The organism is Streptococcus sp. 400_SSPC (assembly GCF_001072745.1).
GTDB classification, from domain to species: Bacteria; Bacillota; Bacilli; order Lactobacillales; family Streptococcaceae; genus Streptococcus; species Streptococcus xiaochunlingii.
In genome coordinates this window covers 57,672-115,342 of record NZ_JVIQ01000007.1, presented here as the reverse complement: position 1 = coordinate 115,342, position 57,671 = coordinate 57,672, and the positions used below count along the sequence as shown (strand labels likewise).

The 57,671-nt window shown below is 38.7% G+C and carries 55 protein-coding genes and 6 pseudogenes (2 of these 61 cut by a window edge); 22 read left to right on the top strand and 39 right to left on the bottom strand.

What is annotated here, in order from left to right:
- The 6 genes from ADH49_RS01880 to ADH49_RS01855 all read right to left on the bottom strand — a co-directional run.
- Nucleotides 1–1,013, bottom strand: the 5' portion of a protein-coding gene (locus ADH49_RS01880) for a MutS-related protein (RefSeq protein WP_048688649.1). It extends 670 nt beyond the left edge of the window; 1,013 of the gene's 1,683 nt are visible here — the first part of the coding sequence; its start codon is at nucleotides 1,011–1,013; the stop codon falls past the left edge of the window.
- 18 nt (nucleotides 1,014–1,031) lie between these two features.
- Nucleotides 1,032–2,309, bottom strand: coding sequence for a CapA family protein (locus ADH49_RS01875; RefSeq protein ID WP_238656566.1), 1,278 nt, complete (start codon nucleotides 2,307–2,309; stop codon nucleotides 1,032–1,034).
- Nucleotides 2,310–2,657: 348 nt separating this feature from the next.
- On the bottom strand, nucleotides 2,658–2,861 hold the full coding sequence (locus ADH49_RS10335; protein WP_082160978.1) for a hypothetical protein: 204 nt from the start codon (nucleotides 2,859–2,861) through the stop codon (nucleotides 2,658–2,660).
- A gap of 34 nt (nucleotides 2,862–2,895) precedes the next feature.
- Nucleotides 2,896–3,831 (bottom strand): peptide-methionine (R)-S-oxide reductase MsrB, encoded by a 936-nt coding sequence (gene msrB / locus ADH49_RS01865; RefSeq protein WP_048688646.1) that lies wholly within the window; start codon nucleotides 3,829–3,831, stop codon nucleotides 2,896–2,898.
- Between the two features lie 281 nt (nucleotides 3,832–4,112).
- Nucleotides 4,113–4,469, bottom strand: coding sequence for a hypothetical protein (locus ADH49_RS01860; protein WP_048688644.1), 357 nt, complete (start codon nucleotides 4,467–4,469; stop codon nucleotides 4,113–4,115).
- Nucleotides 4,470–4,592: 123 nt separating this feature from the next.
- Nucleotides 4,593–5,528, bottom strand: a complete 936-nt coding sequence (locus ADH49_RS01855; protein ID WP_048688642.1) for a dihydroorotate oxidase — start codon at nucleotides 5,526–5,528, stop codon at nucleotides 4,593–4,595.
- Nucleotides 5,529–5,902: 374 nt separating this feature from the next.
- Here ADH49_RS01855 and gdhA point away from each other — a divergent pair, with 374 nt between their 5' ends.
- Nucleotides 5,903–7,249: an NADP-specific glutamate dehydrogenase gene (gene gdhA / locus ADH49_RS01850; RefSeq protein ID WP_048688639.1), complete on the top strand. Its 1,347-nt coding sequence runs from the start codon at nucleotides 5,903–5,905 to the stop codon at nucleotides 7,247–7,249.
- Nucleotides 7,250–7,343: 94 nt separating this feature from the next.
- Here gdhA and dnaJ read toward each other — a convergent pair whose 3' ends face one another.
- From dnaJ to ADH49_RS01785, 13 genes are all read right to left on the bottom strand, one after another.
- Nucleotides 7,344–8,489 carry a molecular chaperone DnaJ gene (gene dnaJ / locus ADH49_RS01845; protein WP_048688636.1) on the bottom strand — a complete coding sequence of 382 codons (1,146 nt, stop codon included), beginning with the start codon at nucleotides 8,487–8,489 and terminating at the stop codon, nucleotides 7,344–7,346.
- 157 nt (nucleotides 8,490–8,646) lie between these two features.
- Complete coding sequence (locus ADH49_RS01840) at nucleotides 8,647–9,279, bottom strand: DJ-1/PfpI family protein (protein WP_048688632.1); 633 nt, start codon at nucleotides 9,277–9,279, stop codon at nucleotides 8,647–8,649.
- Between the two features lie 192 nt (nucleotides 9,280–9,471).
- Nucleotides 9,472–11,295 (bottom strand): molecular chaperone DnaK, encoded by a 1,824-nt coding sequence (gene dnaK / locus ADH49_RS01835; RefSeq protein WP_048688628.1) that lies wholly within the window; start codon nucleotides 11,293–11,295, stop codon nucleotides 9,472–9,474.
- A gap of 240 nt (nucleotides 11,296–11,535) precedes the next feature.
- Nucleotides 11,536–12,060: a nucleotide exchange factor GrpE gene (gene grpE, locus ADH49_RS01830; RefSeq protein ID WP_342585587.1), complete on the bottom strand. Its 525-nt coding sequence runs from the start codon at nucleotides 12,058–12,060 to the stop codon at nucleotides 11,536–11,538.
- 24 nt (nucleotides 12,061–12,084) lie between these two features.
- A complete protein-coding gene (gene hrcA, locus ADH49_RS01825) occupies nucleotides 12,085–13,119 on the bottom strand; it encodes a heat-inducible transcriptional repressor HrcA (RefSeq protein WP_045759110.1) in 1,035 nt (344 codons plus the stop codon).
- Between the two features lie 166 nt (nucleotides 13,120–13,285).
- Nucleotides 13,286–14,059 (bottom strand): M15 family metallopeptidase, encoded by a 774-nt coding sequence (locus ADH49_RS01820; RefSeq protein WP_048688622.1) that lies wholly within the window; start codon nucleotides 14,057–14,059, stop codon nucleotides 13,286–13,288.
- A complete protein-coding gene (locus tag ADH49_RS01815; protein ID WP_048688618.1) occupies nucleotides 14,052–14,750 on the bottom strand; it encodes a histidine phosphatase family protein in 699 nt (232 codons plus the stop codon). Before ADH49_RS01815 ends, ADH49_RS01820 begins: the two co-directional genes overlap by 8 nt.
- 41 nt (nucleotides 14,751–14,791) lie before the next feature.
- Complete coding sequence (locus ADH49_RS01810; RefSeq protein ID WP_048688614.1) at nucleotides 14,792–15,508, bottom strand: histidine phosphatase family protein; 717 nt, start codon at nucleotides 15,506–15,508, stop codon at nucleotides 14,792–14,794.
- Between the two features lie 133 nt (nucleotides 15,509–15,641).
- Nucleotides 15,642–16,979, bottom strand: coding sequence for a PFL family protein (locus tag ADH49_RS01805; protein ID WP_048688607.1), 1,338 nt, complete (start codon nucleotides 16,977–16,979; stop codon nucleotides 15,642–15,644).
- A gap of 18 nt (nucleotides 16,980–16,997) precedes the next feature.
- On the bottom strand, nucleotides 16,998–17,264 hold the full coding sequence (locus ADH49_RS01800; protein WP_003004214.1) for an ACT domain-containing protein: 267 nt from the start codon (nucleotides 17,262–17,264) through the stop codon (nucleotides 16,998–17,000).
- A 141-nt stretch (nucleotides 17,265–17,405) separates the two neighbouring features.
- Nucleotides 17,406–18,509 (bottom strand): VanZ family protein, encoded by a 1,104-nt coding sequence (locus tag ADH49_RS01795; RefSeq protein ID WP_048688602.1) that lies wholly within the window; start codon nucleotides 18,507–18,509, stop codon nucleotides 17,406–17,408.
- A gap of 137 nt (nucleotides 18,510–18,646) precedes the next feature.
- A complete protein-coding gene (locus tag ADH49_RS01790) occupies nucleotides 18,647–19,243 on the bottom strand; it encodes a rhomboid family intramembrane serine protease (RefSeq protein WP_048688599.1) in 597 nt (198 codons plus the stop codon).
- Between the two features lie 164 nt (nucleotides 19,244–19,407).
- A complete protein-coding gene (locus tag ADH49_RS01785; protein WP_048688597.1) occupies nucleotides 19,408–20,118 on the bottom strand; it encodes a CPBP family intramembrane glutamic endopeptidase in 711 nt (236 codons plus the stop codon).
- A gap of 458 nt (nucleotides 20,119–20,576) precedes the next feature.
- Here ADH49_RS01785 and ADH49_RS01780 point away from each other — a divergent pair, with 458 nt between their 5' ends.
- The gene (locus tag ADH49_RS01780; protein ID WP_048688589.1) at nucleotides 20,577–20,780 is read left to right on the top strand and encodes a CsbD family protein; all 204 of its coding nucleotides are present in this window, start codon (nucleotides 20,577–20,579) and stop codon (nucleotides 20,778–20,780) included.
- Nucleotides 20,781–21,078: 298 nt separating this feature from the next.
- Here the strand turns inward: ADH49_RS01780 and ADH49_RS01775 are convergent, their stop codons facing one another.
- From ADH49_RS01775 to ADH49_RS10250, 13 genes and pseudogenes are all read right to left on the bottom strand, one after another.
- Nucleotides 21,079–21,666, bottom strand: a complete 588-nt coding sequence (locus ADH49_RS01775) for an SMI1/KNR4 family protein (RefSeq protein ID WP_048688586.1) — start codon at nucleotides 21,664–21,666, stop codon at nucleotides 21,079–21,081.
- A gap of 485 nt (nucleotides 21,667–22,151) precedes the next feature.
- Complete coding sequence (locus ADH49_RS01765; RefSeq protein ID WP_048688579.1) at nucleotides 22,152–22,769, bottom strand: CPBP family intramembrane glutamic endopeptidase; 618 nt, start codon at nucleotides 22,767–22,769, stop codon at nucleotides 22,152–22,154.
- A gap of 549 nt (nucleotides 22,770–23,318) precedes the next feature.
- A pseudogene (locus ADH49_RS01760) lies at nucleotides 23,319–23,585 on the bottom strand (AEC family transporter); the annotation flags it as partial.
- A gap of 180 nt (nucleotides 23,586–23,765) precedes the next feature.
- On the bottom strand, nucleotides 23,766–25,391 hold the full coding sequence (locus tag ADH49_RS01755) for a malolactic enzyme (protein ID WP_048688573.1): 1,626 nt from the start codon (nucleotides 25,389–25,391) through the stop codon (nucleotides 23,766–23,768).
- Nucleotides 25,392–25,909: 518 nt separating this feature from the next.
- On the bottom strand, nucleotides 25,910–26,194 hold the full coding sequence (locus ADH49_RS01750) for a hypothetical protein (protein ID WP_225915803.1): 285 nt from the start codon (nucleotides 26,192–26,194) through the stop codon (nucleotides 25,910–25,912).
- A 69-nt stretch (nucleotides 26,195–26,263) separates the two neighbouring features.
- Nucleotides 26,264–26,398, bottom strand: a complete 135-nt coding sequence (locus ADH49_RS10415) for a hypothetical protein (protein ID WP_023024363.1) — start codon at nucleotides 26,396–26,398, stop codon at nucleotides 26,264–26,266.
- Nucleotides 26,399–26,441: 43 nt separating this feature from the next.
- Complete coding sequence (cadX, locus tag ADH49_RS01745) at nucleotides 26,442–26,780, bottom strand: Cd(II)/Zn(II)-sensing metalloregulatory transcriptional regulator CadX (protein WP_048688570.1); 339 nt, start codon at nucleotides 26,778–26,780, stop codon at nucleotides 26,442–26,444.
- An 11-nt stretch (nucleotides 26,781–26,791) separates the two neighbouring features.
- The gene (locus tag ADH49_RS01740; RefSeq protein ID WP_002911684.1) at nucleotides 26,792–27,406 is read right to left on the bottom strand and encodes a CadD family cadmium resistance transporter; all 615 of its coding nucleotides are present in this window, start codon (nucleotides 27,404–27,406) and stop codon (nucleotides 26,792–26,794) included.
- A gap of 299 nt (nucleotides 27,407–27,705) precedes the next feature.
- Nucleotides 27,706–29,769 (bottom strand): heavy metal translocating P-type ATPase, encoded by a 2,064-nt coding sequence (locus ADH49_RS01735; protein WP_002893754.1) that lies wholly within the window; start codon nucleotides 29,767–29,769, stop codon nucleotides 27,706–27,708.
- 1 nt (nucleotide 29,770) lies between these two features.
- A complete protein-coding gene (locus ADH49_RS01730; RefSeq protein WP_002893755.1) occupies nucleotides 29,771–30,049 on the bottom strand; it encodes a DUF6110 family protein in 279 nt (92 codons plus the stop codon).
- Nucleotides 30,050–30,229: 180 nt separating this feature from the next.
- Nucleotides 30,230–30,820: pseudogene (locus ADH49_RS01725) on the bottom strand (IS256 family transposase); the annotation flags it as partial.
- Between the two features lie 148 nt (nucleotides 30,821–30,968).
- Nucleotides 30,969–31,302: pseudogene (locus ADH49_RS10330) on the bottom strand (diacylglycerol kinase family lipid kinase); the annotation flags it as partial.
- A 3-nt stretch (nucleotides 31,303–31,305) separates the two neighbouring features.
- Nucleotides 31,306–31,449, bottom strand: a pseudogene (locus tag ADH49_RS10250) (IS982 family transposase); the annotation flags it as partial.
- Nucleotides 31,450–31,799: 350 nt separating this feature from the next.
- Between ADH49_RS10250 and ADH49_RS01715 the strand changes: the two are divergent.
- Nucleotides 31,800–32,408: a DUF1269 domain-containing protein gene (locus ADH49_RS01715; RefSeq protein ID WP_002893760.1), complete on the top strand. Its 609-nt coding sequence runs from the start codon at nucleotides 31,800–31,802 to the stop codon at nucleotides 32,406–32,408.
- Between the two features lie 244 nt (nucleotides 32,409–32,652).
- Nucleotides 32,653–32,874 (top strand): tyrosine-type recombinase/integrase, encoded by a 222-nt coding sequence (locus ADH49_RS01710; RefSeq protein ID WP_002893762.1) that lies wholly within the window; start codon nucleotides 32,653–32,655, stop codon nucleotides 32,872–32,874.
- 489 nt (nucleotides 32,875–33,363) lie between these two features.
- Here the strand turns inward: ADH49_RS01710 and ADH49_RS01705 are convergent, their stop codons facing one another.
- The 5 genes from ADH49_RS01705 to ADH49_RS10325 all read right to left on the bottom strand — a co-directional run bounded on the left by ADH49_RS01705 (nucleotide 33,364) and on the right by ADH49_RS10325 (nucleotide 39,325).
- Nucleotides 33,364–35,385, bottom strand: a complete 2,022-nt coding sequence (locus ADH49_RS01705) for a UvrD-helicase domain-containing protein (RefSeq protein WP_048688563.1) — start codon at nucleotides 35,383–35,385, stop codon at nucleotides 33,364–33,366.
- 3 nt (nucleotides 35,386–35,388) lie between these two features.
- Complete coding sequence (locus ADH49_RS01700; RefSeq protein ID WP_048688560.1) at nucleotides 35,389–37,614, bottom strand: AAA family ATPase; 2,226 nt, start codon at nucleotides 37,612–37,614, stop codon at nucleotides 35,389–35,391.
- Between the two features lie 12 nt (nucleotides 37,615–37,626).
- A complete protein-coding gene (pezT, locus tag ADH49_RS01695; protein WP_048688557.1) occupies nucleotides 37,627–38,397 on the bottom strand; it encodes a type II toxin-antitoxin system toxin PezT in 771 nt (256 codons plus the stop codon).
- A complete protein-coding gene (gene pezA, locus ADH49_RS01690) occupies nucleotides 38,397–38,873 on the bottom strand; it encodes a type II toxin-antitoxin system antitoxin PezA (RefSeq protein ID WP_048688554.1) in 477 nt (158 codons plus the stop codon). Before pezA ends, pezT begins: the two co-directional genes overlap by 1 nt.
- A gap of 218 nt (nucleotides 38,874–39,091) precedes the next feature.
- Nucleotides 39,092–39,325, bottom strand: coding sequence for a hypothetical protein (locus ADH49_RS10325; protein WP_239681809.1), 234 nt, complete (start codon nucleotides 39,323–39,325; stop codon nucleotides 39,092–39,094).
- A 999-nt stretch (nucleotides 39,326–40,324) separates the two neighbouring features.
- On the opposite strand from ADH49_RS10325, the gene ADH49_RS01680 reads away from it, so the two are divergent.
- The 16 genes and pseudogenes from ADH49_RS01680 to ADH49_RS09645 all read left to right on the top strand — a co-directional run bounded on the left by ADH49_RS01680 (nucleotide 40,325) and on the right by ADH49_RS09645 (nucleotide 55,701).
- Nucleotides 40,325–41,335 carry a site-specific integrase gene (locus tag ADH49_RS01680; RefSeq protein WP_082161849.1) on the top strand — a complete coding sequence of 337 codons (1,011 nt, stop codon included), beginning with the start codon at nucleotides 40,325–40,327 and terminating at the stop codon, nucleotides 41,333–41,335.
- Between the two features lie 370 nt (nucleotides 41,336–41,705).
- On the top strand, nucleotides 41,706–42,020 hold the full coding sequence (locus tag ADH49_RS01675; protein WP_000420682.1) for a YdcP family protein: 315 nt from the start codon (nucleotides 41,706–41,708) through the stop codon (nucleotides 42,018–42,020).
- A 15-nt stretch (nucleotides 42,021–42,035) separates the two neighbouring features.
- Nucleotides 42,036–42,422 (top strand): YdcP family protein, encoded by a 387-nt coding sequence (locus ADH49_RS01670; protein ID WP_000985015.1) that lies wholly within the window; start codon nucleotides 42,036–42,038, stop codon nucleotides 42,420–42,422.
- A 28-nt stretch (nucleotides 42,423–42,450) separates the two neighbouring features.
- Nucleotides 42,451–43,836 carry an FtsK/SpoIIIE domain-containing protein gene (locus ADH49_RS01665; protein ID WP_000813488.1) on the top strand — a complete coding sequence of 462 codons (1,386 nt, stop codon included), beginning with the start codon at nucleotides 42,451–42,453 and terminating at the stop codon, nucleotides 43,834–43,836.
- A gap of 2 nt (nucleotides 43,837–43,838) precedes the next feature.
- A complete protein-coding gene (locus tag ADH49_RS09655) occupies nucleotides 43,839–43,991 on the top strand; it encodes a hypothetical protein (protein ID WP_000879507.1) in 153 nt (50 codons plus the stop codon).
- A gap of 22 nt (nucleotides 43,992–44,013) precedes the next feature.
- Nucleotides 44,014–45,219 (top strand): annotated as a pseudogene (mobT, locus tag ADH49_RS01660) (MobT family relaxase).
- Nucleotides 45,220–45,261: 42 nt separating this feature from the next.
- The gene (locus ADH49_RS01655) at nucleotides 45,262–45,483 is read left to right on the top strand and encodes a hypothetical protein (protein WP_001009056.1); all 222 of its coding nucleotides are present in this window, start codon (nucleotides 45,262–45,264) and stop codon (nucleotides 45,481–45,483) included.
- A gap of 116 nt (nucleotides 45,484–45,599) precedes the next feature.
- Complete coding sequence (locus ADH49_RS01650; RefSeq protein ID WP_048688546.1) at nucleotides 45,600–46,097, top strand: antirestriction protein ArdA; 498 nt, start codon at nucleotides 45,600–45,602, stop codon at nucleotides 46,095–46,097.
- An 88-nt stretch (nucleotides 46,098–46,185) separates the two neighbouring features.
- Nucleotides 46,186–46,578: a conjugal transfer protein gene (locus ADH49_RS01645; protein ID WP_000723888.1), complete on the top strand. Its 393-nt coding sequence runs from the start codon at nucleotides 46,186–46,188 to the stop codon at nucleotides 46,576–46,578.
- Nucleotides 46,562–49,009 carry an ATP-binding protein gene (locus tag ADH49_RS01640; protein WP_000331151.1) on the top strand — a complete coding sequence of 816 codons (2,448 nt, stop codon included), beginning with the start codon at nucleotides 46,562–46,564 and terminating at the stop codon, nucleotides 49,007–49,009. Before ADH49_RS01645 ends, ADH49_RS01640 begins: the two co-directional genes overlap by 17 nt.
- Nucleotides 49,010–49,011: 2 nt before the next feature.
- On the top strand, nucleotides 49,012–51,189 hold the full coding sequence (locus ADH49_RS01635; RefSeq protein WP_000804748.1) for a CD3337/EF1877 family mobilome membrane protein: 2,178 nt from the start codon (nucleotides 49,012–49,014) through the stop codon (nucleotides 51,187–51,189).
- Nucleotides 51,186–52,187, top strand: a complete 1,002-nt coding sequence (locus ADH49_RS01630; RefSeq protein ID WP_000769868.1) for a lysozyme family protein — start codon at nucleotides 51,186–51,188, stop codon at nucleotides 52,185–52,187. The genes ADH49_RS01635 and ADH49_RS01630 overlap by 4 nt, the downstream gene beginning before the upstream one ends.
- Nucleotides 52,184–53,119 (top strand): conjugal transfer protein, encoded by a 936-nt coding sequence (locus ADH49_RS01625; protein ID WP_001224320.1) that lies wholly within the window; start codon nucleotides 52,184–52,186, stop codon nucleotides 53,117–53,119. The genes ADH49_RS01630 and ADH49_RS01625 overlap by 4 nt, the downstream gene beginning before the upstream one ends.
- 313 nt (nucleotides 53,120–53,432) lie before the next feature.
- A pseudogene (locus tag ADH49_RS10465) lies at nucleotides 53,433–53,480 on the top strand (hypothetical protein); the annotation flags it as partial.
- A gap of 15 nt (nucleotides 53,481–53,495) precedes the next feature.
- A complete protein-coding gene (tet(M), locus tag ADH49_RS01620; RefSeq protein ID WP_019418832.1) occupies nucleotides 53,496–55,415 on the top strand; it encodes a tetracycline resistance ribosomal protection protein Tet(M) in 1,920 nt (639 codons plus the stop codon).
- Between the two features lie 118 nt (nucleotides 55,416–55,533).
- Nucleotides 55,534–55,701 (top strand): cysteine-rich KTR domain-containing protein, encoded by a 168-nt coding sequence (locus ADH49_RS09645; RefSeq protein WP_000336323.1) that lies wholly within the window; start codon nucleotides 55,534–55,536, stop codon nucleotides 55,699–55,701.
- 59 nt (nucleotides 55,702–55,760) lie between these two features.
- Here the strand turns inward: ADH49_RS09645 and ADH49_RS01615 are convergent, their stop codons facing one another.
- Nucleotides 55,761–56,114, bottom strand: a complete 354-nt coding sequence (locus ADH49_RS01615; protein ID WP_001227347.1) for a helix-turn-helix transcriptional regulator — start codon at nucleotides 56,112–56,114, stop codon at nucleotides 55,761–55,763.
- Between the two features lie 504 nt (nucleotides 56,115–56,618).
- Between ADH49_RS01615 and ADH49_RS01610 the strand changes: the two genes are divergently transcribed.
- Entirely contained in the window at nucleotides 56,619–57,041 is a 423-nt protein-coding gene (locus ADH49_RS01610) for a sigma-70 family RNA polymerase sigma factor (RefSeq protein WP_000804885.1), read from the top strand.
- Nucleotides 57,038–57,268, top strand: a complete 231-nt coding sequence (locus tag ADH49_RS01605; protein WP_000857133.1) for a helix-turn-helix domain-containing protein — start codon at nucleotides 57,038–57,040, stop codon at nucleotides 57,266–57,268. The genes ADH49_RS01610 and ADH49_RS01605 overlap by 4 nt, the downstream gene beginning before the upstream one ends.
- 225 nt (nucleotides 57,269–57,493) lie before the next feature.
- Here the strand turns inward: ADH49_RS01605 and ADH49_RS10320 are convergent, their stop codons facing one another.
- Nucleotides 57,494–57,671 carry the 3' portion of a hypothetical protein gene (locus ADH49_RS10320; RefSeq protein WP_001845478.1) on the bottom strand. 74 nt of this gene lie beyond the right edge of the window, so only the last 178 of its 252 coding nucleotides appear in the window; its start codon lies off the right edge, out of view — the gene reads right to left on this strand; it ends in the stop codon at nucleotides 57,494–57,496.

Below are 57,671 nucleotides of genomic sequence, written 5' to 3'. Positions count from 1 at the left end.
ATCCCCTTTCCTTTAATCCCAGCTTCTTCCTTAAAATTGGGATGACAAACCAAATTACCATCACGCTTATGGCGTAGAAGGCTGATGGCTACTTCCAATTCCCCCAAAAGATTGATTGTTCCCTGAGCTTCTTTCTGATGAGTCCTCACTTGCTGGTAGATATAGATTTGGGCAATCTGCGGAATTAAGAAAAGAAAATTAAGATAAATCAGGATAATTTCCATCTCGGAGCTTCCTGTTGGACTTTGTAAGATGCTGGAAATGACTTTCGTCTTCTTAAATGGTTGGACAGCCTGTTTGAAGGCTTCTTGTTTTGGTAGCGCTAGACGGCTCAGCTTTTCCGCTGAAGCAAAGATGCGAACCAGGTAACTAACTTGATCCAAGCGCATTTTATTCGACCAATTCCGAATGCTCGAAAAAATGATATTAAACGTCACACTCGCTATCAAGACTGACATGGCTTGAATTTGAAAAAACGGAAGAAAGAAAAGAGAGAGGACTGGCAAACACGCTAAAAAAAGATAGAGAGAAAGATAGATCCTCGAATCTTGCTTCCCTGGATTCGCCACAATACTTCTAGCCATATTGTGGTTCTTTTTTCCTAACTGGTTCATAACAACCTGAACCTTCAGACGAAGATCCGGGTGATGTTCAAAGAAATCTTCTAACTCCTGCAAAGATGCATCTGGTTGAAAGTTTATCAAACGCATCTTCTGATACAAGGCCTCAGCCCCTATACTAGACTGTGTATAGTTTAGCTGATCAAATACTCTATGCATGTCTAAATCATGCCAAGTTTGACCATCTACTTGACTATCCGTTGGCTGGAGTGTAGATGCCAAAAGCATCGTTTCCACTAAACTCTCTTCACTATCATTTTTTATAAAAAAAGGTTTTCCCTCCCAAGCCTTGGCTAATTTTTTTCTCAGACGAATCGTTGATATCCAATTTGTTAGAACCATAATGATGATCAGTCCAACAAATCCAATTGGTAACCATCCAAGTTTATCCATTCCTACATTCGCCCCTTCCTACTGCCAATTCAGATTCACACGTTCCTTCACTTCTTGATAGGCTGTATCAACACGCGCCTTTGTTTCATCATCCAATTGGTCCCGATACTTGCCTCCTTCAATCCAGTCCTCCAAGATATAGGTCTGGAAATGATAGAGTTCATAGCCTTCAGGAGAATAACTGTCCTTTGGAGTCCGGCTGACCCAAGTAGGATGAGCTGTAGCCGTTTTAATCCGTGTCTTGCGCCCTACCTTCTCAATGGTTATATCCATCAGGACACCCCGTTCGGTCCATTGCGCATTGTCTATCCCTTCCATGGTTTCCATGCGCTGGTTGGAAAGGAAATTCCCCATAGAATAAACAATCAATTTCTGTTGCCCATCCTTATCCACAATCTCAGCAGGCTGGACGACATGAGGATGACCACCCAAGACGATATCCGCCCCCCAAGAAATCATCTTATGGTATAGCTCCTTTTGTTCCTCTGTCGGTTCTAACTCATATTCATTCCCCATCTGAGGCATGACAATGGTCATGTCTGCTTCCATCTCAGCTTTTTGGATTTCTTGACGCATCCGCTCCTCATTGAGATCCGATAGACGGTTGTCATAGTCCTCTTGTTCTAGATTATATTCCATCCCATTAAACCCGTAGGAGTAGGCCAAGATCGCAATCTTGATTCCATTTACCTCCTTGATCAGGATAGGGGCTTGATCTCTCGTCTCATGTGGGTAGACACCAATCGTTTGGATCCCCGCGTCTTCAAAGGCCTTGGCAGTCGAAAACAGCCCTTCCAAGCCAGAATCGAGGATATGGTTATGTCCCAGATCCATCACCTGATAACCTGCCTCCTTAATCGAAGCAACTACCTCCCCAGGGGCATTGAAAATCGGATAGCCCGAAAGCCCATAATCCGAATTAATGGTCCCTTCAAAATCCCCCAAGACCAGATCCCCTTGCTTCAACCATTCCTGAGCATAGTGATAATTCTCAGAAAAATCATAGCTTCCATCTTCCTTGGCGGCACTCATATAAATCAAGTCATGATAGAGTTGATCTCCATTTGCCATGATCCGAGCCGTATGAGGTAACTGATCCGGATGAACTTCTTCTTGCTTTTCAACGACTTCCGGCATTTCTAGCGCTGTAATGGGAAAACCATTCCATTTTTGAACCCACAAGACCAGATTTGCTGCCGCAAATACTGTAATCAGCAAACCATAGACAAACTGTTCGTTGGTCAGGCGAAAAGCGGTCACCTTTCCCAAGCCAATATCAAGCCAGTCGTTGAGCATCCTGAGGATATCTTTCCCAAGCTCGCTCCATCTCTTTAAGAGATCCTTCCAATTCTTCATCATCTTCTCTTCCTATTTCTCTTGCACTTGTCAAAGGCCTCTCCCTAGCATCTTGATGGTACCTTTTACATTCTCACACTTCTCTAACATTCCAACTTTCTCATCTCAGGTTTATACAATGAGCCACTAAAACCACATCAAACCTAGTATTCATTGAAATGCTTTCTCTTCATTGTATCACAAATTTTAAGAAGAGAAAAAAGAGAGCAGGACAGAAGCGCCATTGTTTAGAAACGCTTCATCGTCCTGCTCCTGCACAGTTGATTAATTCATGTAAATGATCAATCATCACTTCTTATCGTTTGATTTGGACAAGCTAATCGCAACCATGACAAGACTTAGGAAAAAGGCCGAAAGCAACCCTTTTGTCGTCCGATTCATAAAAGGTTGATGGAATACAAAATGATTATAGGCAGTAAATCCTAATCCAATCAGAGTTACCATAGCCGAAAGTGAAAAAATTGTTAACCACAAATTTCTATTTTTCATCATAAACTCCGTTTTTCGATTTAATAGAAAGGCCCTCTTATTTCAAAGCCTTTAACAAATAACCATAACCTTCTTGCTCCATTTCCTCTTTTGGAATAAAGCGCAGAGAGGCCGAATTGATGCAATAGCGAAGGCCACCTTGGTCTTTGGGTCCATCGGTGAAGACATGGCCTAGATGGGCATTGCCTGAGCGGGAACGAACTTCGATCCGCTCCATTCCGTGGCTATGATCCTGGTAATAGTGGATGACATCTTTGGCAATAGGACGGGAGAAACTTGGCCAGCCACAGCCAGACGCAAACTTATCCTTGGCAAAGAAGAGAGGCTCCCCAGTCGTAATATCCACATAGATTCCCTCTTCAAAGGTCTGATCATAGGCATTGTGGAAAGGACGTTCCGTCGCACTCTCTTGAGTGACTTGGTACTGCTCTGCTGTCAGTTTCGCTTTTAAGGTTTCTTGATCTGGCTTCTGATAAGCTGCCGGATCAATCAAGGGTTGGGCTGCATCCGTCACATCGATATGGCAATAACCCCCAGGATTCTTCTTGAGGTAGTCTTGGTGGTAGTCCTCAGCCAGGATGTAGTGACGCAAGGACTCTAACTCCACCGCGATCTTGCGCCCCAGTTGCTCTTCTTGCTCCGCAAACACTTGGGCGATGACCTGACGATCTGCCTCATCTAGGTAATAAACACCGGTTCGGTATTGGCGGCCTCTATCATTTCCCTGCTTGTTAACGGACAAGGGATCAATCACACGGAAAAAGTAGAGCAGAATCGCTCGTAGAGTAATCTTGTCTGGATCATAGACGACTTGTACAGTCTCTGCATGATCCGTTTCCTTGATCAATTGGTAATTGGTCGTTTCTACCTGGCCATTGGCATAGCCCACCGTCGTCTTTTCTATACCGGGGATCCGAGAGAAATACTCCTCTAAGCCCCAAAAACAGCCACCTGCTAGATAAATCTCTGCCATCTTTTTTCCTCGCTTCCTGCATTCCCTAAGAGGAACGCTTAACATCTATTAGCTCCATCATAATCCAAGAGCCTCAGATTTTCAAGGATTCTGCATCAAAAATCCCTTCTACTATACTAGTAAAAGGGATAAAGGCACTCCCACTTATTTTTCAAATAAGAAAAAGAGCGAATAAGCAAGATTTCGTAGAGACACTAAAAACTGATGGAAAAAATCATGCATGAGAGACATGTCCCACACCTCCTTTGAATATCTGTGGATAAACACAAAGCTAGCATCAACTACAAAACCACCGTCGGTCCGTAGACCTGTAACTGAGGCTTCACAACCTCGTAATGCCAGTGATCATAAGCTCGCCAAGATTGAAAGGTTTCTTCGTTCAATGCTAGCCCACCCAGACCAATCAATAGACTGGCGGCCTGATAAAACTTCTCCAACTCGATCAACAGGCGATTGTCTATCCTTTGAGCCTTCAATAAAACTTTCAACATCTGATCTAGATTTTCTTTAAATCGAAAGGCATCAGGATTGGCTTTGCATTCCCTAGAAAAGGCTGTTTGGAGAGTTTCAATCTTCGTTCTCGCCTCTTGAATCACATCCCTTTCTCCCATCGAAATCACCTTCCTTTTCACCTCCATTGTACACCTTTTTCTCTCTATAAAAATGGAAAATCTCTAAAACTAGGAACAGAATGTTGTCTCTGGATAAGAAACTATAAAAAATTCCCCAAGTTTCCACTCGAGGAAGTTCTTTTCAAAAAATTAGTCAATGTAGTGCAATTTTCCACGGAAGTCTTCTAGGCTTTGGTAGCCTTTTTCTTCCATGATGGCTTTGAGTTCTGCAGTGATGCGGTCGAAAGCCCCCACTCCTTCTTTATGAAGCGTGGTTCCGATTTGTACCATACTCGCGCCACAAAGGATATGTTCAAAGGCATCGCGACCAGTCAAGACGCCCCCAGTCCCCACAATCTGAATTTCTGGATTCAGCCGTTGGTAAAAGGCATGGACATTGGCCAGAGCCGTTGGTTTGATGTATTCGCCACCAATCCCACCAAAGCCGTTCTTCGGACGGATCACAACGGATTCATCCTCGATGTAAAGGCCATTACCGATTGAGTTGACGCAGTTGACAAACTTGAGCGGGTATTTGTTAAAGATTGCTGCCGCTTGGTCGAAATGAACGATATCAAAATAAGGTGGCAACTTGATGCCAAGAGGTTTGGTGAAATAGGCGAAGACCTCTGACAAGATCCGATCCGTCGTCTCAAAATCATAAGCGATCTGAGGTTTTCCTGGGACATTGGGGCAGGAAAGGTTCAATTCAGTCAAACCTTTAAAATCACTTTCTTGCACCTTTTTCAAGATGGTATGGGTTTCCTCAGGAGACATGCCGACAAGAGATAGGAAGAAAGTCCGATCGGGATCTGTTTCTTGCAACTCCAATAGGTAATTCAAATAATAGTCCAAGCCTTGGTTAGGTAGCCCCATCGAATTGATTGAGCCCAGTGGGACATCTTGGTAGCGTGGCTCTGGATTTCCAGCACGGAACTCCAGGGTAGCTGTCTTGGTCACAAAGGTCCCAGCAGCGGAATTCTTCACTTCCTCTAATTCCTCAGTGATCATACAGGCCACACCTGCCGCATTCATCAGGCAGTTGTCAAATTCAAAACCAGCAATTTGCGTCTTTGTCGATACCATCTTCTTCTCCTTGAAATGAATTCTTACAGCCATTATAGCACGAAAAGGAGGATTCATGACTAGAAAACCAAAAAAGAGCAAGAAACGTACGGAAATAGAAAAAATTACCATAAATGTTATCCATTTATTTTCTATATAGAGAGGAAAAATCAGACATTTTTCCAATCCTATCGTCCTTTCGCATCCATTTTTTCCCACTTCATAGGCAGTTGTGAAAATTTTCAGAAAATTCAACTTTTTTCTTTACAAGTCAAAAAAAGTCTGCTATAATTATCGACGTAATAAAACATGACATTGCTTTCAGCAGTGCCTCCATATACCAGTAAGTTCGCTAACCTGCTGGAATTCGTTTCAATGAAAAAAGGAGAAACATGATGACAACTGCAAAAGAATATATCCAAAGCACTTTCGAAACCGTAAAAGCTCGCAACGGCCATGAAGCGGAATTCCTTCAAGCTGTTGAAGAGTTCCTTAGCACTTTGGAACCTGTATTTGAAAAACATCCAGAATATATCGAAGAAAACATCTTGGCACGTATCACTGAGCCTGAGCGCGTGATTAGCTTCCGTGTTCCTTGGGTTGACCGTGATGGAAAGGTTCAAGTTAACCGTGGTTACCGTGTTCAATTTAACTCAGCTGTTGGACCATATAAAGGCGGACTTCGTTTCCACCCAACAGTTAACCAAGGGATTTTGAAATTCCTCGGCTTCGAACAAATCTTCAAAAACGTTTTGACTGGTCTTCCTATCGGTGGTGGTAAAGGTGGATCTGACTTCGATCCTAAAGGGAAAACAGATGCTGAAGTGATGCGTTTCTGCCAAAGCTTCATGACTGAATTGCAAAAACACATCGGTCCTTCTCTTGATGTCCCAGCTGGTGATATCGGGGTTGGTGGACGTGAGATTGGTTACCTTTACGGACAATACAAACGTCTTCGCCAATTTGATGCCGGTGTCTTGACTGGTAAACCTCTTGGTTTCGGTGGTAGCTTGATCCGTCCAGAAGCAACTGGTTATGGTTTGGTTTACTATACGGAAGAAATGCTCAAGGCCAACGGCGACAGCTTTGCTGGTAAGAAAGTCGTAATCTCAGGTTCTGGTAACGTTGCCCAATACGCTCTTCAAAAAGCAACTGAACTTGGTGCAACTGTTATCTCTGTATCTGACTCAAATGGTTACGTGATCGACGAAAACGGTATTGACTTCAACCTTCTTACAGACGTCAAAGAAAAACGTCGTGCTCGTTTGACTGAGTATGCTGCTGAAAAACCAACTGCTACTTACTACGAAGGATCTGTATGGACTTACGCTGGTAACTATGATATCGCTCTTCCATGTGCAACTCAAAACGAGATCAACGGTGAAGCAGCGAAACGCTTGGTTGCTCAAGGGGTAAAAGTTGTTTCTGAAGGAGCCAACATGCCTAGCGACCTTGATGCGATCAAAGTCTACAAAGAAAACGGCATCCTTTACGGACCTGCTAAAGCTGCCAATGCTGGTGGGGTTGCTGTATCTGCTCTTGAAATGAGCCAAAACAGCCTCCGTCTTTCATGGACACGTGAAGAAGTGGATGGACGTTTGAAAGACATCATGACCAACATCTTCAACACTGCTAAAACAACTGCAGAAACCTATGGTCTCGGTAAAGATTACCTTGCGGGTGCCAATATCGCAGCCTTTGAAAATGTCGCAAATGCGATGATTGCCCAAGGTCTTGTTTAATTTGATTCTTTTGCCACACCTCTGAACCCCTGGTTTCGGAGGTGTTTTTCTTGATAAAAAAAGAAGATTGGAAAAACCAAATCTTCTTTTATTTTTATAAATCATCCAAGGCATCTTTCATCTTGTCAAAGAAGCCTTTTTTCTTTGGATTTACCTTGATATCACCAGCTTCCGCAAATGCACGAAGAGCTTCTTTTTGCTTGTCATTTAGACCTGTAGGTGTCACCACATTAACAGATACATATTGATCTCCTACAGAGCCACCACGCAAGCTTGGTGCTCCTTTACCGCGGAGACGGAATTTCTTACCTGTCTGGGTTCCTTCAGGGATGACCAAGTCAACATCGCCGTGAACCGTTGGAACATGGACCGTATCCCCAAGAGCAGCCTGAACAACGTTCAAGTTCAATTTATAGTAGATGGTTGATCCATCACGCTCAAATTTGTCGCTCGGCTCAACGTTGACCACCACGTAGAGATCTCCGTATGGCCCTCCATTAAATCCAGCTTCTCCTTGACCAGAGAGGCGGATTTGTTGACCTGTTTCAACCCCAGCAGGGATTTTCACATTGACACTGTGGGCTTGCTTCTCGTGACCAGTCCCATGACAGGTTGTACAAGGATCTTTAATTTCTTTACCACGTCCATGACAGACATCACAGGTGATTTGACGGCGCATCATCCCAAGCGGGGTTTGCGTATCCACATTGATAACCCCAGAACCATGACAGCGTCCACAAGTTACTGGGCTTGTTCCTGGTTTAGCTCCAGTGCCATCACATGTCCGACAGCTGGCTTCCCGATGGTACTTCACTTCCTTCTCAGTTCCAAAGATGGCTTCTTCAAACTTGAGGTTTACGCGGTACTGAAGATCATCTCCCTGACGTGGAGCATTCGGATTACGGCTCGTACCACCACCTCCAAAGAAGCTTGAGAAAATGTCTTCAAAGCCACCAAAGCCAGTGCCATCAAAACCACCGAAACCACCAGCTCCACCACCAAAGCCGCCAAAACCACCGTTGGCTCCTGCAGCACCGTATTGGTCATAGGCTACCCGCTTTTGTTCGTCGCTCAAAGTCTCATAAGCTTCTTGAACTTCCTTGTACTTTTCCTCAGCACCAGGCTCCTTGTTGATATCTGGGTGATATTTTTTAGATAATTTCCGATAGGCTTTCTTGATCTCATCTTGAGATGCATTCTTTGAAACGCCCAAACGGTCATAAAATTCAGTATTGTTCATAATTCAAGATACAAAGGGCGTTAAACGGACACAGCCAAAATAGGAGTTTTGACGACGGACGCTCGCGTCCTAGAAAAAACTATCTTTTTGGCACCGTCCGTAGCCCGTGTTCAGTTGCGAACACCTTTGTTCCTTTCTATAATTTATAAGTAAATCTTTAGAGGATGTTTTCTATACTTCGCTTCACTTGTTCAAATTCTTGGTCTGATAGAGTAAATATCAAATCCTCTTCAGCGTACTCGTTCTGTTCTTTAAAATAGTTATCCGTATTCTCTGCCAACCCTAAACTTAGAATCACTTTCCTTGCAAACTCTTGATGCGCAAAACCAATAGTCGTAATGATTTGTTTATCTTGCACAAGAACTTTCGGTTGGAAATTTTCACGTGGAAGAAATTCAAAATAGTCAAAGAAGTTTTGCCAAATTCCACCTGTAAATTTCGTATCCTTCAACAAGCCTGCTTTCGCCAATAAAAGAGGCGCTGAAGAAATGGCGGCAATGAGGATATCTTGCTCACCAAGGTTCCTCAAGAACGAAATCAATTTCTCATCCTGTAGGGCAGGTCCTATGTTTACCATTCCTGGCAAAATCACACAAGAATACTCTTCTATACGGATCTGATCTAGTGTTTTGGTCGGTTGACAGGGCAAACCATCCTCAGAGACCACTATCGAATGATCTGAAGCGACATAATCAATCGTGACGTCAAAAGACAGAGCTAAAGTACTTGTTAAAGCGGTTATCTCATAAAGAGAAAAATTAGGATAAATGATACAAAGTACTTTTTTCATACGCAACATCCTCTATTTTACCGAAAAACAGAGGCTGGGTTGCAACCTCTGGATTTCTTCCTATACTTACTAGTTTAAGTTTTAAAAATCAAACTAGTAATGCTGAATTGAGTTTCGGATTAAAGGAATCCTAAAATCTCGGAACCTTTCTTTATTTCAGGAGGTTCCGCTAAAACAATCCACTGGATTGTTTTACTTTTCAGTAAACTCTCCGTCTACGACGTCATCGCCTGCGTTTCCTGTTGCTTGTTCGCCTTCTGCTCCTGCTTGGGCTTGTTGTGCTGCTGCAGCTTGTTCGTAGAGTTTCACAGCAAGTCCTTGAGCTTTTTCGTTCAAGGCTTCAAGTTTTGCTTTCATTTCGTCCAAGTTGTTATCTTCTTGGGCTTTCTTAAGCTCATCAAGGGCAGCTTGTGCTGCATCACGTTCTGCATCGAAGCCTTTACCTTCAGTTTCTTTGATTGTCTTTTCAGTCGCAAAGATTGCTTGGTCTACTTCGTTACGAAGGTCTACTTCTTCTTTACGTTTTTTATCTGCTTCAGCGTTTGCTTCTGCATCTTTCATCATGCGATCGATTTCTTCGTCTGTCAAACCTGAGTTTGATTGGATAACAATTGTTTGTTCTTTTTGAGTTCCAAGGTCTTTGGCTTTAACAGATACGATACCGTTCTTGTCGATGTCAAATGTTACTTCGATTTGTGGGATACCACGAGGTGCAGCTGGGATATCTGTCAATTGGAAACGTCCAAGAGTCTTGTTATCTGCTGCCATTGGGCGTTCACCTTGAAGAACGTGGATATCAACGGCTGGTTGGTTGTCTGCTGCAGTTGAGAAGACTTGTGATTTAGATGTTGGAATAGTTGTGTTACGGTCGATCAATTTTGTGAAGACTCCACCCATTGTTTCGATACCAAGTGACAATGGTGTTACGTCAAGAAGGACAACGTCTTTCACATCACCAGTGATCACACCACCTTGGATCGCAGCACCCATGGCAACAACTTCATCAGGGTTCACTGATTTGTTTGGTTCTTTACCAGTTTCAGCCTTAACAGCTTCTACAACGGCTGGGATACGAGTTGAACCACCAACAAGGATGACTTCATCGATTTCTGACAAGCTCAAGCCTGCATCAGAAAGAGCTTGACGAACTGGAACTTTAGTACGTTCTACAAGATCACGAGTCAAATCGTCAAATTTGGCACGAGTCAAAGTCATTTCCAAGTGAAGAGGTCCAGCTTCACCAGCAGTGATGAATGGCAAGCTGATTTGTGTTGAAGTTACACCAGAAAGGTCTTTCTTCGCTTTTTCAGCTGCATCTTTCAAACGTTGAAGGGCCATCTTGTCTGTTGACAAGTCAATGCCGTTTTCTTTCTTGAATTCTGCAACCAAGTGGTCGATGATTTTTTGGTCAAAGTCGTCACCACCGAGTTTGTTATCCCCTGCAGTTGCCAATACATCAAAGACACCGTCGCCTAATTCAAGGATAGATACGTCAAATGTACCACCACCAAGGTCGAATACTAAGATTTTTTCTTCTTTATCTGTCTTGTCCAAACCGTAAGCAAGGGCTGCTGCAGTTGGTTCGTTGACGATACGTTCTACTTCAAGACCAGCGATTTTACCAGCGTCTTTAGTTGCTTGACGTTGAGCATCGTTAAAGTAAGCTGGAACTGTAATAACAGCCTTCGTTACTTTTTCACCAAGGTATTCTTCAGCGTAACCTTTCAAGTATTGAAGAATCATTGCTGAGATTTCTTGTGGAGTGTATTCTTTACCGTTGGCAGAAACCTTTTCAGAAGTACCCATCTTAGATTTGATAGAGATCACTGTATCTGGGTTTGTTACTGCTTGACGTTTTGCAGCGTCACCAACGATGATTTCACCGTTTTTGAATGACACTACAGATGGAGTTGTGCGGTTTCCTTCTGGGTTTGCGATGATTTTTGATTCAGTTCCTTCAAGAACTGCTACTGCTGAGTTTGTTGTACCTAAGTCAATACCGATAATTTTAGACATATGTTTTTCTCCTTGTTGATTTTTTCTTCTTTTTTTGATATTTCCCTTAAGTGGTGGGGACGTGAGCAACTCCCTTCGGGATTTCATCACTTATTTTTGAGCCTACTGTCTCAAAAATCCCCTGTTTCAGTAGCACAAGCTACTGAAACTTTCACTACGGCGGGAAATATCTTCCTTGCAAGCCTCCGGCTTGCATCTTATCTTTCTTTCATAGTTTAGTGTCGTTTCGGACAAGGTATCCTAGTTGTAAACAACTACCATAGCCGGTCTTAGGATGCGGTCATGGAGTTTGTAGCCTTTTTGGAAGACTTGTGCGATGGTGTCTGCTGGATGTTCATCATCTGCAGGCAAGGTTTGGATAGCCATGTGGTAGTTATGGTCAAAGGCTCCGTCCGCTGGAATTTCTTCAATTCCTTCTTCTTTCAGAGCATGTACCAAACTTTCTTGGACCATTTCCAAGCCCTTCTTCACATCATCTGTCAATCCTTCGACGGCAAGGGCACGTTCGAGGTTGTCAAGTGATGGTAAGATTGCTTTTGCCAAATCTTGGCTACGGTATTTTTGTAATTGTTGACGTTCTTCATTGGCACGGCGCTGAATGTTTTGCATTTCTGCATGAGCACGAAGGTATTTATTTTCAAATTCCTCGGCACGCGCTTGTGCTTCTTCTAACTCAGAAGGTTGGTTGGACTCCTCCACAACTTCTTCAGTAGCTTTGGCAACTTCCTCTTCTTTCACGTCTTCTTTTTTAATATCTTCTGTCAAGGCATACACCCCTTTCATTTGGTCTTAATTTACTTCATAATGGTTGCTGTTGAGGTAACGGTAGTAATCCGTTAACTTCATGACCAACACTCGGCCGATAACATTGACCAGACTAATCACACGCCTGTAATCCATCTCTACGGGACCGATTACATGCATGAGGGCCATCCCACGATAAGGAACCAAGAACTTGTGACTAATCACCGTCACATTTTTCAAGGCCTTTTCTTGGGATTCCGCAACCAGGATCTGGGTCATTTGGTCTTCTGGCATTCCCCCTCGTAACTCCAAGGCTACGTGTTGGGGATTATCTAAGAACTGATAGGTCTGAAGATCGGCATAACTCAAAGATGAAACCTTTCCTTCTACAAAGACCAGTTCTTGAAACAGTTGCGAGAAGACGTAATCGAATAGATCCAAGACATTGTCTGTCGTTTTGAAGTAGCGCTGTACAATCTGTGGAATCTCCGTCCGCAAGCGGTAGTGGATATCCAAGACCGTATTTCCAATGAAGCGTTCTTGAACCAGCTGATGGAAGATTTCCAAGTCACTGGTTAAGAAATTCTTTGGAATGGCAAATTGTACGGTGACAGGCTTTGATTCATCCAAGGTCAACACCGCTAAGGCATCGTGGTTGGATAATGGAACAATCTCAAAACCCGTCAAGCGCTGCCGTGTCGGCTCCACATCCTGAATCACTGCGGTGTAGCCCGTCATCTGGGCTAATAACTTGGCCGTAGCATCCAAGATATCATCTAACTTAAAGGCTTCGAAATCAAAGGCTTTCACCACCTGGTAGACATCTTGTTCATCAATCAACTCTAGATCGAGCGAGTTCTGAACGAAATATTGGAAACCAGCTCGGCTAGGCATTCGGCCACTCGAAGTATGGGCTTTCTCTAGCAACCCTTGCTTTTCGAGGGCAGCCATATCGTTTCGGATGGTCGCACTACTGGATTGAATGACATCTTGTAGCGCTTTTGAGCCGACCGGTTCGTGGGTCTTGGTAAAGATATCGACGACAAGATTGAGAATCTCATTTTGACGTTCTGTAACCATGACCTCACCTCTCTTTCGTATTTAGCACTCTAAACACTCAAGTGCTAAACCATGATTCTATTATACACTCTCTCAAAAGAAAGTCAAGAAAAAAATCCAAAAAATTAGCACTCTTTTTTAAAGAGTGCTAAAAATCATTCTTAAGACCGATACTAGGCCAAAAAAACTATAAACCTGCTTCTTTCAGCTTTTGAATGTATTCTTCTAAGACCAGTTGGTGCTTGACCATATACTGGGCATTTTCTACACCGACGTAGCGGAAGTGCCAGTTTTCATAGTCTACACCCGTGATCGCGTTTTTCCCTTCTGGATAACGGAGAACAAACCCATATTGTGGCGCCAAGGCAATAATTTGTTGTACTACCTCTTCGGACAGCCCATTTGGGGCACTCATATCAATTGCAAGACCCGTCTGGTGCTCACTAGCTCCTGGAACCTGTACCTGAGCTTGTGCCTGACGTTCTGCTTCTTCATGAGAAAGACCAGTAGCTTCCAACTGTGCTACCCGCTCATTGTAAAGCTCTGTTTGCTCCTCCACACTTCGATAACCGGAAATCAAGGACTCCTCAGGAGCAACTGCCCTTGCCGCCGCTAAAAATTGTTTGGTTTGTTCTGCAATCCGACTATCCACCTTGATTTCTTCAACGTCGACTAACTGAGGATTCAGCTCGGCTAACTTGTTGTCTCGGTTGACCAGGACTAGGTTCCAATCCTTACTAGAAACTTGGGGAAGATCTGTTTTAGGTTTTTCTTCCTTTTTCTCAACCTTTTTTGGAATGCTTGTTTCTACTTTTTTATCTTCAACAGAGCCCATATGAAGCCATTGAGGTTTCAAATAGAAAATACCCACTCCTGCTCCAATTAGACAGATGCCTAAACAGCAGAGTACGATCCAGCTAACTTTCTTTTCTCTTTTCTTGGCAAGTTTATATTTAGTCATGATTTCCCTCTAACCATTTTGCTCCAACCTGGCGGTATGACAGATCTCCAACTGCTTCTAGTTTAAATTGGCCATCTTCATACTCAATAACAGTCACACTACCATTGTCCAAGACCAATTCTTTAAAGGCTTTTGGATCAATCAGGTAAATCAAGGTACTGATGGTCATCCCATGACTGACCACGATGGCATTCCCGCCACCCTTAGACTCGACATCCTTGGCAATCGTCGTAAAGCCATCCAAAATGCGGTCACGAAGAGTTTCCCAGGACTCTGCCCAGCCGGCTGTATCCACTTCGACAATCCCTTCGGCCAACTCCATCAAGCTCAAATGATGGAAGTCATCAACCCGAAAGACACGTGGTAGAACCCCCAAAAAGAGTTCCCCGTCATAGGCTCCATCAAAACTTCCAAAGCACCATTCGCGGATGCGCTTATCATAACGGTAAGGAATCTTACCCGTTAACCCTAATTCTTCTAGCACAATCCCCATGGTTTGAATGGTTCGACCGGAGTCGCTGGACACGGCTTGTTGGAACTGAATCCCGGCTTCACGTAGACCAATCCCCAATTCATGAATCCCTCGTTCCCCAGCTTCTGTCAAGGGACTATCAGACCAACCTTGGGCGCGACCAATGGTATTAAACATGGTTTTTCCATGACGGGCAATATACAATTTTGTCTTTGCCATTTTTATCCTCCTGCAATTGTTTTCTTCTTATATAAGGTTTCTTATTTTTTCAAACCAAGTTCTTCTGAGTGGGCTGCTAACCAGTTAGCACCCAGTTTGCGATAAGACTCATCTCCGATGGTCTGGATTGAAAATTGTCCATTTTCGTATTCTACCAAGGTGACACTACCATTTTCAACCCTTGGATCCAACTCAATCTCTGGATTCAAAATACAAACAAAGGATCCGATGGTCATGCTGTGACTAACAACCAAGGCATTTCCACCACCCTTGGCTTCAACTTCCTTGGCAATCTCCTCAAAGCCATCTACAATCCGTTTTTTCAACACATCCCATGGTTCAGCCCAACCAGCTGTATCTACTTGGTAAATCCCATTCGCTAGCTCTTCCAGACTGAGTTTCTTGTAGTCTTCAATATCTAGAACCCGAGGAACGACTCCACGGAAAAGTTCCCCTCCGTAGGCACCATCAAAACTTCCAAAACACCATTCCCGGATCTTTTTGTTGAAAGTATAAGGAATCTGATCTGTGAGCCCAAGCTCGTCTAAAACAATTCCCATGGTTTGAATGGCGCGACCTGAATCGCTGGAAACAGCACGGACAAAGTCTAAACCAGATTCTCTCAAACCAACCCCCAATTCACGGATGCCTTCTTCTCCTTGAGCAGTTAAAGGTGTATCCGACCAACCTTGGGCACGACCTATCGTATTAAACATGGTTTTTCCATGCCGAATAATAAATAATCTTGTTTTCGCCATGTGATCTCCTTTTACGTCCTTCTATTATATCATTTTTTATAAGGAAACTGGCAGCGATGACCTCTCGATTCACCTTCACTTCTCCAGCCAACATTAAAAGCCCCGAACACGCGAAGTGCCCCAAGGCTTTCTTTTAATTTTTAAAACTATGAACTGGGGCCGGAATTTGACCACCACGGGCAATAAAGTCAGCTGACGAGGCCTTGTTGACCTTCATTACCGGAGCAGACCCAAGAAGTCCTCCGAGCTCTAACATATCACCTTCTTTTCCATAAGGAATGATCCGAACCGCTGTTGTCTTTTGGTTGATAACGCCGATAGCTGCTTCGTCGGCAATCATGGCCGCAATGGTCGAATCTGGAGTATCAGCTGGGATGGCAATCATATCCAAACCGACGGAACAGATAGCTGTCATGGCTTCCAATTTTTCCAGGTTGATATGACCGGATTGGACCGCGGCAATCATCCCCTCATCCTCTGAGACCGGAATGAAGGCACCTGACAAACCACCGACTTGATTACAAGCCATGATGCCACCTTTTTTTACTTGGTCATTAAGCAGGGCAAGGGCTGCGGTAGTTCCATGAGTTCCGACCACTTCAAGCCCCATGGCTTCAAGGACACGGGCAACCGAATCCCCAACAGCTGGCGTTGGAGCAAGAGACAAGTCGACAATTCCAAACTCAACACCGAGACGTTCACTAGCCATTTGACCGACTAATTGACCGACACGGGTAATCTTGAAGGCTGTCTTCTTGACTGTTTCAGCCAATACATCAAAGCTTGCTCCGGGAACTTTTTCAATGGCCCGTTGGACGACACCAGGTCCTGAAACCCCAACGTTGATGACGACATCGGCTTCACCGACACCGTGGAAGGCTCCCGCCATAAAGGGATTATCTTCTACCGCATTAGCAAAGACAACGAGTTTACCTGGTCCCATTGGATCTGCTTGGGAAGCTTCTTTAATGATGCGCCCCATGTCTCGGACAGCGGTCATATTGATCCCTGTCTTGGTCGATCCGATATTGACTGAAGAGCAGACAAAATCTGTCTCCGCAAGGGCACGAGGAATCGAATTAATGAGGATTTCATCCCCTTTTTGGTAGCCTTTTTGAACCAGAGCTGAGAAGCCACCGATAAAGTTAACCCCAACTTCCTTCGCTGCACGATCCAGCGCCTTGGCAAAGGGTACATAGTCTGTCGCATTGGTTGCGGCTCCGATAATAGAAATCGGAGTGACCGAAACCCGCTTATTCACAATGGGAATGCCAAGTTCTGCCGCAATCTCATCCCCAACAGCCACCAAATCTTTGGCCTTTGTCACAATCTTATTGTAGACTTTTTCTGCCGCCTTTTCGATATCCGGATCAATACAATCTAGAAGCGAAATCCCCATGGTGATAGTCCGAACATCGAAGTTCTGCTCCTCAATCATGGCAATGGTTTCTGTTACCTGTTTAATGTCCATAAATTCTCAACCCCTATCTTATAAATTGTGCATGGCATCAAAAATCGCTGCGCTTTGGATATTGATTTTCACATGAAGAGACTGACCGAATTCTTCTAACTCTGAACGAAGCTGGGTGAAATCTTTTTTCTCATCGGATGATACGACCGCCATCATGGTAAAGTATTCATCCAATACCGTTTGAGAGATATCATCGATATTGAGTCCTAATTCTGCCACTTTCGTTGCAACACCCGCTACGATTCCTTTTTGGTCTTTACCAACGACTGTAATAATTGCTTTCATTTCACTGCTCCATTCTATCTATTTGCTTCCATTGTAGCATAATCGCCTTAAAATCGCCCTTCTCAACTGGGAACGTTTGGATATTTTCCGCGTGTATAAAAAATAAAGGCTGGATCTACATCCAACCTCTCTATCGACTATTCAATCTTTTAGGATCCCTTCCTTCACGCGCACGGTACTCTCATACTCGGCTCCAGCTAGACGGTCAAAGGGAAAGCGACGACTGAGCAAGATGATGGCAAGGGTGAGGATCAGGTACAATAAGAGCACAAAGAAGAGTAATAAAATCATAGATAGAGTCAAAAGGGAATTGTCCGTCAAATCCTGATTCAAAAGCGAGATCAAATAGAACAACCCTTGGGGAATCCAGTAGAAATAGCCTACCACTAGGATTCCTCGCCAGATGGTACGAAGCCATTTTTGCTTGTCAAAACGCAAGCGGAATTTTACCAAAGCCATTCCCAAGGTTTTGCCCCGCCACAAGGGAAGCAAACTAAAGTAAAGCACCAAAACCGCTACATAGGGAATCATCTCTAAACGCTCGATTACCGCATAAAGCAAGGATAGCATCACAAAGTCAATCAAGAAAGCAAGACCCATCCGGAAACCAGATACTTTCGTCCCTACTCGGAAAGAATGCTCGTCAATCTCATCTCGTGTTGGCAATAACCAAACCAGGAACCAACCAAGCAAGTAGCCCACTCCACCACCAGTGGTATTTTGAATAATATCATCGACATCTGCTAGGCGGTAAGGGCCCGGATACAGAAAGTAGAGACCTGATAACTGGGTCAGCTCCAAAAAGAGACTAAAGAGGGCTGTTAGGAGAATCGTTTTCTTAAAACCACACTTGAAATAATAACGTAGATACATCCCAAAAGGAATCAACATTAGGACATTAAAAGCTGGTACATAAAAAGTTGGATGCTTGATAGCCTGAAGCCAAGTACCAGTCTGCGCTAGATCAAAGGGGCTCTCCTTGAAAAAATCCACCACAAAAGCAAAGGGATGGAGATTGACCATTTCCGAGTAGCTAGTATGGATCTTACTCGGATCTGGCAGAGGCAAGACTACCAAGAGATAGACCGTCATCAAGTAAAGCATAAAAGAATAGAAAATCAGCACCCGCAATTTATTGACCGAGCCATATTTTCGATAATTCAAAATCATGTAGGGCAAGGTCAGCAAAAAGGCCAGGAAAGGAAAGAGCTGAACAGCTGTTTTGATTGTAGAAATGTATCCCATTGTGTCTCCCATTTACCGTTATAAAAACACCCTTTGCACAATGACAAAAGGTGATTTTTTCATTGATATAGAGTATTATACGGCCTGGTAGAGGAAGAGTCAAGGAAACAGGATGAAAACCTAGCTCAATAGTCGGCTTAATTGCTACCTCTCCCCTTCAAGCTTTTACTTCCGATAAAGACCAATAGATAACTCACAATCCCTGAAAGATGCAATAGCGTTGAGATCCATCCGGTGATTACTGGTAAGAGCATGAGACCAGATAGAAAAATTAAGAATAGATAAAACCATTTTACGGTGCGTGATAATTCTTTCCACACGTTTGGCAGGAGCATAATCCCTCCGGTCACAAAGGCATAGCCGACGGCAGAGATCCCTGTTGCCTGAATGTCCTGCTCGCGTGTTAAGAAGTGAAAAACGATGGAAGAGAGGACTGTCGCCGTCACAAAAACGATTAAGACTTGTATGGAGCCTCTTTTTCTTTCTAGCAGTCCACCGAAGGGAAGGATCATGAGTCCGTTTAAAATCAAATGAACCCATAAAAACCAGACAGGAGCTCCTTTACTGCCATGCATCAGGGTCCCACTGACATATTGCCAACCATACACCGGCTTCGAATGAAAAGCCAATAGGTCATACATAGCATTCCCATAAAAGGAAGTCAATAAACCGAGCAACAAACAGATTAGAGCTATCGTACTGATAACAGGATAGGTTTTTATCATCGTTTTCATTTTAAAACTTCTTTTCTGTAAATAAATCAATTGTCTCACCTTGAGTATACTTTCATTATACCACCCCTTAAACGAAAATAAGATCACTTTTAAAAAGTGATCCTAGTTTCATTAAACAACTCCAACCTCTAACTCCCATTTCACGCCCGGCCACAGAGACAAGGTTATTTAACAAGAAAATGCCAGTAGATATAATTGAAGATGAATATCCAGATTGGTTTCCAAAAAGTGAGAAAATTGCTAAAGGCATGTAAGAAAATTGGTAAACGGATATCTTTGTGTTTCTTGTAGATAGCTGCGAAGAAGAGCCCTGAACAGAAATAAAGAGAAAAGGTTACAGGATCCCGATATTGATGGATCAGATGAAAGGCCGCAAAGAGAAAGCCCGAAAGCAAAACGTCTAAATGAAACTTACTTTCTTTAAAGAAGACATTCATCAGATAGCCTCTAAAAATGATTTCTTCTATCATAGGAGAAGTAATGGTTGCCAGGACAAAAAACAGAGTACCCGAAATACCGGGGCCATTTAGATAAATAGAGGATGGCAATTTGGTTTGATGAACGACAGGAACCAGCGAATCCTGAAAAGTTTGCAGCACCCATCTTTCAACAAAGAACCACAAGAGCACCAGAGCAAAATACCCCAGATAGTGCCACTTCCATTTCTGTATATTTGAACGGACGACTATCTTCTGTCTTTTGAACCACAATAAAATGCCAATGAGAAGCAAAGAGTAGAGAATCAAATAGATGAAATAAAGAAAACTTACATCACCATTGAAAACTTCAGTTAGGTAGATACCAAGACCTTCGATCCCAAAAACAAATAGATATAACAGGAACAGTAAAGCGACTCCATGTTTGGCATATTTCATATCATCTTTTCTCCAATATCATTCTTCCATTCAATTATATACAAGTATAACACATGGAAAAACTTGTAGACAAGGTAGCCCTCAATTGTTCCTTTTTGAACAGAAAGTGGCATCTTCTTTTGTTATTTACTCCGCTTTGATAGGAGAAAACAACCGTTTAGATTTTCTAGCCTGACGATTCTACAATATATTATCCCTTAATCATCTGGACGATTTTGTTTTGAAATAGCTGAAGACTGATGGTTCTTCAATTAGAAAAGAAGGCAGTGACTTGTTCATCCCTCTTTTTCACGATATCGTAAGGACTCACTCCAACTTTCAGAATACCGTAGCGAATATTTGACTTTCCATTTCAGAGGGTATATACTTATATTAATCTGAACTAAATAGTTTTAATTTTTTAAATGAACTGTCTTGAACTCAGATTAAAAAACTATTTACTTAACGGAGGTGGCGCTATGTCATTAGAAGATAAATTAAACCAAGTTAAAGGTTCTGTTAAGGAAGGTCTCGGTAAAGTAACCGGCGACACAAAAACAGAAGCTGAAGGCGTTGCTGAAAAAGTTGCATCAAAAGCTAAAGAAGTTGCTGAAGATGCAAAAGAGGCTGTTGAAGGAGCTATCAACGGTGTGAAAAACATCTTTCACAAAGACGATAACTAATTTTTAACGTTCTAAAACCACCCTATTTTCTGCAGTCCTATTTGACTGGGGAAGATGGGGTGGTTTTTGTTTATCTTTGATTTAATTTGGGTGTAGGAAAAAGAACACCTCGAAATGTGCTCTTTGTAAATATTGTAATTCTTTTGAATGAACGTTTAGAGTGCAGTGGTTGCCATTCAATCAAACACCACTTCGGGCTTTTACTGAAATAGAGCAAAGTAATTGCAGGTCCCCACGACTATTTTGCTTCATTCTCTCAAACCAATCTGAAACATTTGGGACAACATACTGCCCTCTTTCATACGATCACTTCCATTATCCCTTCAATCAGCTCCGTAAAACTTTCTGCCACATAGATAATTTCATCAGGGTCATGAATGTAACAGATTATCTGCCCTTCTTGCCCCTCCTGGTCTGGATCAAAATCGAGCATGAGATAACAAGAATCGCAATATTCCGCAAAAGGAAGCCATTTTTTATTAAAAAGATAGGGTTTAACTCTACTATCACGCATCTCTTCAACATCTTGGCTCGAAAAATAGTCGGGAAATTCCGTCAACAGGGCATTCCTATTTTGAAAAAATTTTTTTATTGACTCAATCTCTTGCAGGCTCATCAAAGAGAAAGCCATTTCTCTTTGGCCAATCACACAGGGTAGGACTGCTAAGAATTTACTGCCGTTTTTGTAGCGATAGACTTCCTTAAGCTCATTTGGGAGAGAAATTCCAATTCTCTTCTCAAACTCCTGAATTTCCTCCTCAGATGCTCCAGAAATTTCCTGATAATCTTCCAGGTATCCTTCCTCTACAGGATCATCCAAACCCCAGTCTTCAAAAGCTTCACAAATATAAGTTGCTATTTTCCTAACTTGGTTAACTATACACATAAGAACCTCCTTTTTTGATTTCTCTTACCCTTCGAATTTTCATCCCAAAATATGTTCAAAATATTGACAGACTTGCATCTTTACTTTTTCTAATATTATTTTTAGTATGGAATTGGATTTTTTTATTTCTTGATCAGATAAAGTCATTTCATCCGTTCGCTTTACTCAAGTTAACATTATAAACAATTTCTGCATTCGGACTGCCTTTGCCATCCTTCACGACTCCTTTTAACTGACCATCTACTACTAATAATTCGATATTTTCATCTATAAGATCCTGTTTAGTCAGTTTAACTTCATTATTCAGGAAGTATTTCCCAATTTTCCTCTTCAAACTTTTCAAGTACTCCTTGCTCACGGAGGATATTTTCTATTTTGAAGAACATTTCTTTAGCTGCCAACATTACTCCAGTCATATTTATTAGTGGTCTCTTGAGCAAAACCTTACATAAAATTACAAATATAAAAACAATTAGAATACATAATTAAAAATCTATTACAGCCAAAAAATTAGCAAGCATGTGAATTAGTACAGAGTATTCTATCCTTTTAGTTCTATAATAAATGTAAGATACTATACAGCCTAACAAACTATACAGTAAAATCGATCTAATAAAAATTCCAATACTAGGTTCGTTCATACAATGCACAAATCCAAACAATATATTTGATATGAAGAAACCTTTCCTGCTCATATTATAGCAATAATTCATTATTGCACCATGAAAAGTTATTTCCTCTAAAACTGGTCCTACGAAAATTCCATAAAAATTGAATAACTCTATGCCCATAATATCTTTTAAAATTTGTAATAACGCATCATTTTGGGTATCTCCAAAAATGCTTACATACAAATGAACTGTAAGTCTCATCAAAGCAACGAATGCTAAACAATAAAGTACTTTGTTCCACTCTAGTTTCTGAATACGATTAATGACATTATGTTTTATGCTTATTTGATAAGAGAAATATAATGTAAAAAACAAGAAAAGTACAAATAGCAACCTAGCATAGACTAATGAAATATCTTTCAAAATAAAACAACAAAACGGTAAATTTGAGAGTAAAAATAACTGCCCAGTCACTTTATATTTTTCTTTCATTTTTAACTACCTCCAATAAACCATTATTAATATTTCAATCATTGCTTAATTCATTTAATAATTTTTCTGAAACTTGAAGCGGAAATGCTGAGATTCTTTGCATATACTGATTCTGACATTTTATCTTTCCTAAAAATCCTCCTATCTTAAGAAAGAAACACAGATATCTTACAATATTAACCTCCCCAATAATCGAGTAAGCGCTTTTACACTTTTATTGTAAATAACTATTTTTATTTTTTCAAATAATTATATGCAATTACTAATTTGTAAAATTAAAGTAGACAAAAAAAGACATCCAAGAGAATACTCTTGAATGTCTGTAAACGTTGATAGTATCGTATTGATTAACGTTTTGAGAATTGTGAAGCTTTACGAGCTTTCTTAAGACCTGGTTTGGAAAGTATGAGTTTCAGTTGGACTAAAAACAGCGTAATATCAAGGCTTTTCAGAACGATATCTACTGATTAATTTCATAAAATTTGAATCAATATTTTATAAACGGGGGAATTTCTTAATTCAGAACCTTCATTCACACCATAACCCCGCTTATCCTAATAAAGTTTGGAGAATTGGAATAACAATGATAAAGAGCACTGTACTTAGAGTCACCACATTCGTAGAGAATTCCACATCTCCTTTTCCCTGATTAGCAAGGATTGGGAGAACAGCTAGTGCTGGGGTAGCGGACTGAATCATAAAGGTCTTAAATTCTACTGTTGCCATATTTGGGGCAAAGAACTTCAATACAAGAAGCATGATCAGAGGAGCTAGGATAAAGCGTCCAACCAAAGTGACATAGGTATCCTTTCTAAATTACTAAGCCCAAAGCCCATATAAATCTGTCGCTAGAGAAGGATAGGCAAAAATAATATTTTGAACAGCCTGCATCGTCACATCAAGATTGATGAGAATGGCTAAATAATGGGTCAAAATATCTGCTGAGTTGATGAGCGATGAGTGTTTTCATTTCTATCAGTAGACAGCAGCAATGAATTATTTATACTCTGGATACCACTTCAAATCACGAACAGCTTTAGCCATATCTGTTTCCTTAGCACGCGCAAGACCTTGCTCTTGTGCTTTTTTAGCGACTGCTTCTGCTACTTTAATAGAAACATCTGCTACATACTTGAATGGTGGCAAGACAGGAGCTCCTGGTTGGCCTGGATTGACAATACCACTCAATGAATGAGCCGCTGCTCCAATCATTTCATCCGTCAAAAGACTTGCTTCAGAAGCCAGCATACCTAGACCAAGCCCTGGGTAAATCAAGGCATTATTTGCTTGACCAATCACATAGTCTACACCTTTATAAGAAACCGTATCAGCAGGAATTCCTGTTGCGACAAAAGCTTTGCCATCTGACCATTCAATCAAATCTTTGGCACTAGCTTCAGCTAGCTTGGTTGGATTTGACAAAGGGAAGATCATCGGACGTTCTGTATTTTCACACATAGCTTCTACTATTTCTTTAGTGAAGGTATTAGGTTGAGTTGAAGTTCCTACAAGAATGGTTGGCTTCACAGTCTTCACTACTTCAAGCAGGTCAGTCAACTTGTCTGCGTTACTAAAGTCAGCACGTTTCTTAGCAAATGGTTTTTGCTCTGGTGTCAAATCATCCATGTCATCAAAGAGAAGACCTTGTTTATCAACCATAAAGAAACGTTTATAAGCTTCTTCTTCGGAAAGACCTTCACTCACCATTTCACGAAGAACACGAGAGGCAATTCCTGCACCCGCAGTACCACCACCATAGCAGAGATAAATTTGATCTGTTAATTTTTCACCACTAATATCCAGTGAACCAAAGATTCCACCTAAGGTAACGATTCCTGTACCTTGAATATCATCATTAAAGGTCGGAATTTGTTTCCGGTACTTTTCAAGAATATTAGCAGCATTCGAGCGACCGAAGTCTTCCCAGTGAAGGTAAAGTTTAGGAAAGAGACGTTCTGCTGTTTGAACAAATTGGTCAATGAAGTCGTAGTAACGATCTCCGCGGACCCGTTCGTGACGATTTCCTAAGTAATTAGGATTGTTACGAAGTTCTTCACGGTTAGTCCCTGCATCGATAACTAAAGGAAGGACCATCGAAGGATCGATTCCAGCAGCACCCGTATAGACCATCAATTTCCCAACAGAAATATCAACACCATTTGTTCCCCAGTCGCCAATTCCAAGGATTCCTTCTGCATCTGTTACAACAATGAGACGAATCTCGTGACCCCCGGCAGCGTTTTTCAAAGTAGCTTCAATATTTTCAGGATGATTAATATCAAGATATCCTGCATATTGTGGATCTACAAAGAGATCACTATAGCCTTCAATCGTATCTGCAATGGTTGGGTCATACACAATTGGATTGAATTCTTCCAAATGTTGAGAAAATAGGTAATAGAAAAGAGTCCTGTTGGTATTAAAAATTTCCATTAAGAAAAGACGTTTTTCCAAATCATTAGCTTTTGTTTGCATTTGTGCATAAGTTTGCGCCGCTTGTTCTTCAATCGTTTGAACATAAGGTGGCAGTAAACCAATAAGGCCTAGTTTCTTTCGCTCCTCTAAGGTAAAGGCAGTTCCCTTATTAAGGAAAGGATTGTTTAAAATATCATGTGCAGTCATAGTGCACCCCCTTTTTACTAAGAATATATCATTAAAATAAATTATTTACAAATATTTTTTCACCCATTTTGTAAAATTAAGATAGACAAAAAAAGACATCTAAGAGAAAATTCTTGAATGTCTGTAAACGTTGATTGTATCGTATTGATTAACGTTTTGAGGCAATTGCCTTCGTCAAATTGCAGCCACATTTGTAAGCGACTAAAGTCGCAACAACTGTGTCAATTGCACCAATTTAGTCAGAAAGTATAAAAAAGAACACCCCGAAAGGTGCTCTTTGTAAGTACAGTAATTCTTTCGAATTAACGTTTACTAAATTGTGATGCTTTACGAGCTTTTTTCAAGCCTGGTTTGGAAAGTATGGATTTCAGTTGGACTAAAAACAGCGTAATATCAAGGATTTTCTGAACAATATCTACTTTTTAATTTCATAAAATCTGAATCAATATTTTTAAAATAGGGGAATAGTTTAGGTCTCTAAGCATTAAAATAATACACCTAACTTTGGTCACCGTTTTTTAGTTATTCACTCTTTTTTCAGATAGTGTTTTTAAAGTTATGATGTAAAATGCCGCAATTAAAACACTATACATCATAATCGGAGGATAGACAATTAAAGATAGAATCAATCCCACTCCTTTAATTATTAGGTCAGGTATCAATAACTTCCTATATTGTGCGGTAGCTTCAAGTAATTCTTTCTGATCTATATTGGGTTTATCAATTACTTTATGTAAAAACCAGTTTGCTACCGTTGAAACAATAACGATCAGTCCATAAAAGAGCTGTGCCGTATGATTCATGAAATGACTACTAACTATTCCAGTAGCATAGGGCATAAATGAAACAAAAAATAAAAGATACAAATTCTTTCAAATTTCTCCCTTTTCAATTTGCCTAACTTGACCTGCATTACCTAGGTCGCTTTGCTTTAAATTATACTTTTTTCTTAAACATTTAATACGAGTAGGTATTTCTTGTGAGTAATTTTCATCAAAAAATTTCATATATAATCTCCCTATAATCATGGAAAAGTAGTAAAAATAGTTGTTATCCTAGTTGATTAAAAAAATCTCTGATTTCATCATCTTTTATAAAATAATATATAATTTTCCCCTCTCTTCTAGTGTCCAAGATGTTTTGATTGGCTAGTTTACGAAGATGGTGGGAGGCAGATGCCATACTGAGATTTAATAAACAGGCTATATCGCAGACACAGAGTTCTTCGACGGCAAGGAGATAAAAGATGATATTTATCTGTTTATTATCGGTAAATTTTGATAAAATGCGAAGTGATTTTTGGACTTTTTCCTTTTCAAGGTAGTTCGTTGCGGTTGTAACATTTTGTTGATTTATAACATCCACTTGACAGATACTATCTTTTTTCATAATTTTTTCTCCTAGCCTAACACAGCCCATAGCATGTCAAAGCTGTTGTTTTCAATCAGGATATACATCCCCAATCCTAAATAGACAACGGCAATAAACCATCTGCTATATTTTTCCAAAGTTTCTCCAACAGAAGGGACTTGTGCTAATTTTTGGGCAGAAAAAACCAAGAGATAAATCATGACTAGAAAAGTAAGTAAAGTCACTATCAAATTCGCTAAATTTAAGGTGGTAAAATATGGGACAAAGACACCAATATTGTCAGCGCCACAACTTGCAAAAGTAATCATAGCGACTAGAAAAATCAGGTTTTTATTGTCTTTTCGCAAGCCATCTTTTGCAATAGCTTCTCCATCAGAATCTCCTAAAAGCAAAACTTTGAGGCCTAGGAAAATTGGAATCAAACCGAGTAAACCTAAAATCTCTTTACTAGGAATATAATTTAAGACAAATGCAAAAAGCAAACTTAGGAATATTAGACTAACAGAGCCTAGAAATTGTCCTAAATAGATGTTAATGATGTCCTTTCTGCTTTTTCTTTTGGCAAAAAATAACATTAGGATAATAAGTAAGTCTACGGCTGTCCCAGAATACAGGATTATTGAAGTAACAATATTTTGAATCATAAAACACCTCATTCAAATATATTTTTGAATGTATTCTAACATTAAACTTTGTAGATGTCAACTTAAAATCCACCAATTAATAATTGCATGTCAATATTTGTATTGTGAAACTAGTTTCAGAAATATATAGTCTTAAAGTATGTCCACTGCCAATGGTTTTTTCAATATTTAAAAGGAGAGAACCAATTTGGTCCTCTCCAGGGTATAATTTTCCACCAACCCACTACAGTTGACAAAGAGCCGTTATTCTCAAATGAGACAACTCCTTTTAGTTTTTATAACCTCAGCTTCTCGGTCTCTTACCTACTTTTAATAGAAAGACTACGAAGGACGATTCTTAAAGTAGTCAGATTGTGCAATATCGAAAGATTAGATGGGCTTAACCAATTTAACAACCCAAATCCAATTAAACTTCCATTTATTACAACTGTTTCTTGAATATTTCTTTGAATTAATTTCTGCAACGATTCAGATAAAGAATTCAATTCCTCGAAGAAATCTAAACGATTATCTAATAATAAAATATCACTCATCTGCTTAGAAATATCAGCACTTTCATTCATCACAACCCCAATATCTGCAAGCGTCAAGGCAGCAGAGTCGTTTAACCCGTCTCCAACCATCAAAATAGTTCGGCCAGCTTTCTGTAATTCCTGAACCAACTGAAACTTACCATCTGGTTTTAAATCAGTATAAACGTTGTCAAATGGCAGATCTTTAACCAACTCTTCTGTTCTAGCCAACGTATCACCAGTTGCCAGAATCAGTTTTTTCCCTTGGCGCTTTAGCTTTTTCAATGCAACTTTCGCCTCGCTTCTCAAGGGAGTGTGGATACAAAACATCCCAATTAATTCTTTCTTATAAGCCAAAAACAATAAATTGTAATGAGTCTTATATTGCTCAATCAAGGCCAGCTGCTCAGAACTAATTCTTACCTGTTCGTCTTGCATTAGTACATAATTTCCAATGACAACCGATTGACCATCAATTTGCGATTTAATCCCTTTGCTTGCAACATACTGAAGCTTGCCATGCATTTCTTCGTGTTCAATGCCTTCAATTTCAGCTTGTTTAACAATTGCATTGGCAATAGGATGATAGATATGTTCCTCCAAACATGCACTTATTCTTAAAATATCTTTCTCAGTATAATCTCCGAAAGGAAGAACCTTTTCAACCAAAGGATAACTCGTCGTGATGGTACCCGTTTTATCAAACAAGAAAGTATCCACTTCCAGATATTTTTCTAATACATCACCATCTTTAATAACCATTTCTCGATTTAGACCTTCCTTTATGGCCGTAAGGTAGGCTACAGGTGTGGATATTTTTAGAGCACATGAAAAATCCACCAATAAAAAGGAAATGGCTTTTGAAAACGAACCTGTTAACAGATAAGTCAAACCAGCACCTAAGAAGTTATATTTTACAACCTTGTCTGCCATCCTAATAAAATGACGTTGTTTTGTCTTCTTACTCTCTTCAGATTTTTTCATCAGATTGATGAGTTGCAAAATACGACTGTTTATCTGATTATCAGTCACACGAATTCTTAACTCTCCTGTTTCCAAAACAGTATTCGCACATACAGAATCTCCCTCTTTCTTTTCAACAGGGAAGCTCTCTCCAGTCAAGGAACTCTCATTGACCATGCCTAATCCTGAAACCACTTGGCCGTCAAACAAGATTTCATTACCTTGGGAGACAACTAATACATCACCTACTTGAACATCAGAACTCTTGATGCTGATGACCATGTCTCCCCGCACTAAGAAAACATCACTTTCTTTAGCAAGAAGGCTTTGTTCCAAATCTGTTGCTGTTTTTTTTAAAGACCACTGATCCAGATGATTACCCAAATCAAGCATAAACATGATGTTGCTAGCTGTCTTGGATTGGTTCATAAACAAGGACAACAAAATGGCCGAACAGTCCAAGACCTCCATGGTTAGTTCCTTGCGCGCTAAAGTTTGATAGGCTTCTTTGACATAACCCAAAGCCTGATAACAAGTCCAAATATAACGAATAGGGTAGGGTACAAAACTTCGAAACAGCAAACGCTTAATCGCTGCACCCGATACAATTGAATAAGCACTCTCTTCTCTACGAATGGGAAGAGTCATCAAGTCCGAAACTTTCCCCTTGTCAATTTTTTTTAAAAAGGCCTCTGCATTTTCTAATACAGAGAAGCCTTCTTTCATACGTAGAGTAAAGTGCTGCTGATCCATATAAAACTGAATAGAGTCGATCCCTTTTTCATCTTTAGCCAAGGAACGAAGATAATCTTGAATATCCAAGGTCAGTGAAAACGAGGACGATAATCGGATATGTTGATATCCTCTGTGTAGCACTTTAAAAGACATATTATTCACCTGTCAGGCTATCTAATTGTTCTTCTTTCTTTTCCTGTTCGTATAAATATTTAGCGTCTTGTAAAACATCATCACCGTGTTGTTTTACAACAGAAACAGATGCATCCAGTCCATCTTTCAATTTGTAAGCTTTAGCCAAGGCCTTAGAATAGCCTTTCTTAGCTTCTTTACTTGCTAAGACTTTCAAGCCAAGCGTCCCAAATGCTACCCCTCCTAAGAAGAGAGATGATTTTTTCGCAACTTTTGCGACGTTTAATACTTCTTTTAACATGTTTATTTCCTCCTTGTAACTATTGTAGCGAAAAATGACAGCAAAAGCAATTGCTGATATCTGATATATAGATAAAATTCTCTATACTGATATTTAATTATATTATGATGAAAACAATATACTTTATTTTTTGATACTGTAAATAATTATGTGTAAACACTTAAGTAGAGTTACGGAGTGTTAATTAAATAAGCTTTCAAGTGTATCAGAACATTGACCAAACCCTTTATGGATTCGTTGACTTTGCTTGAAATTATAATCTTCAAACAACGTAACTAAGTAACGTTCCAGAGCCTCCTCATTAGGAAAAAGAACCTTCTTTTTCGTTTGATGTTTGATTTCTTTGTTAAGAGACTCAATGAGGTTTGTCGAATACATGCTGTGCCAAATCTGGTAGGGAAACTGATAAAAAGTTAAAAGATTATCCGTCTTCTCCAGACTTTCCATGACTTTCCTATACTTTGGTTTCCATTCGGCGAGAAAGTCCTCTAAAGCTTGTCCTGCCATTTCTAAATTTTCAGCACGATAAATCATTATAAATTGCCCCAGAATAACCGCTCTATCTGCTCGTTTCACTTTACTAGCTAGATTTCGACTAATATGAATTAAGCAACATTGTTGTTTAGCTAATGGGTGAGCCTGACTGATAATCTGCTCAAGCCCCTTAAAGCCATCTGTAACTACAAGAGAAATCTGTTGGATTCCTTGGTTTTGAAGCTTGTCTAACAGGGTGGACCAAGAAGCATTGTTTTCTTGAGGCAACTGTGCATAGCATATCTCTATGCGACTAAAGTCGCTAGAGCTATCCTAATTGCGCACCGCCAGTTCTCATAGAAAAAAACACCTTGCAAGATGCAAAGTGTTTTCGTTTGTATTCTGCTGTCCAGCAACGAATTAACGTTTAGAGAACTGGCTAGCTTTACGAGCCTTTTTCAAGCCTGTTTTCTAGTATTTTTATATCTATTGGCAGATTATCCGACTTATCCCCATCAACATCTGACTCTAACTCAACCTCTGAAGAAATCCTAATATTGCGTACTTTGATATATTCGATATTATTGTTACCTACTAGATCCCCTTTTTAATAAATCTGGGATAGCCGATAATTTAGAAATGATGGATGAATCCTTTAAAATCAAGATATTTCCATATTCATCTGTATTTTCATCAAATAGTTTTTTGTCTGCATAGTAATTGGATAGAAGAACTAAGACCTGAGTAGCTTCACCTTCATAATTGCCATTTTTGCTTTCAAAAGGTAATAATTGCTTGTTCATAGCTTGGCGAATCAGTTGCACCAGCCAAATTAATTGTCTTGACCGACGAATAAAGCGACTTCTTTCAAGGATTCGACCATAAGGAAACAGTTGGCAGATTCTATAAAAGTGTCGATGTGATTCGGCACGCTCATCAGACTCGCTACACAGAGCTGGTACATAATATCTGCTATAATTTTCTGGAAGATTTGGTCAAGCGGTCTTTTAGCCGTGTGACAGGCATACAGGAAAAACACTATTTATTTACTTTTTGCACGGGAGGCTTTAAGATGTTGCTGGACGCCTTTCTTGATAATCACTCAGAGTCGCCAGAGTGTCTGGGCTGGGATATGGCAAAGATATACCGCTGCCTGAAACTGTTCTTTGACGCTGATAAACGCGACATATCAATTAAAATGTCGCACTAAAATGATTGAAAAGTGATTGAAACTGTATTATAATGAACGTATATATTTAGAAAAGAGGTACTAACTATGGAAAACCTAGTAGTTTCAGTCTTTAACACTGAAAGCGAAGCTTATCAGTCCTTTGCGGATTTGAAGGCTTTCCGCCAAACTCAGACGACCAAGGTTGCTCAAATCGCCTTGGTCAAAAATGAAAACGGTCACATCGTTGAAAAAGAACGCTATGACTTTGAAGATTCAACGACGGATGCAACCCTAGAAGGTGGCTTGCTCGGTGCAGTTATCGGGCTTTTGGGTGGTCCTATCGGCGTCTTGTTTGGTTATGGTATTGGCAGCCTCTATGGTTTGGCTGCTGGTGATACCGTTGATACGGCAGAAGCTGGCTTGATTGACGTTGTGTCTCAAAAATTGATCGACGGCGAAACAGCCGTTGTCGCCTTGGTGCAAGAAAACAACGAAGCAGTCATCGATGCTTACTTCACCAAGTACGACACCCAAATCGTGCGTTGGGATGTAGCAACCGTCGTAGCCGAAATCGAAGCAGCTCTGCAAGTCCAAGAAGACCTCTACAACCAGGCACGTGCACAAATGAAGGCTGAACGTAAAGCCGAACGCAAGGCTAAACTTGAAGAATTCAAGGCAAATGTCAAAGCAAAATTTGACAAATTGAAAGCCTAACGTCTAAGCGTCTCATAAATTTAAATGTGACTGAGACACCATTTAAAATTTATGTGCGTCGGATTCTCACAGTTAAATAATTGCGTTGACAAAGCCGTTACAGCCGTTCTTCCATTCTTTGAAAAGAATGTTTAATAGACAAGAAATCTGGACTAGTATTGGTCTGGATTTTTTTGTGAATATAGAGGTCATAGCTTTTTGACTATGCTTCGTTATAATTAGAAAAATTTTAAGTTTTATCAAGATGAAATCAGTCAGACGAAGACATCCCGAATTAGCACCAGCATCACCACACAAACTAAGACATACTGGTGCTACTCTTGCTAAACAAGCAGGTGTTTCTCTTGAAGCCTTCTCAGAAGCTCTTACTCATAGTGATAAAGAGATTACAAAAACTTACGTTAATATCAAAGATAAAGTCAATCAGACTGTAGGTGATATTGCTTTTCGTAGTTTAAAAAATTGATGGGGTGAATATGGGGTGAATTTTGGGGTGAACTTTGATTTTTTGAAACAAAAAAGACATCCAAGAAATAATTCTTGAATGTCTGTAAACGTTGATATAATCGTATTGATTAACGTTTTGAGAATTGTGATGCTTTACGAGCTTTCTTAAGACCTGGTTGGAAACACTTTTATTTGAATAAGTTTCAATATCCGCTTAAAATCAATGTTTTCCCATATTTACAGAAAACAGAATTTCATCTAATTTGAATAAATTTCATTTGAATGGTGTGAATTTTACACTAAAAATACACGAATTGAGCTAGATTTTACCGAAAAGTTCACACCATTTAAATTGTTGTTTTGTACATCTTATATTTATATTTTTTCAAAATCAGTTTGATGATATAATCTTATCTAGGAATCAGCTAGAATTACTTTACAAGTATAGTCCAACTTAAATTTTCTACTTACATAAAAAATGAAAGAGTAGAACTTCATAAACATATGTCTAATATGAATTTAAATTGTGAATTTCTTGAAAAATATCCTTTATATTCGCTAATAAATTTTCTGGAGTATTATTTTTATAAATTACATGAAGATTTTTCTTGGCTCTTGAAAAAGCAACGTATAAAAGATTGCGAACTTCTTGAAATTGTGAATCAGAATCAATTGAAGTATTATACTTTTCAAAAAAATACTTACAATAATTTTCTTTTTTTGCAAATTTATCTTGTAGCACAACAACTACATTATCAAATTCTAGCCCCTTTGAACCATGCAATGTGTAATAGCTAATTCCTTCATTTTTTAAATCATCAAAAATATAATTATACCACTTGATAAATTGAGAAATATCTAGATTAAAAAATTCATCAACAACTGTCATTTCTCTTTCTGATTCCTCCGAATCTTGAGAATAGTAAAAATAATCATAAGCACGATTCTTTATATTTAACAAAATGTTCTCGGCGGTATCATCTATCAAGAATATTTTTTTTAGAATAGCATTACCTGAGATTGGTTCCTGTATATTAGCAATTTCATCAATACATTTATCAATTATCAATGTTGATAAGTTAAGCTCTCTCAAACTATTAATAAACTGTTTCATCTCTGCAAATGTTAGTGTTGATTTATGCGGAGTTGCGAACTGAACAATCTCCCTGACAGTTGAATTATCATCCCCTGCCCTTTGAATAAAGTCTATGAAAGTTAAAATCTCTCTCAAAAACCATCCCATATGCTGTAAATTTTTCTGTAAAAATTCATTAGACACATTCTCAAAGTTCGCACCACTAAATCGAGGGAACTTTTTCAATACTGATAATATTTCATCAAATCCTCTTGCTTTGGAAATATCGTCATTTTTCATAAGAAGACAAGCCGTATTATTAATCAGGTGTTTTTCCTGTAAAAAAGCATCTATATTAAAATCATCACCTGAGATATAAAAATTATAAGATCCATTATCAAAATCAGTATATATAGACTGCTGACCAAAATCGTCATTCCTAATTTTTTCAATTAACTCTACTATTTGCTTAGAAGAACGGCGATTAAAAACTTTTTCAATACTCTTATATTTTTCTTTATTTGGCAGGACACCTATACCTGAACCATAAATATTTTGTAAGGAATCACCAAAAAAACCTACTACTAACTTTTTCCTAGAATTTGAATATTCCCTTATACTATCAATAATAGCAACAACTTTTTCATCTGTATCTTGGTACTCATCAATTAAGATATATGGATATCTATCTGAAAATAATCTCTTTAATATATCTTGATTAGTAATTATATTTTTACAATAAAGTAATAATGTATCATGACTAATGACATAATTTTCAAGTTTATCACGGTTTTGAACTGGATTATAAATAATTTTTTTAGATTCTTTATCTTCAATTTCCTTTAATGTTATTTCGAGTTTATACTTTTTATTAATATCCTTAACTAAACTGCTAAACTTACTAACATTACTTAAATAGGGAGAAAAGTATTCATCATGCTTTCTTATAATAGCTTTAAAATTCTCTGCAGGAGAACTAGGTGTATTGTAGAAAATTTTCATAAATTTATCATCATTAATCGTATTTTTAAAATCAACTAGATTAACACTGTTAGAAAGAGAATTTTCATTTATTTTATGATCAATAGTATGGAGTTCATCAATTATCTTATTCTTATGTTCTATAGTCAGTAACTCTTGCTGAATAGAAATAAATCCCCATAGAAATTCATGGATTGTAGAGACCAGTATAGCAGAATTTTTACCAAGCCGACTAAGAATCTCATCTTTTGCGGCATTAGTGTAAGTGATACATAAGATTTTTTGATTTCGTAATTTTAAATTTTCTCCCTCCGTCTTCAAAATATGTTCAATTGACTTTTGTAATGCATAGGTTTTCCCTGCTCCAGCACCGGCATCAAAACAAAAGCTCTCAAAGTTATCTAAACATTCATTAATATCTTTCTGAATGTCTAACTCTATTTGTCTATTTTCTGGACTAATTGTATATGTCATTATTTACTCCTCAAAATAATCACAAAGTGAGTTCAAACCTGATTCAATATATTGAGGTTGTTTGAGACTAAAATCCTCATCAGTTACTGATAAGTATACAATTCCAGTAGAAAACTTTGATTTTCCATCAGATAATTTTACTTGATACATATAGGATTTATCGGCTAATTCTGAATTTTCATCAATATCTTCAAAATATTCCATTTTTGGGTGAACTTTTTGTAAAAGTTTAATCAAAGATTTCTTGTATTTATTTCTATCTTCATTTATTGAATTTGTTAAAACAATTGCCTCCTCAAAACTAGTCGCGTAATATCCATTTATTTTGCCCTGAGAATACATTGAAATATTTTCACAAATAATAACTAATTCATCTTTATCAGTAAGCATTTCAATTAACTTTGGATTAATTTTGTCATATTTTGCATTTTCATCATTTAGTTCTTTTTTTATAAAATATTGTAGAGTACTATTTGTAGTCAAACACTCTGTTGAATTTGCATATTGAATATTTAAATCATTAATATTGTATGAAAGGATATCAATCTTTTTACCCTCTTCATCTTGCTCTTTTCTTTTCAAATCCAAATCTGTAAAAATAACAGTTTTAATTTCTAACAAATCTAATAAACTAATAAACTGGTGAGCATACGCTCCATCAATTCTATAAACTTTAATATGATGATTTTTCAATATTGGATGTTTATCAATTTCATATCTTAAATAGGTTTCTTCTGAAACACCCTCAACTAAAATGACTGCATCAGCAAAGAAAATATCTGATACCTCTAACCTTAAATATTTCTTGATATATTCATAAGCTTTATTGTCAATATCTCTACCAGATACTATTGCATCATCACTTATGTTTTTTATAATATTATTTACATCTGCTTGACCTAGATAACTAATATTATTTAGAGTGTTTCCTGATTGAATCTTACTGTTTAAAATATGGGTTGAGTGAGTTGTGATGATAATTTGAAAGGTATCTAGTTGTTGTTTTTTACCTAGTAATGTCGCAATTGCTTTTGAAATATTTTTTATAAATAATTCTTGCATCTGTGGATGCATAAATGACTCTGGTTCTTCAATACAAAGAATATTTACTGAACCATTAATATCTTTCTCACTGTATAGCTCAACATAATCAACAATCTTTGCGATAATTACCATCAAATTTGTATACCCCATACCAAACTGGCTCTCAGGTATGTTGTTATTTCCCTCTTGGTACTCATAAATAATACTATTTGCAAAAATTTTCTCTAAAGTTACATCTGGATGTAAATTCATCTTTAGATTCTTAGTTGATTCAATACTAGACACGGCGCTTTGAAGAATATCCTTTATATTGGCATCAACCATCCCCTTTACTTGATAATTAATACCACCAACCAAACTATTAATCTCTTCAATATCATTATTTTTTATATAAGTTGAAACTATTTTATTGTAAGCTTGCGAAAGTGTCTTGTCATTTTTAACCGTATTCGCTTCTATTGTATCCACCTTTAACAATGAAGATAGAGAAAACTCTTTAGCTGGCTCCTCTCTTCCTATAGGATAAAAATTTAATACAAAGTAATTACTGCTAAATAAAGCTAAAAATTGTCGATATTGAAGTTCTTTTTTATATAGTTCATCGTACTGTCGACTATCATTAAAATAGCTAGTCTTAATTTTAACCAGATCTTCTAAAAATGCCACTTCATCCACAACTTCATACTTAACATCGATAGTCACTTCAGCGATCTCTTGATTTTCATGAGTTTCAACTGTCTCTATACCACTTAAAATTAATATATCCTCAAAACTTGAAATCAAATCATTTCCATCATCAATTCCTAATATCAACTGAAACTCTAGTTTAGGAAAATGAGATCTATCAATACTTTTTATCTCTTCTTCAGATTTATTGTCAATATTTTCATGATACCAATCTGATAATATTTTTAAATTAAAATCGGTATGTTTAAAAACACTACGACTTCCTGATTTACTATTTTGTAGTGTATTCAATAATTTGACAATTGTACTTTTACCAGAATTATTTTTACCTACAATTAATGACGAACTTTTTGATATATACTCTTCTGTTATATTTATTTTCTCTAGTTCATCTTCATCTCCTGGAATTTCTGGCCATTTGCTATGAGCGAAGTTAATTACCTGAACCTCTTCGCCATATTTTCTATAATTTTTTATTGATAAACTTTTTAAATACATAAAAATTCTCTCCTATTTTGAGGTTCTCATACTTAACTCTCTCAACCGTTCCTGTCCCATTTTCAACATCTCTTCCTCCACCTTACTCCATTTTCCAAAGAGGCATTCTTGTAAAACCTCTGCTCCTGAGGTTTCGTCTACTTGCGAATCATAAACACACGATTGATCTCTTTGGTAAATTTGAATGTGTTCAAAGAGCTGATCTTTTTCTAATTCCCGTAAGTTATCAACCAAATGTTCTACAATTCCATCATGGTGTGCTTTGGGAGTTGCTCTAGCTTGACGAGGATCTATAGCATAGAGCTCTTCATAACGTATCAATGTACTGAGATAGGACAATTCTGGCTTGGTCGCAATCAGTGCAAGTGAGACTTGATATCCTTTAGTTATCAATAATTGTGCCGTTTTTCTAGGAACTTCTGTTGTTCTCAAGGTACCCTCGATTAACAAATGATAACCTTTTTTACTCAACTCATCTACAAGATATTCAACCATTTGTCCCGCGAATACTTTGGTATAATCCACACTATCTTTGCCATACTTTTCCTGTAGGCCAAGGTAGTTCGGATGAAAAGAGCGATAACTATCTCCATCAATGATAATGATATTACCTTGAAATTCCCTTTGTTTAATACGATGAATCGTTGTTTTCCCAGCACCACTCTGTCCACCTAGCAAGATAGCCTTGGGCTGAGACGAAGTTGTTTTACCACGAGTTAAAGAACGAACGAGTCGTCTGGATGCTCGTTCAAAATCATCTTGACTAAATTCTTCTAGTTTCATTAAGCCACCACCAGATGAGCAGCTTGTTCTAGCATCCGTTCAATGCCATCCAAATAACCATTATATCGCTCTACTTCATCAAAAGTCCCCACAAGATAAATCTTCGTGTTCAGTAAATCAGACAAATCATCACTCATTAGAACCCAAGGATTAGAAGTATCATCAAATTCAATTCCTTGTTCATCTTGAAATTGATAAAGTTGCGCTAAGATATTCGCCCCTCGTTCTTTAATCACTTCAATTTTTAGAGTTAATTGATAATCTTCTACTGGTGTGAGCATTTTTTCCTCCCCCACGATATCGACATACGAAACATTAAATTTCTTGCAGATACGATCTATTAATTCTGTCGAAACTCGACTTGTCCCATTTTCATAACGACTCAGACTATTTCTAGAAACACCAACAATCTTTGCAAACTCAGGCTGCGTTAATTTATGTGTTTTACGTAACGTTTTTATATTTTCTCCAATCATGTAACTCCTCCTTTTATTTATTTCTATTATAGCACAAAAAATAAAAACGCACCAATTTTGGTGCGTTTTTATCCAATTCTAGCTGAATGAAATAATTCATCTGTTATATTGTTGGCAAACCAATCATCTAATACAATGGCTTTATCAAATAATCTATCTTATCTATTTTAAAGACAAATTTACCACAAAAACACACTGAGATACTCGTCCCAGTATGTTTATTTCATTTTGGATAACTTCATCAATAAACTTAAGCGTTCATCATTTTTGAGCTCTGATAACAAGCAAATCAACCGCTCATATCCAAGTTCTTTCTTCTGCTTGATTAATGAATTCATCACAGCCACCAAATCTTCTGGCGTAAAATTCCTTAAGTAAAGTGTAATATAACTTCCATTATTAGAAAATAGGCTAACATGAATTGCATTATGTTCTTTTTGTCTAATTTTCATTCCTCCTGTAGACTCCCTAATATAGAACTCATACACTGTCTTTTTGGGGTAGCAATCAAATGAGTTTTCGAATTCTCTGCGATTTTTATAGAGAATATAATTCATGAGTGAATAATATTTTAGAAACATAGTGGTTTCCTCCTTAAGTATTATCATAATTATAGTATGCCATTTTTTCCAAATTATAAAAATAAAATATTTTAAAAAACGAAAAACGCATTGTTTCACTTATTGAATTTTTTTGTACTTATCCTCTTTCTCTCATTTCTAATTTTTTACGATTCTGATTTTTCTGTGTGTTTAGCGTTGACAGAAACGTATGTGTAAGTCACGCTAAACACACAGTACCATGTAAAAGTGAATAACGTAAAATAATCTTATCCTAATTTTTTTGTTTTGTTTTTTGTGGCATACTAATATTATAGAAATAATTGATTGAGTAGAGACGTAACTAATATAGCTACGTTTTTATGTTTTAAAAGGAGGTAGCTATCGTGGAAACAGCAGGTTTTAGCTGGGTTAGGAAAGAACCAGTTTTGTATTTTATTTACTAAAAAAATATAAATGTATAGATAATAAAAGTAATGTCAACAGCAGTTTTAAAAAAGTTTTTTGATCGAAACAAAGTAAACAATAAAAGTAGAGAAACGAAAGTAAATAACAAAAGTCTAAAAATAGAATACAAAAAACTAGCTTAACTCAGTCGCCAAATTCAGAGCATTTAAAACTGAAAATTTTTAACAAGAAAGAACAACAGATTTTATCTGTAAGATGGAACTCTACATCTTATTTGAATTGAGTCAACTTGTCATGTTGTAAAATGACTTGGTTATCTTCTTAGCCATCAATTAAGAAGCGCCCTCAGCAAAGGGAAGATACTACATCAGTGAATATAAGCTTAAGTCACTGCACTACTTCAACTTGAATTAAAAAAAAACTTAAGAATTTTCTTAAGATCTTCTTTAAAAGTGGACAATCTACAATAGAAAGGAAAGAACTATGGCAAAGAAGAAACGTAGTCGTGCTGAACGACGAAAAGCTAAAGAGAAAGCTAAGAAACAACAGATGAATTCTCTAACAACTTTTGAGGGTCGGAAACAATTCGTCCAATCAAAAGGATTGACTAATCTAGTCACGCGCTTTAAAAAAGGAAAGGGTATCAAGCGAAATGAATCCAAAAAAACGGGAGAGGACATTCATTTAATCCATACCGACCGAACTCTTCATAACTACGCTGGTTCCTGGAGCAGATTTGCTTCCTTTGTTGCCTCAATAACTACTGCCGAAGATTTAGAAGCTCTTGATAAATCTAACGATATTGAGGGATGGATTGACTTAGTGAATCAATACTTAGAACATTGTAAGAAATTAGGGCTTTCTGCTCCAACCCAGTCAACCTATAAAGCAGCATTAGCCAAAGTTTTAGGTGTATCTTCCACTACTTTTGTTGCAACGGATATTCGATATAGAGCCGACAAAAAGAATAATCGTTTGAAGTCTAATGACGACAGGATGTCTGAAGAAACAAATAATCGCTGGTTCTCAATCGTATCTGCCACTGGGTTACGTAAAAATGAATTAAAAGCTATTACAGGTGATTCTCTACATCAACGTGAAGATGGTCGATACTATCTTAAAATCATTGGTAAAAAGCATAAATCAAAAGGAGCACGAGACCGATGGATTCCGATTATTACGCGAGACAAAGAAGAATTAGAAAGGCTTGTTGAAGAATTTAAACTAGCTGGTAAAAAGCGTGTGTTTCAAGTTCCAACTGCTTTAAAACCTCATAAATATCGTGCAGAATACGCAAAACGTCTTTATCTTCTTGTCGCGAGAGATCCCAAAGACATCAAAGATAAAAAAGAAAAAATTTATCTACGAGGCGAATTAAAAGGTGTTGTCCTTGATCGAAAGGCTTGTTTAATTGTATCACGTGCTCTCGGACACAATCGACCAGAAGAATTTCAAAAGTCCTATGCTTATAAGTTAATCGCACAAGCAAACTAAGTAACTTTTTTAAACATTATTATATTTTTATCGTAAAAATAGCATAAAAATCTAGTTATCCGCATAAAAACTGGACTTATCACACTTTATCAAGGTCAAAACCACTCAATTTACTACTAATTTACTACTTATGAATGAGCTTTGATACGACGATTTATCCTTGAAAAGTGAAGATATAAAGATACTTCCAATAAAATTTGAATATTTAATAGGTAGACACTTCAAAAAATGAGGTGTCTATTTTTTTACCCGATTTTGAAAGGAAGTGAACTTATGAAAACAAAAAATCAAGAATCAAAAGGTCGTTCCCCACTCTTTAAGACCATCAAACATTCATTCAGCCAATAAAAAAGAAAGGATAGGTAAAAATATGGAACTTAAATTTGTGATTCCCAACATGGAAAAAACATTCGGCAATTTAGAATTTGCTGGCGAGGATAAAGTCGTTCAGCGAAGAATCAACGGACGGCTAACTGTCTTATCAAGAAGCTATAATCTCTATTCTGATGTTCAAAGAGCAGATGATATTGTGGTGGTGCTTCCTGCTGAAGCTGGCGAAAAACATTTCGGCTTTGAGGAACGTGTGAAGTTAGTCAATCCACGTATTACCGCAGAGGGCTACAAAATCGGCACTCGTGGTTTTACAAATTACCTTTTACATGCTGACGACATGATAAAAGAATAAAGAAAGAGAGGAAAAATGATGAGATTAGCAAATGGCATTGTATTAGATAAAGACACGACTTTTGGAGAATTGAAATTCTCTGCTCTACGTCGTGAAGTGAGAATCCAAAATGAAGACGGGTCGGTTTCAGATGAAATCAAGGAACGTACCTATGACTTAAAATCCAAAGGACAAGGACGCATGATTCAAGTAAGTATTCCTGCCAGCGTGCCTTTGAAAGAGTTTGATTATAACGCACGGGTGGAACTTATCAATCCCATTGCGGACACCGTTGCTACTGCCACCTATCAAGGAGCAGATGTTGACTGGTATATCAAGGCAGACGATATTGTGCTGACAAAGGATTCTAGTTCATTCAAAGCTCAACCACAAGCAAAGAAAGAACCGACACAAGACAAATAGTCGCTAGGTAGAAAGGAGACTTTTTCGCATGAAACAGCGTGGTAAAAGGATTCGCCCATCTGGTAAAGATTTAGTCTTTCATTTTACGATAGCGTCACTCCTGCCTGTTTTCCTGCTGGTTGTCGGACTGTTTCATGTGAAGACAATCCAGCAGATCAACTGGCAGGATTTTAACCTATCACAAGCAGATAAGATTGACATTCCCTATTTAATTATCAGTTTCAGTGTCGCAATTCTTATCTGCTTGCTGGTAGCGTTTGTATTCAAACGGGTTCGCTATGATACGGTTAAACAACTTTACCACCGTCAAAAACTGGCAAAGATGATACTTGAAAACAAGTGGTATGAATCTGAACAGGTCAAAACAGAGGGTTTCTTTAAAGATAGTGCTGGTCGTACAAAGGAAAAGATAACCTACTTCCCTAAAATGTATTATCGACTTAAAAATGGCTTGATACAGATACGGGTGGAAATCACGCTGGGAAAATATCAAGACCAACTCTTACACTTGGAAAAGAAATTAGAGAGTGGCTTGTACTGTGAGCTGACGGATAAAGAGTTAAAGGATTCCTATGTGGAATATACTTTGCTCTATGACACCATAGCCAGTCGTATTTCTATTGATGAAGTAGAAGCTAAAGATGGTAAACTTCGCTTAATGAAAAACGTATGGTGGGAATATGATAAGCTCCCTCATATGTTGATTGCTGGTGGTACAGGTGGCGGTAAAACTTACTTTATACTGACACTGATTGAAGCCTTGCTTCATACAGATTCAAAACTGTATATTCTTGACCCGAAAAATGCTGACCTTGCGGACTTAGGTTCTGTGATGGCAAATGTCTACTATAGAAAAGAAGACTTGCTTTCTTGCATTGAAACATTCTATGAAGAAATGATGAAACGTAGTGAGGAAATGAAGCAGATGAAGAACTATAAGACTGGCAAAAATTATGCTTACTTAGGTCTCCCGGCACACTTCTTAATCTTTGATGAATACGTCGCTTTCATGGAAATGCTGGGAACAAAAGAAAACACCGCAGTTATGAATAAGCTGAAACAGATTGTCATGTTAGGTCGTCAAGCTGGCTTCTTTCTAATACTGGCTTGTCAACGTCCAGACGCAAAATATTTAGGCGACGGAATCCGTGATCAGTTTAATTTCAGAGTGGCTTTAGGTCGTATGTCTGAAATGGGCTATGGCATGATGTTTGGCAGTGACGTACAAAAGGATTTCTTCTTAAAGCGAATCAAAGGTCGTGGCTATGTTGATGTAGGAACAAGTGTCATATCAGAGTTTTATACTCCCCTTGTACCAAAAGGATATGATTTCTTGGAGGAAATTAAAAAGTTATCCAACAGCAGACAGTCCACGCAGGCGACGTGCGAAGCGGAAGTCGCAGGTGTGGACTGATCTTGCTGGCTGGTGTGGCAATAGCCACGCCAGCACTTAACCCCCCGTATCTAACAGGGGGGTACAAATCGACAGGAAACAGTCAAAAAAACATTAGAAAATCCTTTGGTTACAAGGGATTTACAAAATTTCAGCGTATGTCAAATGGGCTTTAAAAGTTGACATACGCCTTTTTGATTGGAGGGATTTTTACTGAATGAACAAACTTGGTTACAGCATTTAAAAGAAAAACGCTTGGCTTATGGACTATCTCAAAACCGTTTAGCTGTTGCGACTGGTATTACAAGGCAGTATCTAAGCGATATTGAAACAGGAAAAGTCAAGCCATCAGAGGATTTACAGCAGTCCCTTTGGGAAGCTCTGGAACGCTTCAATCCCGACGCTCCCCTTGAAATGCTGTTTGATTATGTAAGGATTCGCTTTCCGACAACAGACGTACAGCAGGTGGTCGAAAACATCTTACAACTGAAACTGTCCTATTTTCTTCATGAGGACTATGGTTTCTATTCTTATTCAGAGCATTATGCTTTAGGCGACATATTCGTCCTTTGCTCCCATGAACTGGACAAAGGAGTTCTGGTGGAATTGAAAGGTCGTGGGTGCAGACAATTTGAAAGCTATCTTCTGGCACAACAAAGAAGCTGGTATGAGTTCTTTATGGACGTTTTGGTGGCTGGCGGTGTGATGAAACGCCTTGACCTTGCCATTAACGATAAGACAGGGATTTTGAATATCCCTGTACTCACTGAAAAGTGCCAACAGGAAGAATGTATCTCCGTCTTCCGCAGTTTTAAAAGCTATCGCAGTGGCGAACTGGTACGCAAAGAGGAAAAGGAATGTATGGGAAACACCCTCTATATCGGTTCATTACAAAGTGAAGTTTATTTCTGTATCTATGAAAAGGACTACGAGCAGTACAAGAAAAATGATATTCCCATTGAAGACGCAGAAGTAAAAAACCGTTTTGAGATTCGATTGAAAAATGAGCGTGCCTATTATGCAGTCCGTGATTTACTCGTCTATGACAATCCAGAGCATACCGCCTTTAAAATTATCAATCGGTATATCCGTTTTGTAGATAAAGACGATTCCAAACCTCGTTCTGATTGGAAACTGAATGAAGAATGGGCTTGGTTTATTGGGAACAATCGTGAACGATTAAAACTAACCACAAAACCAGAGCCTTACTCCTTCCAAAGGACGCTGAACTGGCTATCTCATCAAGTTGCCCCGACCTTAAAGGTTGCGATTAAACTTGATGAAATCAACCAGACGTAGGTTGTAAAAGACATTCTCGACCATGCGAAACTGACAGACCGACACAAGCAGATTTTGAAGCAACAGTCAGTAAAAGAACAGGACGTGATAACAACAAAAAAATAACTCAAATACAAATTCATTGAATATAGAGAGGAGAACATTTTTATGAATTTTGGACAAAACCTTTATAACTGGTTTCTATCAAACGCTCAATCACTGGTGCTTTTAGCAATCGTTGTGATTGGCTTGTATCTTGGCTTCAAGCGTGAGTTTAGCAAACTGATTGGCTTTTTAATTATTGCGATTATTGCGGTTGGCTTAGTCTTCAACGCTGCTGGAGTAAAAGACATTTTACTAGAGCTATTCAATCGCATTATTGGTGCTTAAATAAAACCGTTCTTTTGTGGAATATAAGTGGTTTTCTTATGTTCCGCAAAGGAATGGTACACCAAACGAAGTGCGGTAGGGATTTTTGAATCTCTACAAAGAAAGGACGTGAATATATGGACGATATGCAAGTCTATATTGCGAATTTAGGCAAATACAATGAGGGCGAATTGGTCGGTGCGTGGTTTACCTTTCCCATTGACTTTGAGGAAGTCAAAGAGAAAATCGGCTTGAATGATGAATATGAGGAATACGCCATTCATGACTACGAGTTACCCTTTACGGTTGACGAATACACTTCCATTGGCGAACTCAATCGACTATGGGAAATGGTATCGGAATTACCCGAAGAATTACAATCGGAGCTATCTGCTCTGCTCACTCATTTTTCAAGCATTGAAGAACTAAGCGAACATCAAGAGGATATTATCATTCATTCCGATTGTGATGATATGTATGACGTGGCACGCTACTACATTGAAGAAACGGGTGCTTTAGGCGAAGTACCAGCTAGTCTTCAAAACTATATTGATTATCAAGCCTATGGTCGGGATTTAGACCTTTCAGGAGCGTTTATCTCAACCAATCATGGGATTTTTGAAATCGTCTATTAAATCTGTCGGTACATTACTACTGGCAGATTTTCTATTTTACGGGGTGGCTCAATCAGCTACCCCTATTTTTTATGAAAGGATTGATTACATGAAGAAAATACGAAGCTATACCAGTATCTGGTCTGTGGAAAAGGTACTGTATTCTATCAATGATTTTAGACTTCCGTTTCCCATAACCTTTACGCAAATGACATGGTTTGTCGTGTCACTCTTTGCAGTGATGATACTTGGCAACTTGCCCCCTCTTTCCATGATAGAGGGAGCATTTCTCAAATACTTTGGGATTCCTGTGGCTTTCACATGGTTTATGTCTACAAAAACTTTTGATGGTAAAAAGCCTTATGGATTTTTGAAGTCTGTCATTGCTTATGCACTGCGACCAAAGCTGACCTATGCAGGAAAAAAAGTAACGCTTGGCAGAAACCAGCCACAAGAAGCCATTACAGCAGTTAGGAGTGAATTTTATGGCATATCCAATTAAATACATTGAAAACAATCTCGTCTGGAATAAAGACGGGGAATGTTATGCTTACTATGAGCTTGTTCCTTACAATTACTCATTTCTAAGTCCAGAACAGAAAATACAAGTGCATGATTCTTTCAGACAGCTTATCGCACAAAATCGTGATGGCAAAATTCATGCTTTACAAATCAGTACAGAATCCAGCATACGTTCTGCACAAGAGCGTTCCAAAAATGAAGTCACTGGCAAGCTCAAAGCGGTTGCCTATGACAAAATCGACCAACAGACAGACGCTTTAATATCCATGATTGGCGAAAATCAAGTGAACTACCGTTTCTTTATCGGCTTTAAGTTGCTTCTCAACGATCAGGAGTTTTCTATGAAAAGTCTTACCGTTGAAGCAAAAAATGCTTTGTCTGATTTTGTCTATGATGTGAACCATAAGCTGATGGACGATTTTGTTAGTATGAGTAATGATGAAATCCTGCGTTTTCAGAAGATGGAAAAGCTCTTAGAAAATAAAATCTCTCGTCGTTTCAAAATCCGCAGGTTAGATAAGGACGACTTCGGCTATCTGATTGAACACCTTTACGGACAGACAGGCACTGCCTATGAAGAGTATGAGTACCATCTATCAAAGAAAAAGCTGGATAATGAAACGCTGATTAAATACTATGACTTGATTAAGCCTACTCGCTGTTTGGTGGAAGAAAAACAGCGATATTTGAAAATCCAGCAGGAAGATGAAACCGTCTATGTAGCTTACTTTACCATTAACAGCATTGTCGGAGAACTGGACTTCCCGTCCTCTGAAATCTTCTACTACCAGCAACAGCAATTTACATTCCCGATTGATACGTCAATGAATGTGGAAATTGTAGCGAATCGTAAAGCCCTATCTACTGTCCGCAATAAAAAGAAAGAACTGAAAGACTTGGATAACCACGCTTGGCAAAGTGATAATGAAACCAGCTCCAATGTGGCGGAAGCTCTGGAAAGTGTGAATGAGCTGGAAACCAATTTAGACCAAAGCAAGGAATCTATGTACAAGCTGTCTTATGTGGTAAGGGTATCAGCAAATGATCTTGACGAACTCAAACGTCGTTGTAATGAAGTGAAAGATTTTTATGACGATTTAAGCGTAAAACTGGTACGACCATTTGGGGATATGCTCGGCTTACATGAAGAATTTTTACCTGCCAGCAAGCGTTATATGAATGATTATATTCAATACGTGACCTCTGATTTCCTCGCTGGTTTAGGTTTTGGTGCTACTCAAATGCTGGGGGAAAATGAGGGGATTTATGTTGGCTACAGCTTAGATACTGGACGCAATGTCTATCTGAAACCTGCTCTTGCCAGTCAAGGGGTTAAGGGTTCAGTAACCAATGCGTTAGCGTCGGCTTTTGTTGGTTCGCTGGGTGGTGGTAAATCCTTTGCGAATAACCTTATCGTCTATTATGCGGTGCTTTATGGGGCACAAGCAGTGATTGTAGACCCAAAAGCAGAACGTGGCAGATGGAAAGAAACCTTGCCAGAGATTTCCCATGAAATCAATATCGTCACTCTGACTTCTGATGAGAAAAACAAAGGCTTACTTGACCCTTATGTGATTATGAAAAATCCCAAAGATTCTGAATCACTGGCTATTGATATTCTGACATTCCTTACGGGGATTTCCTCTCGTGATGGGGAACGCTTCCCAATCCTTAGAAAAGCCATTCGTGCAGTAACCAATAGTGAAGTACGAGGGTTGATGAAAGTGATTGAGGAATTACGGGTTGAGAATACGCCACTAAGTACCAGTATAGCCGACCATATCGAAAGTTTTACAGACTATGACTTTGCACATTTATTATTCAGTAATGGTTATGTGGAGCAGTCTATCAGCTTAGAAAAACAACTGAACATTATACAGGTTGCGGACTTGGTACTTCCCGACAAGGAAACTTCCTTTGAGGAATATACCACTATGGAGCTTTTATCCGTTGCTATGCTGATTGTCATTAGTACCTTTGCTTTAGACTTTATCCATACAGACCGAAGCATTTTCAAGATTGTAGATTTAGACGAAGCATGGAGCTTTTTACAGGTAGCACAAGGAAAAACACTATCTATGAAGCTGGTTCGGGCTGGTCGTGCTATGAACGCTGGGGTATATTTCGTGACCCAAAATACAGACGACCTCTTAGATGAAAAACTGAAAAATAACCTCGGCTTAAAATTTGCATTTCGTTCCACTGACCTTAACGAGATTAAAAAGACCTTAGCCTTTTTTGGTGTAGACCCAGAGGACGAAAACAATCAGAAGCGATTGCGTGATTTGGAAAACGGGCAATGCCTTATCAGTGATTTATATGGTCGTGTCGGTGTGATACAGTTCCACCCTGTATTTGAAGAACTGCTCCATGCCTTTGATACCAGACCACCTGTGCGAAAAGAGGTGTAAATGTGAAACCATCAATAGTAAACAGAATAAAATCAAACTGGACGCTGAAACGTCTAGGTAAAGTGGCAATGACAGTGGCTTTCACACTTGTGATTGCCATTTTTCTTTTAGCCATGCTGGGAACGGTGGTTCAAGCTGCGGGCTTGGTAGATGATACGGTCAATGTGGCAAATGAATACAGCCGATACCCACTTGAAAACTATCAACTGGATTTTTATGTGGATAATAGCTGGGGCTGGCTTCCGTGGAACTGGTCGGACGGGATTGGAAAACAGGTCATGTATGGACTATATGCCATTACCAATTTTATTTGGACAATCAGTTTGTATGTTTCCAATGCGACAGGTTACTTAGTACAGGAAGCCTATTCCTTAGACTTCATTTCCGCTACAGCAGATTCCATTGGTAAGAATATGCAGACCTTAGCTGGTGTGAGTGCAAACGGATTTTCAACAGAGGGTTTCTATGTTGGATTCCTCTTACTCTTGATTTTGGTTCTTGGGGTTTATGTTGCCTATACGGGACTGATAAAGAGAGAAACCACAAAGGCAATTCATGCCATTATGAATTTTGTGCTGGTGTTTATCCTATCGGCTTCCTTTATTGCCTACGCTCCCGACTACATTAAAAAAATCAATGACTTTTCATCAGACATCAGTAATGCCAGTTTATCACTTGGCACGAAGATTGTCATGCCCCATTCCGATAGTCAAGGCAAGGACAGCGTGGACTTAATCAGAGATAGCCTGTTTTCCATACAGGTTCAGCAACCGTGGCTACTGCTTCAATACAACAGTTCAGACATTGAAAGTATCGGTATTGACCGTGTGGAAAGCCTGCTCTCCACCAGCCCAGATTCCAACAATGGCGAAGACAGAGAAAAAATTGTTGCGGAAGAAATTGAAGACAGAAGCAATACCAATCTAACCATTACAAAGACCATTAACCGTTTAGGTACAGTCTTCTTCCTATTTGTCTTCAATATTGGGATTTCCATATTTGTATTCCTATTAACAGGAATCATGATTTTCTCGCAGGTACTTTTTATCATCTATGCTATGTTTCTGCCTGTGAGCTTTATTTTAAGCATGATTCCATCATTTGATGGTATGTCAAAGCGAGCCATAACAAAGCTCTTTAATACCATTTTGACACGAGCTGGAATCACATTGATTATTACGACAGCATTTAGTATTTCAACCATGCTCTATACCTTATCGGCTGGTTATCCGTTCTTTTTGATTGCTTTTCTACAGATTGTGACCTTTGCAGGAATCTACTTCAAGCTGGGCGATTTAATGAGTATGTTTTCTCTACAGAGTAACGATTCTCAAAGTGTGGGAAGTCGTGTGATGAGAAAACCTCGTATGCTTATGCACGCTCACATGCACCGTCTACAGCGGAAACTTGGACGTTCCATGACTACTCTAGGGGCTGGGTCTGCCATTGTTACAGGTAAAAAAGGACAGTCGGGTTCGGGGAGTTCTGCAAGGACACAAGCAGATCACTCCCGACCAGACGGAAAGGAAAAATCAACACTTGGAAAACGTATCGGTCAAACCATCGGTACAGTAGCTGATACCAAAGACAGAATGGTAGACACTGCTAGTGGTTTGAAAGAACAGGTTAAAGATTTGCCGACCAATGCAAGATATGCAGTATATCAAGGAAAATCCAAAGTAAAAGAGAATGTCCGTGATTTAACCAGTAGTATTTCTCAAACCAAAGCGGACAGAGCCAGTGGACGCAAGGAACAGCAGGAACAAAGGCGAAAAACCATTGCGAAGCGTCGCTCTGAAATGGAACAGGTCAAACAGAAAAAACAGCCTGCTTCTTCTGTTCATGAAAGACCGACTACAAGACAAGAACAATATCATGATGAACAGACCTCAAAACAGTCTAATATTCAGACTTCATATAAGGAATCTCAACAAGCCAAACAAGAGCGTCCAGCAGTTAAGTCCGATTTTTCAAGTCCAAAAGTGGAACGCCAAGGCAATACCGTTCAAGAAAAAACCGTTCAAAAGCCAGCAACTTCAACCACTACAGCAGATAGAACTTCACAACGTCCAATCACAAAAGAACGTCCGTCTACTGTTCAAAGAGTACCACTACAAAATACAAGAAGTAGACCACCAATCAAAACCGCCACCATTAAGAAAGTCGGTAAGAAACCATGAAGTTGAAAACTTTAGTGATTGGTGGTTCTGGATTATTCTTGATGGTCTTCTCACTGCTTCTGTTTGTTGCCATTTTATTTTCAGATGAACAGGACAGCGGAATTTCCAATATTCATTATGGAGGTGTGAATGTTTCCGCAGAAGTGCTGGCTCATAAGCCTATGGTAGAAAAATATGCCAAAGAATATGGCGTTGAAGAATATGTCAACATACTTCTTGCGATTATACAGGTGGAATCGGGCGGTACTGCGGAAGATGTTATGCAGTCCTCGGAATCCCTCGGTCTTCCACCTAATTCATTGAGTACAGAAGAATCCATTAAGCAAGGTGTGAAGTATTTCAGTGAATTATTAGCCAGTAGCGAAAGGCTCAGTGTAGATTTAGAATCGGTTATCCAGTCCTACAATTATGGTGGTGGTTTCTTAGGGTATGTGGCTAATCGTGGAAATAAATATACCTTTGAACTGGCTCAAAGTTTCTCAAAAGAGTATTCAGGTGGCGAAAAAGTGTCTTACCCCAATCCCATAGCCATACCTATCAATGGGGGCTGGCGATACAACTATGGCAATATGTTTTATGTGCAACTGGTAACGCAGTATCTTGTCACAACAGAGTTTGATGATGATACGGTACAAGCCATCATGGACGAAGCACTGAAATATGAGGGCTGGCGATACGTTTACGGTGGAGCTTCCCCGACTACTTCTTTTGATTGTAGCGGACTGACACAATGGACGTATGGAAAAGCTGGAATTAACTTACCACGAACCGCACAACAGCAATATGATGTGACCCAGCATATCCCACTATCGGAAGCACAAGCTGGCGATTTGGTTTTCTTTCATTCTACCTATAACGCTGGCTCTTATATTACTCATGTTGGGATATACCTTGGCAATAACCGTATGTTTCATGCAGGCGACCCAATCGGTTATGCCGACTTAACAAGCCCCTACTGGCAACAGCATTTAGTGGGAGCAGGACGAATCAAACAATGAGAAAGGAAGATTTAATGATGAAATTTAGAAAAAATCAGAATAAAGAAAAACAGATACCAAAGGAAAAGAAACCTCGTGTCTACTATAAGGTCAATCCTCATAAAAAGGTTGTGATTGCCTTGTGGGTACTTTTAGGGCTTAGTTTCAGCTTTGCGATATTCAAGCACTTTACAGCTATAGATACTCATACTATTCACGAAACAACTATCATAGAAAAGGAATACGTTGATACTCATCATGTAGAAAATTTTGTAGAGAACTTTGCGAAAGTCTACTATTCATGGGAGCAATCCGATAAGTCCATTGATAATCGAATGGAAAGTCTAAAAGGCTATCTGACAGATGAACTTCAAGCTCTCAATGTTGATACAGTACGCAAAGATATTCCTGTATCGTCTTCTGTAAGAGGATTTCAGATATGGACGGTAGAGCCAACTGGCGACAATGAGTTTAATGTAACCTACAGTGTAGACCAGCTCATTACAGAGGGAGAAAATACAAAGACCGTCCACTCTGCTTATATAGTGAGTGTCTATGTAGATGGTTCTGGAAATATGGTACTGGTTAAGAATCCGACCATTACCAACATACCTAAGAAATCAAGTTATAAACCAAAAGCCATTGAAAGTGAGGGGACGGTTGATTCCATTACAACCAATGAAATCAATGAGTTTTTAACGACGTTCTTCAAGCTCTATCCTACAGCGACAGCCAGTGAACTTTCCTACTATGTGAATGACGGGATATTAAAACCAATCGGAAAAGAGTACATCTTTCAAGAACTGGTAAATCCTATTCACAATCGTAAGGATAATCAAGTCACGGTATCGCTGACAGTGGAGTATATCGACCAGCAGACCAAAGCAACGCAGGTATCTCAATTTGATTTGGTACTTGAAAAGAACGGGAGTAATTGGAAGATTATAGAATAACAAATATTGGTACATTATTACAGCTATTTTGTAATCACGTACTCTCTTTGATAAAAAATTGGAGATTCCTTTACAAATATGCTCTTACGTGCTATTATTTAAGTATCTATTTAAAAGGAGTTAATAAATATGCGGCAAGGTATTCTTAAATAAACTGTCAATTTGATAGTGGGAACAAATAATTGGATGTCCTTTTTTAGGAGGGCTTAGTTTTTTGTACCCAGTTTAAGAATACCTTTATCATGTGATTCTAAAGTATCCGGAGAATATCTGTATGCTTTGTATGCCTATGGTTATGCATAAAAATCCCAGTGATAAGAGTATTTATCACTGGGATTTTTATGCCCTTTTGGGCTTTTGAATGGAGGAAAATCACATGAAAATTATTAATATTGGAGTTTTAGCTCATGTTGATGCGGGAAAAACTACCTTAACAGAAAGCTTATTATATAACAGTGGAGCGATTACAGAATTAGGAAGCGTGGACAGAGGTACAACGAAAACGGATAATACGCTTTTAGAACGTCAGAGAGGAATTACAATTCAGACGGCGATAACCTCTTTTCAGTGGAAAAATACTAAGATAAACATCATAGACACGCCAGGACATATGGATTTTTTAGCAGAAGTATATCGTTCATTATCAGTATTAGATGGGGCAATTCTACTGATTTCTGCAAAAGATGGCGTACAAGCACAAACTCGTATATTGTTTCATGCACTTAGGAAAATAGGTATTCCCACAATCTTTTTTATCAATAAGATTGACCAAAATGGAATTGATTTATCAACGGTTTATCAGGATATTAAAGAGAAACTTTCTGCGGAAATTGTAATCAAACAGAAGGTAGAACTGCATCCTAATATGCGTGTAATGAACTTTACCGAATCTGAACAATGGGATATGGTAATAGAAGGAAATGATTACCTTTTGGAGAAATATACGTCTGGGAAATTATTGGAAGCATTAGAACTCGAACAAGAGGAAAGCATAAGATTTCATAATTGTTCCCTGTTCCCTGTTTATCACGGAAGTGCAAAAAACAATATAGGGATTGATAACCTTATAGAAGTGATTACGAATAAATTTTATTCATCAACACATCGAGGTCAGTCTGAACTTTGCGGAAAAGTTTTCAAAATTGAGTATTCGGAAAAAAGACAGCGTCTTGCATATATACGTCTTTATAGTGGCGTACTGCATTTGCGAGATTCGGTTAGAATATCGGAAAAGGAAAAAATAAAAATTACAGAAATGTATACTTCAATAAATGGTGAATTATGTAAAATCGATAAGGCTTATTCCGGGGAAATTGTTATTTTGCAGAATGAGTTTTTGAAGTTAAATAGTGTTCTTGGAGATACAAAGCTATTGCCACAGAGAGAGAGAATTGAAAATCCCCTCCCTCTGCTGCAAACGACTGTTGAACCGAGCAAACCTCAACAAAGGGAAATGTTACTTGATGCACTTTTAGAAATCTCCGACAGTGACCCGCTTCTGCGATATTATGTGGATTCTGCGACACATGAAATCATACTTTCTTTCTTAGGGAAAGTACAAATGGAAGTGACTTGTGCTCTGCTGCAAGAAAAGTATCATGTGGAGATAGAAATAAAAGAGCCTACAGTCATTTATATGGAAAGACCGTTAAAAAAAGCAGAGTATACCATTCACATCGAAGTTCCACCGAATCCTTTCTGGGCTTCCATTGGTCTATCTGTAGCACAGCTTCCATTAGGGAGCGGAGTACAGTATGAGAGCTCGGTTTCTCTTGGATACTTAAATCAATCGTTTCAAAATGCAGTTATGGAGGGGATACGCTATGGCTGTGAACAAGGATTGTATGGTTGGAATGTGACGGACTGTAAAATCTGTTTTAAGTATGGCTTATACTATAGCCCTGTTAGTACCCCAGCAGATTTTCGGATGCTTGCTCCTATTGTATTGGAACAAGTCTTAAAAAAAGCTGGAACAGAATTGTTAGAGCCATATCTTAGTTTTAAAATTTATGCGCCACAGGAATATCTTTCACGAGCATACAACGATGCTCCTAAATATTGTGCGAACATCGTAGACACTCAATTGAAAAATAATGAGGTCATTCTTAGTGGAGAAATCCCTGCTCGGTGTATTCAAGAATATCGTAGTGATTTAACTTTCTTTACAAATGGACGTAGTGTTTGTTTAACAGAGTTAAAAGGGTACCATGTTACTACCGGTGAACCTGTTTGCCAGCCCCGTCGTCCAAATAGTCGGATAGATAAAGTACGATATATGTTCAATAAAATAACTTAGTGTATTTTATGTTGTTATATAAATATGGTTTCTTGTTAAATAAGATGAAATATTTTTTAATAAAGATTTGAATTAAAGTGTAAAGGAGGAGATAGTTATTATAAACTACAAGTGGATATTGTGTCCTGTATGTGGAAATAAAACACGATTAAAGATAAGGGAAGATACTGAATTAAAAAAATTCCCCCTCTATTGTCCGAAATGCAGACAAGAAAATTTAATTGAAATAAAGCAGTTCAAAGTAACTGTGATTACAGAGCCAGACGCAAAGACGCAGAGCCGATAAAATGAGATTAATACAATCTCATTTTATCGGCTCTTTCCGTTATGTATGGATTCTTTTAATTAGTCTTCGATGTTTCTTGCTTCGTTGATACCGCTGGCTAAAGATTCCATTAAGGATAGTTCTTTGTCTGTAAAGCTATCCATGTATTTCTCTATCTGTAATCGTCGGGTGCTTTTTACCAAGTTATTAGCAGGTAAGAAAAATTCATCAACGGAAACATGAAGTAACGATACAAGGTCATAAAGAACTTGTATGCTGGGGTGTTGCCCTTTATTTTCAATATTAGTTAAGTACCGTGGGTCAATTTCAATCAATGCTCCCACTTGTTCACGAGTTAAACCTCGTTTCAATCGAGCTTCTTTAATGGCTAAACCAAAGGCTCTAAAATCATATTTATCTTCTTTTTTACGCATAGTAGACCACCTCTATACATTTTATTGTTCCTACTGAATTAAAAACAGGTATAGAAAAACGTGTTATATGGTTTATAGGTTTATATTTAATAAAAAGCACTACTAAACGCCAATAAAAAAAACCGTTATATGGTAGTGCTATTTACGCTGTTAAAATATTGTATATTACTTCCAAATGGCGGTTTGTTGGAGGTCAACGTCGCCATGAAGTACATCATATACAATAAATTTCCTTACATTGGGTTCTTGTCAAAAAAAGTCGTCTATCTGCAATAGATAAGTACGTCCACCAATGTGGTTTTATAAATCATATAGATAGAATAACAGAAGCATGTAAACAGAGAAATAAATCTGTTTATATGCTTTTTTGGCTATTCAGAACTTTTTTACAAAGTTTATTTATCAGTAATGCAACAAATCCCCCTTTCACATTGGGACTAAGAGTGAAAGGAGATAAACGAGCAAGGCTCACTTCCTTTCCTAGACAGAAAGGGGGTGAGAAACATGAAACCATCTTCTTTTCAGACCACAATAGAAAATCAGTTTGACTATATCTGTAAACGTGCTATGGAAGACGAGCGAAAGAATTATATGCTTTATCTTTCAAGGATTGCAAAGCGTGAGGTGTCCTTTTCGGATGTTGGCGATTATCTTGTTAGCCAGTTTGCGACAACAGATAACTATTCAACTGACTTTCAGATTTTTACACTCAATGGGTTATCAGTAGGCGTTGAAAATGATTTGTTGAGTGAAGCATTACGTGAGTTGCCAGACAAGAAACGTGAAATTCTACTGCTGTTTTACTTTATGGACATGAGCGATTCAGAAATTGCAGACCTGTTGAAATTGAACCGTTCTACTGTCTATCGGCATAGAACCAGTGGACTAGCCTTAATTAAAAAGTTTATGGAGGAATTTGAAGAATGAAAACACAATATCCTATGATTCCCTTTCCTCTCATTGTAAAGGCAACAGATGGCGATACCGAAGCGATTAACCAGATTCTACATCATTACAGAGGGTACATAACGAAGCGTTCCCTACGACTTATGAAAGATGAATATGGCAATCAAAGTATGGTCGTTGATGAAGTCTTACGTGGAAGAATGGAAACCAGACTGATTACAAAGATTTTGTCATTTGAAATTAAGTAATATCCTCTCTCCTTTCGTGGAAGCGTGCTAAACCATTCCACGCTTCCCGAACAGGGAGGTTTGTTATTCCACCAAAGCATATTGAGCTTTCAATGTGTTTTGATAGGCTAACGAGCCATTGTTCTTTGAAAACTGAATAAAAGTAATCGAATACGTTTCGATAAGAAAAGAGCCAACGGAACTAACCGCCATGACCTATCTTATAAAGATAGCGAGCGATTCATGTTAGTGATCCGAGAAGCAATCTTTAGCAGGATTGCCTGCAACGACATTCTTATCGTGATAATGATACTCCCATACAGTCAATAGTCCGAGCGTGATAAAACCGTCGCAGGCAATGAGTATGGCTACATGAGAACCATGCAGGGGTGGAACTCCCGTGAGCTTTGCTAAAGCTGTTCGA

Excerpts from the sequence above, each read along its gene's own strand:
- ADH49_RS01840 (WP_048688632.1), bottom strand. The coding sequence starts at position 9,279 with ATGAAAAAAGTACTTTGTATCATTTATCCTAATTTTTCTCTTTATGAG.
- ADH49_RS01730 (WP_002893755.1), bottom strand. The coding sequence starts at position 30,049 with ATGTTAAAAGAAGTATTAAACGTCGCAAAAGTTGCGAAAAAATCATCT.
- ADH49_RS01610 (WP_000804885.1), top strand. The coding sequence starts at position 56,619 with ATGAAACCATCTTCTTTTCAGACCACAATAGAAAATCAGTTTGACTAT.
- ADH49_RS01700 (WP_048688560.1), bottom strand. The coding sequence starts at position 37,614 with ATGTATTTAAAAAGTTTATCAATAAAAAATTATAGAAAATATGGCGAA.
- ADH49_RS01715 (WP_002893760.1), top strand. The coding sequence starts at position 31,800 with ATGGAAAACCTAGTAGTTTCAGTCTTTAACACTGAAAGCGAAGCTTAT.
- ADH49_RS01785 (WP_048688597.1), bottom strand. The coding sequence starts at position 20,118 with ATGAAATATGCCAAACATGGAGTCGCTTTACTGTTCCTGTTATATCTA.
- ADH49_RS01650 (WP_048688546.1), top strand. The coding sequence starts at position 45,600 with ATGGACGATATGCAAGTCTATATTGCGAATTTAGGCAAATACAATGAG.
- gdhA (WP_048688639.1), top strand. The coding sequence starts at position 5,903 with ATGACAACTGCAAAAGAATATATCCAAAGCACTTTCGAAACCGTAAAA.
- ADH49_RS01670 (WP_000985015.1), top strand. The coding sequence starts at position 42,036 with ATGATGAGATTAGCAAATGGCATTGTATTAGATAAAGACACGACTTTT.
- ADH49_RS01750 (WP_225915803.1), bottom strand. The coding sequence starts at position 26,194 with ATGAATCATACGGCACAGCTCTTTTATGGACTGATCGTTATTGTTTCA.
- ADH49_RS01805 (WP_048688607.1), bottom strand. The coding sequence starts at position 16,979 with ATGGACATTAAACAGGTAACAGAAACCATTGCCATGATTGAGGAGCAG.
- ADH49_RS10335 (WP_082160978.1), bottom strand. The coding sequence starts at position 2,861 with ATGATGAAAAATAGAAATTTGTGGTTAACAATTTTTTCACTTTCGGCT.
- dnaK (WP_048688628.1), bottom strand. The coding sequence starts at position 11,295 with ATGTCTAAAATTATCGGTATTGACTTAGGTACAACAAACTCAGCAGTA.
- ADH49_RS01625 (WP_001224320.1), top strand. The coding sequence starts at position 52,184 with ATGAGAAAGGAAGATTTAATGATGAAATTTAGAAAAAATCAGAATAAA.
- pezT (WP_048688557.1), bottom strand. The coding sequence starts at position 38,397 with ATGAAACTAGAAGAATTTAGTCAAGATGATTTTGAACGAGCATCCAGA.
- ADH49_RS01615 (WP_001227347.1), bottom strand. The coding sequence starts at position 56,114 with ATGCGTAAAAAAGAAGATAAATATGATTTTAGAGCCTTTGGTTTAGCC.
- ADH49_RS10415 (WP_023024363.1), bottom strand. The coding sequence starts at position 26,398 with ATGAAATTTTTTGATGAAAATTACTCACAAGAAATACCTACTCGTATT.
- pezA (WP_048688554.1), bottom strand. The coding sequence starts at position 38,873 with ATGATTGGAGAAAATATAAAAACGTTACGTAAAACACATAAATTAACG.
- ADH49_RS01630 (WP_000769868.1), top strand. The coding sequence starts at position 51,186 with ATGAAGTTGAAAACTTTAGTGATTGGTGGTTCTGGATTATTCTTGATG.
- ADH49_RS01640 (WP_000331151.1), top strand. The coding sequence starts at position 46,562 with ATGGCATATCCAATTAAATACATTGAAAACAATCTCGTCTGGAATAAA.
- ADH49_RS01800 (WP_003004214.1), bottom strand. The coding sequence starts at position 17,264 with ATGAAAGCAATTATTACAGTCGTTGGTAAAGACCAAAAAGGAATCGTA.
- ADH49_RS01740 (WP_002911684.1), bottom strand. The coding sequence starts at position 27,406 with ATGATTCAAAATATTGTTACTTCAATAATCCTGTATTCTGGGACAGCC.
- ADH49_RS01655 (WP_001009056.1), top strand. The coding sequence starts at position 45,262 with ATGAATTTTGGACAAAACCTTTATAACTGGTTTCTATCAAACGCTCAA.
- ADH49_RS01605 (WP_000857133.1), top strand. The coding sequence starts at position 57,038 with ATGAAAACACAATATCCTATGATTCCCTTTCCTCTCATTGTAAAGGCA.
- ADH49_RS01645 (WP_000723888.1), top strand. The coding sequence starts at position 46,186 with ATGAAGAAAATACGAAGCTATACCAGTATCTGGTCTGTGGAAAAGGTA.
- ADH49_RS01775 (WP_048688586.1), bottom strand. The coding sequence starts at position 21,666 with ATGTGTATAGTTAACCAAGTTAGGAAAATAGCAACTTATATTTGTGAA.
- ADH49_RS01735 (WP_002893754.1), bottom strand. The coding sequence starts at position 29,769 with ATGTCTTTTAAAGTGCTACACAGAGGATATCAACATATCCGATTATCG.
- ADH49_RS01765 (WP_048688579.1), bottom strand. The coding sequence starts at position 22,769 with ATGAAAGAAAAATATAAAGTGACTGGGCAGTTATTTTTACTCTCAAAT.
- ADH49_RS01820 (WP_048688622.1), bottom strand. The coding sequence starts at position 14,059 with ATGACTAAATATAAACTTGCCAAGAAAAGAGAAAAGAAAGTTAGCTGG.
- cadX (WP_048688570.1), bottom strand. The coding sequence starts at position 26,780 with ATGAAAAAAGATAGTATCTGTCAAGTGGATGTTATAAATCAACAAAAT.
- msrB (WP_048688646.1), bottom strand. The coding sequence starts at position 3,831 with ATGGCAGAGATTTATCTAGCAGGTGGCTGTTTTTGGGGCTTAGAGGAG.
- ADH49_RS01780 (WP_048688589.1), top strand. The coding sequence starts at position 20,577 with ATGTCATTAGAAGATAAATTAAACCAAGTTAAAGGTTCTGTTAAGGAA.
- ADH49_RS01755 (WP_048688573.1), bottom strand. The coding sequence starts at position 25,391 with ATGACTGCACATGATATTTTAAACAATCCTTTCCTTAATAAGGGAACT.
- ADH49_RS01810 (WP_048688614.1), bottom strand. The coding sequence starts at position 15,508 with ATGGCGAAAACAAGATTATTTATTATTCGGCATGGAAAAACCATGTTT.
- dnaJ (WP_048688636.1), bottom strand. The coding sequence starts at position 8,489 with ATGAACAATACTGAATTTTATGACCGTTTGGGCGTTTCAAAGAATGCA.
- ADH49_RS01795 (WP_048688602.1), bottom strand. The coding sequence starts at position 18,509 with ATGGGATACATTTCTACAATCAAAACAGCTGTTCAGCTCTTTCCTTTC.
- ADH49_RS10325 (WP_239681809.1), bottom strand. The coding sequence starts at position 39,325 with ATGAAAATTAGACAAAAAGAACATAATGCAATTCATGTTAGCCTATTT.
- ADH49_RS01705 (WP_048688563.1), bottom strand. The coding sequence starts at position 35,385 with ATGACATATACAATTAGTCCAGAAAATAGACAAATAGAGTTAGACATT.
- ADH49_RS01680 (WP_082161849.1), top strand. The coding sequence starts at position 40,325 with ATGGCAAAGAAGAAACGTAGTCGTGCTGAACGACGAAAAGCTAAAGAG.
- ADH49_RS01710 (WP_002893762.1), top strand. The coding sequence starts at position 32,653 with ATGAAATCAGTCAGACGAAGACATCCCGAATTAGCACCAGCATCACCA.
- ADH49_RS01855 (WP_048688642.1), bottom strand. The coding sequence starts at position 5,528 with ATGGTATCGACAAAGACGCAAATTGCTGGTTTTGAATTTGACAACTGC.
- ADH49_RS01675 (WP_000420682.1), top strand. The coding sequence starts at position 41,706 with ATGGAACTTAAATTTGTGATTCCCAACATGGAAAAAACATTCGGCAAT.
- hrcA (WP_045759110.1), bottom strand. The coding sequence starts at position 13,119 with ATGGTTACAGAACGTCAAAATGAGATTCTCAATCTTGTCGTCGATATC.
- ADH49_RS01665 (WP_000813488.1), top strand. The coding sequence starts at position 42,451 with ATGAAACAGCGTGGTAAAAGGATTCGCCCATCTGGTAAAGATTTAGTC.
- ADH49_RS01790 (WP_048688599.1), bottom strand. The coding sequence starts at position 19,243 with ATGAAAACGATGATAAAAACCTATCCTGTTATCAGTACGATAGCTCTA.
- ADH49_RS01860 (WP_048688644.1), bottom strand. The coding sequence starts at position 4,469 with ATGGAGGTGAAAAGGAAGGTGATTTCGATGGGAGAAAGGGATGTGATT.
- ADH49_RS01815 (WP_048688618.1), bottom strand. The coding sequence starts at position 14,750 with ATGGCAAAGACAAAATTGTATATTGCCCGTCATGGAAAAACCATGTTT.
- ADH49_RS01875 (WP_238656566.1), bottom strand. The coding sequence starts at position 2,309 with ATGCTCAACGACTGGCTTGATATTGGCTTGGGAAAGGTGACCGCTTTT.